51 protein-coding genes (1 of these 51 cut by a window edge) are annotated in these 56,330 nt (G+C 59.9%); 24 read left to right on the top strand and 27 right to left on the bottom strand.

Translation table 11 applies throughout. The annotated features are described in order from the left end of the window. The 4 genes from ACXX83_RS22245 to rpsU all read right to left on the bottom strand — a co-directional run. Positions 1 to 1,081: the start of an EAL domain-containing protein gene (locus ACXX83_RS22245; RefSeq protein ID WP_458549622.1), read on the bottom strand. The gene continues 2,666 nt to the left of window position 1, outside the view; the window shows 1,081 of its 3,747 coding nt (coding positions 1–1,081); it begins with the start codon at positions 1,079 to 1,081; its stop codon lies off the left edge, out of view. Between the two features lie 123 nt (positions 1,082 to 1,204). Then, positions 1,205 to 3,052, bottom strand: a complete 1,848-nt coding sequence (gene rpoD, locus ACXX83_RS22240; protein WP_007980239.1) for an RNA polymerase sigma factor RpoD — start codon at positions 3,050 to 3,052, stop codon at positions 1,205 to 1,207. A 67-nt stretch (positions 3,053 to 3,119) separates the two neighbouring features. Then, a complete protein-coding gene (gene dnaG, locus ACXX83_RS22235) occupies positions 3,120 to 5,087 on the bottom strand; it encodes a DNA primase (RefSeq protein ID WP_007980233.1) in 1,968 nt (655 codons plus the stop codon). Between the two features lie 480 nt (positions 5,088 to 5,567). Beyond that, on the bottom strand, positions 5,568 to 5,783 hold the full coding sequence (rpsU, locus tag ACXX83_RS22230) for a 30S ribosomal protein S21 (protein WP_002551877.1): 216 nt from the start codon (positions 5,781 to 5,783) through the stop codon (positions 5,568 to 5,570). 199 nt (positions 5,784 to 5,982) lie between these two features. Here rpsU and tsaD point away from each other — a divergent pair, with 199 nt between their 5' ends. Next, positions 5,983 to 7,008, top strand: a complete 1,026-nt coding sequence (tsaD, locus tag ACXX83_RS22225; protein WP_217836523.1) for a tRNA (adenosine(37)-N6)-threonylcarbamoyltransferase complex transferase subunit TsaD — start codon at positions 5,983 to 5,985, stop codon at positions 7,006 to 7,008. Between the two features lie 23 nt (positions 7,009 to 7,031). On the opposite strand, the gene plsY is transcribed toward tsaD, so the two are convergent. Continuing rightward, positions 7,032 to 7,601 (bottom strand): glycerol-3-phosphate 1-O-acyltransferase PlsY, encoded by a 570-nt coding sequence (plsY, locus tag ACXX83_RS22220; RefSeq protein ID WP_015097072.1) that lies wholly within the window; start codon positions 7,599 to 7,601, stop codon positions 7,032 to 7,034. Between the two features lie 74 nt (positions 7,602 to 7,675). On the opposite strand from plsY, the gene folB reads away from it, so the two are divergent. Both folB and folK read left to right on the top strand, forming a co-directional pair. Continuing rightward, positions 7,676 to 8,032, top strand: coding sequence for a dihydroneopterin aldolase (gene folB / locus ACXX83_RS22215; protein WP_126047878.1), 357 nt, complete (start codon positions 7,676 to 7,678; stop codon positions 8,030 to 8,032). After that, on the top strand, positions 8,023 to 8,541 hold the full coding sequence (gene folK, locus ACXX83_RS22210) for a 2-amino-4-hydroxy-6-hydroxymethyldihydropteridine diphosphokinase (protein WP_126047876.1): 519 nt from the start codon (positions 8,023 to 8,025) through the stop codon (positions 8,539 to 8,541). The genes folB and folK overlap by 10 nt, the downstream gene beginning before the upstream one ends. 89 nt (positions 8,542 to 8,630) lie before the next feature. Here folK and ACXX83_RS22205 read toward each other — a convergent pair whose 3' ends face one another. The 11 genes from ACXX83_RS22205 to ACXX83_RS22155 form a co-directional block, all read right to left on the bottom strand. Beyond that, entirely contained in the window at positions 8,631 to 9,854 is a 1,224-nt protein-coding gene (locus tag ACXX83_RS22205; protein WP_458549621.1) for a multifunctional CCA addition/repair protein, read from the bottom strand. A 63-nt stretch (positions 9,855 to 9,917) separates the two neighbouring features. Beyond that, positions 9,918 to 11,480, bottom strand: coding sequence for a SpoVR family protein (locus tag ACXX83_RS22200; protein WP_007980219.1), 1,563 nt, complete (start codon positions 11,478 to 11,480; stop codon positions 9,918 to 9,920). Further along, a complete protein-coding gene (locus tag ACXX83_RS22195) occupies positions 11,477 to 12,748 on the bottom strand; it encodes a YeaH/YhbH family protein (protein ID WP_007980218.1) in 1,272 nt (423 codons plus the stop codon). Before ACXX83_RS22195 ends, ACXX83_RS22200 begins: the two co-directional genes overlap by 4 nt. Before the next feature lie 204 nt (positions 12,749 to 12,952). Then, the gene (locus tag ACXX83_RS22190; RefSeq protein WP_007980217.1) at positions 12,953 to 14,875 is read right to left on the bottom strand and encodes a PrkA family serine protein kinase; all 1,923 of its coding nucleotides are present in this window, start codon (positions 14,873 to 14,875) and stop codon (positions 12,953 to 12,955) included. A 297-nt stretch (positions 14,876 to 15,172) separates the two neighbouring features. After that, complete coding sequence (glpE, locus tag ACXX83_RS22185; RefSeq protein ID WP_015097068.1) at positions 15,173 to 15,502, bottom strand: thiosulfate sulfurtransferase GlpE; 330 nt, start codon at positions 15,500 to 15,502, stop codon at positions 15,173 to 15,175. Between the two features lie 33 nt (positions 15,503 to 15,535). Next, the gene (locus tag ACXX83_RS22180) at positions 15,536 to 16,417 is read right to left on the bottom strand and encodes a symmetrical bis(5'-nucleosyl)-tetraphosphatase (RefSeq protein ID WP_458549618.1); all 882 of its coding nucleotides are present in this window, start codon (positions 16,415 to 16,417) and stop codon (positions 15,536 to 15,538) included. Beyond that, positions 16,417 to 16,797, bottom strand: a complete 381-nt coding sequence (gene apaG, locus ACXX83_RS22175) for a Co2+/Mg2+ efflux facilitator ApaG/CorD (protein WP_217836520.1) — start codon at positions 16,795 to 16,797, stop codon at positions 16,417 to 16,419. The genes ACXX83_RS22180 and apaG overlap by 1 nt, the downstream gene beginning before the upstream one ends. Positions 16,798 to 16,912: 115 nt before the next feature. Beyond that, positions 16,913 to 17,731, bottom strand: coding sequence for a 16S rRNA (adenine(1518)-N(6)/adenine(1519)-N(6))-dimethyltransferase RsmA (gene rsmA, locus ACXX83_RS22170; RefSeq protein ID WP_458549617.1), 819 nt, complete (start codon positions 17,729 to 17,731; stop codon positions 16,913 to 16,915). Then, positions 17,728 to 18,717, bottom strand: a complete 990-nt coding sequence (gene pdxA / locus ACXX83_RS22165) for a 4-hydroxythreonine-4-phosphate dehydrogenase PdxA (RefSeq protein ID WP_126047870.1) — start codon at positions 18,715 to 18,717, stop codon at positions 17,728 to 17,730. Before pdxA ends, rsmA begins: the two co-directional genes overlap by 4 nt. Continuing rightward, entirely contained in the window at positions 18,714 to 20,036 is a 1,323-nt protein-coding gene (gene surA / locus ACXX83_RS22160; protein ID WP_217836518.1) for a peptidylprolyl isomerase SurA, read from the bottom strand. Before surA ends, pdxA begins: the two co-directional genes overlap by 4 nt. Further along, positions 20,011 to 22,821, bottom strand: coding sequence for an LPS-assembly protein LptD (locus ACXX83_RS22155; protein WP_458549615.1), 2,811 nt, complete (start codon positions 22,819 to 22,821; stop codon positions 20,011 to 20,013). Before ACXX83_RS22155 ends, surA begins: the two co-directional genes overlap by 26 nt. A gap of 130 nt (positions 22,822 to 22,951) precedes the next feature. On the opposite strand from ACXX83_RS22155, the gene ACXX83_RS22150 reads away from it, so the two are divergent. From ACXX83_RS22150 to ACXX83_RS22140, 3 genes are read left to right on the top strand one after another with little or no spacing between them, the layout of a single operon-like run. Further along, positions 22,952 to 23,971, top strand: coding sequence for an aminoglycoside phosphotransferase family protein (locus ACXX83_RS22150; RefSeq protein ID WP_217836516.1), 1,020 nt, complete (start codon positions 22,952 to 22,954; stop codon positions 23,969 to 23,971). Beyond that, positions 23,968 to 24,639 carry an N-acetylmuramate alpha-1-phosphate uridylyltransferase MurU gene (murU, locus tag ACXX83_RS22145; RefSeq protein ID WP_126047864.1) on the top strand — a complete coding sequence of 224 codons (672 nt, stop codon included), beginning with the start codon at positions 23,968 to 23,970 and terminating at the stop codon, positions 24,637 to 24,639. Before ACXX83_RS22150 ends, murU begins: the two co-directional genes overlap by 4 nt. A gap of 1 nt (position 24,640) precedes the next feature. Then, positions 24,641 to 25,408, top strand: a complete 768-nt coding sequence (locus tag ACXX83_RS22140) for a TerB family tellurite resistance protein (RefSeq protein ID WP_015097059.1) — start codon at positions 24,641 to 24,643, stop codon at positions 25,406 to 25,408. Between the two features lie 137 nt (positions 25,409 to 25,545). Here the strand turns inward: ACXX83_RS22140 and ACXX83_RS22135 are convergent, their stop codons facing one another. Beyond that, on the bottom strand, positions 25,546 to 26,535 hold the full coding sequence (locus tag ACXX83_RS22135; RefSeq protein ID WP_458549614.1) for an alpha/beta hydrolase family protein: 990 nt from the start codon (positions 26,533 to 26,535) through the stop codon (positions 25,546 to 25,548). Between the two features lie 73 nt (positions 26,536 to 26,608). Between ACXX83_RS22135 and ACXX83_RS22130 the strand changes: the two genes are divergently transcribed. The 10 genes from ACXX83_RS22130 (at position 26,609) to trpE (ending at position 39,105) form a co-directional block, all read left to right on the top strand. Then, positions 26,609 to 29,005, top strand: a complete 2,397-nt coding sequence (locus ACXX83_RS22130) for a PAS domain-containing sensor histidine kinase (protein ID WP_458549613.1) — start codon at positions 26,609 to 26,611, stop codon at positions 29,003 to 29,005. A gap of 101 nt (positions 29,006 to 29,106) precedes the next feature. Next, complete coding sequence (locus ACXX83_RS22125; RefSeq protein WP_007993216.1) at positions 29,107 to 29,760, top strand: response regulator; 654 nt, start codon at positions 29,107 to 29,109, stop codon at positions 29,758 to 29,760. Between the two features lie 342 nt (positions 29,761 to 30,102). After that, positions 30,103 to 31,227, top strand: a complete 1,125-nt coding sequence (locus ACXX83_RS22120; RefSeq protein WP_015097056.1) for an ABC transporter ATP-binding protein — start codon at positions 30,103 to 30,105, stop codon at positions 31,225 to 31,227. A 48-nt stretch (positions 31,228 to 31,275) separates the two neighbouring features. Beyond that, positions 31,276 to 32,319: an ABC transporter substrate-binding protein gene (locus ACXX83_RS22115; RefSeq protein WP_007980202.1), complete on the top strand. Its 1,044-nt coding sequence runs from the start codon at positions 31,276 to 31,278 to the stop codon at positions 32,317 to 32,319. A gap of 183 nt (positions 32,320 to 32,502) precedes the next feature. Further along, entirely contained in the window at positions 32,503 to 33,750 is a 1,248-nt protein-coding gene (locus ACXX83_RS22110) for an ABC transporter permease (RefSeq protein ID WP_095964075.1), read from the top strand. A 12-nt stretch (positions 33,751 to 33,762) separates the two neighbouring features. Next, positions 33,763 to 34,587 (top strand): ABC transporter permease, encoded by an 825-nt coding sequence (locus ACXX83_RS22105; RefSeq protein ID WP_007980200.1) that lies wholly within the window; start codon positions 33,763 to 33,765, stop codon positions 34,585 to 34,587. 213 nt (positions 34,588 to 34,800) lie between these two features. Next, the gene (locus tag ACXX83_RS22100) at positions 34,801 to 35,949 is read left to right on the top strand and encodes an iron-containing alcohol dehydrogenase (protein WP_126047856.1); all 1,149 of its coding nucleotides are present in this window, start codon (positions 34,801 to 34,803) and stop codon (positions 35,947 to 35,949) included. Between the two features lie 115 nt (positions 35,950 to 36,064). Beyond that, positions 36,065 to 36,739 carry a ribulose-phosphate 3-epimerase gene (rpe, locus tag ACXX83_RS22095; RefSeq protein WP_007980198.1) on the top strand — a complete coding sequence of 225 codons (675 nt, stop codon included), beginning with the start codon at positions 36,065 to 36,067 and terminating at the stop codon, positions 36,737 to 36,739. Further along, complete coding sequence (locus ACXX83_RS22090) at positions 36,736 to 37,554, top strand: phosphoglycolate phosphatase (RefSeq protein WP_458549610.1); 819 nt, start codon at positions 36,736 to 36,738, stop codon at positions 37,552 to 37,554. The genes rpe and ACXX83_RS22090 overlap by 4 nt, the downstream gene beginning before the upstream one ends. Before the next feature lie 69 nt (positions 37,555 to 37,623). Further along, positions 37,624 to 39,105 (top strand): anthranilate synthase component I, encoded by a 1,482-nt coding sequence (trpE, locus tag ACXX83_RS22085; RefSeq protein ID WP_095964072.1) that lies wholly within the window; start codon positions 37,624 to 37,626, stop codon positions 39,103 to 39,105. A gap of 169 nt (positions 39,106 to 39,274) precedes the next feature. On the opposite strand, the gene estP is transcribed toward trpE, so the two are convergent. After that, a complete protein-coding gene (gene estP, locus ACXX83_RS22080) occupies positions 39,275 to 41,185 on the bottom strand; it encodes an esterase EstP (protein ID WP_458549608.1) in 1,911 nt (636 codons plus the stop codon). A 408-nt stretch (positions 41,186 to 41,593) separates the two neighbouring features. Here estP and ACXX83_RS22075 point away from each other — a divergent pair, with 408 nt between their 5' ends. From ACXX83_RS22075 to ACXX83_RS22060, 4 genes are all read left to right on the top strand, one after another. Further along, a complete protein-coding gene (locus tag ACXX83_RS22075; RefSeq protein WP_007980194.1) occupies positions 41,594 to 42,187 on the top strand; it encodes an aminodeoxychorismate/anthranilate synthase component II in 594 nt (197 codons plus the stop codon). A gap of 9 nt (positions 42,188 to 42,196) precedes the next feature. Next, entirely contained in the window at positions 42,197 to 43,246 is a 1,050-nt protein-coding gene (gene trpD / locus ACXX83_RS22070) for an anthranilate phosphoribosyltransferase (RefSeq protein ID WP_217836508.1), read from the top strand. Continuing rightward, positions 43,243 to 44,079, top strand: coding sequence for an indole-3-glycerol phosphate synthase TrpC (trpC, locus tag ACXX83_RS22065; protein WP_095964069.1), 837 nt, complete (start codon positions 43,243 to 43,245; stop codon positions 44,077 to 44,079). The genes trpD and trpC overlap by 4 nt, the downstream gene beginning before the upstream one ends. A 99-nt stretch (positions 44,080 to 44,178) precedes the next feature. Beyond that, positions 44,179 to 44,880, top strand: coding sequence for a lipoate--protein ligase family protein (locus ACXX83_RS22060; protein ID WP_217836506.1), 702 nt, complete (start codon positions 44,179 to 44,181; stop codon positions 44,878 to 44,880). A 10-nt stretch (positions 44,881 to 44,890) separates the two neighbouring features. Here the strand turns inward: ACXX83_RS22060 and crp are convergent, their stop codons facing one another. Beyond that, a complete protein-coding gene (gene crp, locus ACXX83_RS22055) occupies positions 44,891 to 45,535 on the bottom strand; it encodes a cAMP-activated global transcriptional regulator CRP (RefSeq protein WP_217836505.1) in 645 nt (214 codons plus the stop codon). A 224-nt stretch (positions 45,536 to 45,759) separates the two neighbouring features. Here crp and ACXX83_RS22050 point away from each other — a divergent pair, with 224 nt between their 5' ends. Next, on the top strand, positions 45,760 to 46,182 hold the full coding sequence (locus ACXX83_RS22050; RefSeq protein ID WP_015097046.1) for an OsmC family protein: 423 nt from the start codon (positions 45,760 to 45,762) through the stop codon (positions 46,180 to 46,182). Between the two features lie 239 nt (positions 46,183 to 46,421). After that, positions 46,422 to 47,213 (top strand): adenosylmethionine decarboxylase, encoded by a 792-nt coding sequence (gene speD / locus ACXX83_RS22045; protein WP_007980189.1) that lies wholly within the window; start codon positions 46,422 to 46,424, stop codon positions 47,211 to 47,213. Between the two features lie 117 nt (positions 47,214 to 47,330). On the opposite strand, the gene coq7 is transcribed toward speD, so the two are convergent. The 6 genes from coq7 to hemJ form a co-directional block, all read right to left on the bottom strand. Beyond that, positions 47,331 to 47,978, bottom strand: a complete 648-nt coding sequence (gene coq7, locus ACXX83_RS22040) for a 2-polyprenyl-3-methyl-6-methoxy-1,4-benzoquinone monooxygenase (protein WP_007980187.1) — start codon at positions 47,976 to 47,978, stop codon at positions 47,331 to 47,333. Between the two features lie 211 nt (positions 47,979 to 48,189). After that, entirely contained in the window at positions 48,190 to 48,528 is a 339-nt protein-coding gene (locus ACXX83_RS22035; RefSeq protein ID WP_007980184.1) for a histidine triad nucleotide-binding protein, read from the bottom strand. 80 nt (positions 48,529 to 48,608) lie between these two features. Beyond that, positions 48,609 to 49,397: an SDR family NAD(P)-dependent oxidoreductase gene (locus tag ACXX83_RS22030; RefSeq protein ID WP_217836504.1), complete on the bottom strand. Its 789-nt coding sequence runs from the start codon at positions 49,395 to 49,397 to the stop codon at positions 48,609 to 48,611. A 61-nt stretch (positions 49,398 to 49,458) separates the two neighbouring features. Then, positions 49,459 to 50,424: a DUF805 domain-containing protein gene (locus ACXX83_RS22025; RefSeq protein WP_458549605.1), complete on the bottom strand. Its 966-nt coding sequence runs from the start codon at positions 50,422 to 50,424 to the stop codon at positions 49,459 to 49,461. A 90-nt stretch (positions 50,425 to 50,514) separates the two neighbouring features. Then, complete coding sequence (locus ACXX83_RS22020) at positions 50,515 to 51,483, bottom strand: NAD(P)H-dependent flavin oxidoreductase (RefSeq protein WP_458549604.1); 969 nt, start codon at positions 51,481 to 51,483, stop codon at positions 50,515 to 50,517. Between the two features lie 33 nt (positions 51,484 to 51,516). Then, a complete protein-coding gene (gene hemJ / locus ACXX83_RS22015; RefSeq protein WP_015097042.1) occupies positions 51,517 to 51,945 on the bottom strand; it encodes a protoporphyrinogen oxidase HemJ in 429 nt (142 codons plus the stop codon). 135 nt (positions 51,946 to 52,080) lie between these two features. On the opposite strand from hemJ, the gene argC reads away from it, so the two are divergent. Together argC and erpA are read left to right on the top strand one after the other, a co-directional pair. Beyond that, the gene (gene argC / locus ACXX83_RS22010) at positions 52,081 to 53,115 is read left to right on the top strand and encodes an N-acetyl-gamma-glutamyl-phosphate reductase (protein ID WP_007980174.1); all 1,035 of its coding nucleotides are present in this window, start codon (positions 52,081 to 52,083) and stop codon (positions 53,113 to 53,115) included. Positions 53,116 to 53,281: 166 nt separating this feature from the next. After that, on the top strand, positions 53,282 to 53,632 hold the full coding sequence (erpA, locus tag ACXX83_RS22005) for an iron-sulfur cluster insertion protein ErpA (RefSeq protein WP_007906865.1): 351 nt from the start codon (positions 53,282 to 53,284) through the stop codon (positions 53,630 to 53,632). Positions 53,633 to 53,700: 68 nt separating this feature from the next. Here the strand turns inward: erpA and ACXX83_RS22000 are convergent, their stop codons facing one another. After that, positions 53,701 to 54,792 (bottom strand): anhydro-N-acetylmuramic acid kinase, encoded by a 1,092-nt coding sequence (locus ACXX83_RS22000; protein ID WP_458549601.1) that lies wholly within the window; start codon positions 54,790 to 54,792, stop codon positions 53,701 to 53,703. A gap of 3 nt (positions 54,793 to 54,795) precedes the next feature. After that, positions 54,796 to 56,214 carry a peptidoglycan DD-metalloendopeptidase family protein gene (locus ACXX83_RS21995; protein ID WP_126047832.1) on the bottom strand — a complete coding sequence of 473 codons (1,419 nt, stop codon included), beginning with the start codon at positions 56,212 to 56,214 and terminating at the stop codon, positions 54,796 to 54,798. Positions 56,215 to 56,330 lie beyond the last annotated feature (116 nt).

Genomic DNA, 56,330 nt, shown 5'->3' with positions numbered 1-56,330 from the left:
TGCGCCAGAAGCCCGGAATCAGCCAATGGGAGAGGGGGTAGCCAAGAAGATCTTCGGCGTGGGGCGATACGTAGCTGTAGGTGTAGTCGGTGACCTTGGCTTCCCAGGCGATGGCCGACAGGCTCTCTACCAGGCCACGGTAGTGGTACTCGCTGCTGCGCAGTTCCTGTTCAAGATCGACCCGGCGGGCGATTTCCGAACTCAAGCGGCGGTTGATGCGGATAACCGCCGCCAGCACCAGGGTCAGCAGCAGCAATCCGGGCAGGCCATACACCAGCAGGTCATTCCAGAATGTTCGATGATCGATGACGTTACCGACCCAATGCTCCTGAATGGCGCTGATTTCGGCGGGGCTCATGTCCGCCAGGACTTTGTCGAGAATGCCGACGAGGATTGCGTTGTTGCGGGGTACGGCCATGGCCAGTTGATAGCGATAGGGGGTTTCACCGCTGACATACAGCCCATCGAGCTTGAGCTGGCGCAGGCTCCAGACGCTGGACGCCAAATCGCCCACCACCGCATCCACTGCACCCGTGGCCAGCGCCTGTAACGCCGAGCTGACGTTGGGCATCGCCACCAGGTTCAGGTCAGGATTGTGGGTGCGCAGCAGTTCGTGGGGAGCGTAGTTTTCCACCACGGCGATTTTCAGGCCATACAGGTCTTGCAGGTTGTGTGGCTGGGCGCCCCTGACATGGGCCAGGATGACGATCGGAAAATCCAGATAGGGGCGGGTGAACGACAGGTATTTCTGGCGTTCCGGGGTCGACATGATGCCCGGCAGCAGGTCGATTTTGCCCTTTTTGGCTTGTTCCAGGACGGCGGTCCAGCTCACTGGCTCGATGGGTGTGAGCCGGGTTTTCAGTCTTTGGCGAATGACCTCGATGTAATCCGCGGCAAGGCCCTGGTAGCGGCCCTCATCGTCGCGAAACTCGAAGGGCGGCCACGACGCATCGACACCCAGGCGCAAGTCCGGGTGAGCCGCCAGCCAGCTACGTTCATCCTCAGTTAGAGTCAGCGCGCCAGCCGTTGCGGTCCAGGTCATCAGCGACAGCAAAAAAAGCACGGTCGGCAGTCTGGGCATAACGGTCTCGTTATGGCTCTGGGGAATGTTTCGAGTGTAGACGGGCTACAGGGCGGAGGGGAGGTGTGGAGATATTAATCTGCCATAAAACAAAACCCCCGGCCTGGGCCGGGGGTTCTGTGATCACTCGTCGAGGAAGGAGCGCAGATGCTCGCTTCTCGTCGGGTGGCGCAGCTTGCGCAACGCCTTGGCTTCGATCTGACGAATCCGCTCACGGGTCACGTCAAACTGTTTACCAACCTCTTCGAGGGTGTGGTCGGTATTCATGTCGATACCGAAGCGCATGCGCAGTACCTTGGCTTCACGGGCAGTGAGGCCGGACAGCACTTCGCGAGTCGCTTCTTTAAGGCTCTCAACGGTTGCAACATCGATTGGCGACTGCATGGTCGAGTCTTCGATGAAGTCACCCAAATGGGAATCTTCGTCATCACCGATCGGGGTTTCCATGGAGATCGGCTCTTTAGCGATCTTCAATACCTTGCGGATCTTGTCCTCAGGCATTTCCATGCGTTCGCCCAGCTCTTCCGGGGTCGGTTCGCGACCCATTTCCTGCAACATCTGCCGGGAAATGCGGTTGAGCTTGTTGATCGTTTCGATCATGTGCACCGGAATACGGATGGTGCGGGCCTGGTCGGCGATCGAGCGAGTGATCGCCTGACGGATCCACCAGGTGGCATAAGTCGAGAATTTGTAGCCGCGACGGTATTCGAACTTGTCTACCGCTTTCATCAAACCGATGTTGCCTTCCTGGATCAGATCGAGGAATTGCAGGCCACGGTTGGTGTACTTCTTGGCGATCGAGATCACCAGACGCAAGTTGGCTTCAACCATCTCTTTCTTCGCGCGGCGGGCCTTGGCCTCACCGATCGACATGCGACGGTTGATGTCCTTGATCTCGGCGATGGTCAAACCGGTTTCGGTTTCCAGCGCGGTCAGCTTCTGCTGGCAACGGACGATGTCCGGCTGCAGGCGGCCAATGGCTTCAGCGTATTTGCTTTTGCCTTTGGCCAGGGCGTCACTCCAGCTTTCGTCGACTTCGTTGCCCGGGAACTGGCGCAGGAAGTCTGCACGCGGCATGCGCGCATCACGAACGCAGAGCTGCATGATTGCACGCTCTTGCTGACGCAGGCGATCCAGGGCACTGCGAACACGCTCGACCAGGGCTTCGAATTGCTTCGGTACCAGTTTGATCGGCATGAACAGGTCGGCCAGGGCCAGCAACTCGGCAATCGCTGCCTTGTTGTGACGACCGTGCTTTTTCAGCGCCTTGCGGGTGATTTCCATCTGATCGGCCACAGCGCCAAAACGCTGGGCGGCGATGATCGGATCCGGACCGCTTTCGGCTTCTTCCTCGTCATCCGAGGCTTCACCGTCTTCGTCGTCGGTGTCGTCATCCGCCTTGACGGCTTTCGCGTCAATCGGTGGCGGCACTTCTGCCGCAGGCGGCGCGATGCCGTCGTCCGGGTCGATATAACCGCTCAGGACGTCGGACAGGCGGCCACCTTCGGTGGTGACGCGGGTGTACTCGGAGAGAATATGATCAACCGTGCCAGGGAAGTGCGCGATTGCGCTCATCACCTCACGGATGCCCTCTTCAATACGCTTGGCGATTTCAATTTCGCCTTCACGTGTGAGGAGCTCCACCGTACCCATTTCGCGCATGTACATGCGCACCGGGTCGGTAGTGCGACCAATGTCGGTCTCGACCGCAGCCAACGCTGCAGCGGCCTCTTCGGCTGCGGCTTCGTCGGTATCGGCGTCGGCCAGCATAAGGGAATCCTTATCTGGCGCAACCTCGAATACGTTGATCCCCATGTCATTGATCATGCGGATGATGTCTTCCACCTGTTCCGGATCTGAAATATCCTCCGGCAGGTGGTCGTTGACCTCCGCGTAAGTCAGGTAGCCCTGCTCACGACCAAGTGTGATCAACTCTTTGATACGAGACTGCTGTTGCGCTTTTCCGGACATAACACCCTATCCACTGAAGGTCTTGGCGGGCAAAAAACAAGCCGAGGATTATACCTGAGCTATGACCTCACGCGCCAGTTGAGGTCGGGTTTGATGCGGAAACATTGCGACTTAAAAGGTCGCGCAGTTGGTTTTTCTCTTCGGTGCTCAATTCACTTTGACGTGCTTTTCGAAGAAGTTGTTCCAGGTTTCGCTCGCGTTGGCGGGCTGACAAGCTAGTAATGGTGTCGAAAAACTGTTGTTCAAGGTTATCTCCATCAATCAGCCATTCCTTTTCCGCCAGGGCCTTGAGCAAGCGGCCCTGCTCTGTGCCGTGCCAGCGGGCAATCAGCTGAATTGAGTTTAGCTTGGGATTCTTCTGCACGGCTTCGAGTAGCGCCACCAGCAATTGTGTGTTGGTGTGGTCCTCGGCGGCGAAGTGCCCGGCATCCTCGACTTTCTCGGCCAGTTGCGGGTGATGCAGCAGCGTGCGCAAGGCGGCGAGGGTCGGCGGTTCTACGGCGGCGGGCACCCGTGGCGCGCGGGGTTGATCGCGATCACCGCCCCGTTTGCCATTCTTGTCCCACGGTTTCTTGTCCCATTTCTTGCCTCCTGCACCGGGCTTCTTTGGCGTCCATTCCTGCTGCGGCACATACATGTCCTGTGCCTGCGGCTGATGATAGTCGCTGTAGTCGGGCATCGCGTCGTAATCGATGCCCGGGTCGTAGGCCGGCGGTGCTTCCTGCGGGGCGCTTTGTGCCAGCTGGCTCACCGCTTCGCCGCTCAAGCCGGTGATTTCGCTCAGGCGCTGGCGCATCAGGGTGCGCAGGTTGGCGCCCGGGACTTTGTCGATCAGCGGTGCGGCGAGGGTGGCCATGTGGGCCTTGCCCTCGAGCGAGCGCGGGTCGGCTTCTTCCGTCAATTGCTGGAAGAAGTAGTCGGCCAGAGGCTGTGCATGCTGGTTGATCCGTGCGCGGAAGGCGTCGGTGCCTTCGGAGCGGACCAGGGTGTCTGGGTCCTCGCCCTCGGGCAGGAACAGAAAACGTGCACGACGACCGTCCTGCAGGCTCGACAGTGTTGCCTCCAGTGCCCGCCATGCCGCATTGCGACCGGCCTGATCGCCGTCGAAGCAGAACAGCACGCTGGGCACGACGCGAAACAGCCGCTTGAGGTGCTCTTCGCTGGTGGCGGTACCCAGTGTCGCGACGGCATTGCGCAGGCCTTGCTGGGCCAGGGCAATGACGTCCATGTAGCCCTCGACGACGATGATCTCGTCTAGGTTGCGGTTGGTCTTGCGCGCTTCGTACAGGCCGTAGAGTTCCTGCCCTTTATGGAATACCGGGGTTTCCGGGGAGTTCAGGTACTTCGGCTTGTCGTCGCCCAATACCCGGCCGCCAAAGGCAATGACGCGCCCGCGGCTGTCGCGGATCGGGAACATCACTCGGTCGCGGAAGCGGTCGTAACGTTTGCCGCTTTCGGCGTTTTCGATCAGCAGGCCTGCATCGATCATGGCTTTTTGCTGCAGGGTATCGCTGCTCAAGTGCTTGAACAGGTTGTCCCAACCAGGCGGTGCAAAGCCCAGGCCGAAGTCCCGGGCGATTTCGCCGGTCAGCCCGCGACCTTTCAGGTAGTCCACGGCGGCCTTGCGCGATGGATGGCTTTTCAAGGCCTGGCGATAAAAGTCGGCGGCGGCGCTGAGCAGCGGATACAGCGGCGAATCGGTCGGCTGCCGGGGCTTGTGCGGGCGGCCGCTTTCTTCGCGGGGGATTTCCATGCCGGCGGCTTTGGCCAGTTCTTCGACCGCCTGGACGAAATCCAGGTTGTCGTGGTCCATGATGAAGCCGAGGGCGTTGCCGCCAGCGCCGCAGCCGAAGCAGTAATAGAACTGCTTGTCGGGGCTGACGCTGAATGAGGGCGTTTTTTCCTTGTGGAACGGGCAGCAGGCGGTGTGGTTCTTGCCGGCCTTTTTCAATTGCAGGCGCGAGCTGACCACGTCGACGATGTCGGTGCGGTTCAGAAGGTCGTCAATGAAGCTCTGGGGAATTAGCCCGGCCATGGCGTTCTCGTCATCTGCGCTGAAAGGAGCCCGAAACGTACGGCGACCGAACGCGGGCATTGATTGAAGCGCGCAAAGTGTGCGGCTCGACCAGTGTCGTCTGCGTAATCGCTGTCGGGAAGTGTATCTGCCGAAAATCCACTGACGTTAATGCCAATCAGTATTCGGCTGTTTGAATGTGTTGCGCTGAATCCGCTGCGGCCAAACACAGGCCTCGGATAGCTCATCATTCGGCACGCAAGCAGGTGCCTTGGGCTGATCGTCGTGAGAGGAATCAGTGGGTGTGCTCGTCAGTAGCCTTGAAAGGCTCGTCAGAAAAGACGTGCACCGCTGGCAAAAGAGCCAGGTCTGACGCGGTGAAGCAGATTTGTCTCGGTCGCGTCTGCGGCTTTGACAGTGAAGCATCAAGCGTTTTACGCAAATGCCATAAGCCCGGCTGAGGGCCGGGCTTGGCAGAAGCTTGCTACGGTCGTCTGTGTATTAGTACAGACGAACGGCGCGGCGCTGTTCGCGCTGAACTTTCTTGGCGTGACGCTTAACAGCAGCAGCTGCTTTGCGCTTACGCTCAGAAGTTGGCTTCTCGTAAAATTCGCGGCTACGAACTTCAGCCAGTACACCGGCTTTTTCGCAGGAGCGCTTGAAACGACGCAGAGCTACGTCGAAGGGTTCGTTCTCTTTTACTTTGACGGCTGGCATCCAGAGCTACCTTCATTCATTACCGGGGTCAACATCCTCGCGGCAAAAGAGCACTTGAAGACGTCGGTTTTTAAGGGTTGCGGATGTTAACCCCTCATCGCTCGGAATGCAAAGCCTCTGATCGAAAACCGCTGGTCGGGGCATCCCGCGACGACTATTATGCGCGCCTTCGAATTCAGCCTAAACAAGGCGCAAACCCATGCTAGTACTGGGATTAGAAACCTCCTGCGACGAAACCGGCGTCGCATTATATGACAGTGAACGCGGGCTGTTGGCCGATGCGCTTTTCAGTCAGATCGACCTGCACCGCGCCTATGGTGGTGTGGTGCCGGAGCTCGCCTCGCGCGATCACGTCAAACGCATGCTGCCCTTGATTCGTCAGGTGTTGGCCGAGGCCGACTGCGTGCCGACCGAGATCGACGCCATCGCCTATACCGCGGGTCCTGGCCTGGTCGGAGCCTTGCTGGTGGGGGCTTCCTGCGCCCAGGCGCTGGCCTTTGCCTGGGGCATTCCGGCCCTCGGCGTACACCACATGGAAGGCCACTTGCTGGCACCGATGCTGGAGTCGCAACCGCCGGAATTCCCGTTCGTCGCTTTGTTGGTCTCCGGTGGTCATACGCAACTGGTTCAGGTCGACGGAATTGGTCAGTACACGCTCTTGGGCGAGACCCTGGATGATGCTGCCGGCGAAGCTTTCGACAAGACGGCCAAGATGATGGGCCTCAATTATCCGGGCGGACCGGAGATCGCTCGCCTTGCAGAGCGGGGTGTTGCAGGACGTTTCGTCTTCCCGCGTCCGATGTGCGACCGCCCGGGCCTGGATTTCAGCTTCAGTGGCCTGAAAACCTTTGCGTTGAATACCTGGCAACACTGCGTCAGTGCCGGGGACGACGGCGAGCAAGCCCAATGCGACATCGCACTGGCGTTCCAGCAGGCCGTGGTGGAGACTTTGACCATCAAGTGCAAGCGTGCCCTTAAAGCCGCCGGCATGAAGCGTCTGGTGATCGCCGGAGGCGTCAGTGCCAACAAGGCGTTGCGTGCTTCTCTGGAGAAAATGCTCGGCGATATGAAGGGCGATGTGTTTTATGCCCGTCCGCAGTTCTGTACCGATAACGGCGCGATGATTGCCTTTGCCGGCTGCCAGCGCTTGCAGGCCGGTCAGCAGGAAAGCCTGGCGATCAGCGTGCAGGCACGCTGGCCGATGGAGCAGCTGTCGGCGTTGTGATGAGCGGCGCTCATGTCCGGCCGCTAGAAATGCCGTTCGCGCCCGGCAAACAGGTCGCGTAGATTGCTGCGATGGCGCCAGACGATCAGCCCGGTGAGCGTGCTCATGGGCAGCAGGGCCGCCGGTTCTTGCCAGGCCAGCAACGGCAGGGTCAGCGGCGTGGCAATCAGGGCGGCCAGGGAGCTGGTGCGGGTCAGGTAGAACGTCAGGAGCCAGGCGCAGACCGCCAGAAGGGCGGCGGGCGGGTACAGCCCCAGCAGCATGCCGGCAGCGGTGGCGACACCCTTGCCGCCGCGAAAACGGAAGTACAGCGGAAACAGATGGCCGATGACGGCATAGACGCCGATCCAGGCTTGCTCCTGCTGCGAAAGGCCCGCAAGACGCGCTATCAGTACCGGCAGCAGGCCTTTGCAAAGGTCGCCGAGCAGGGTCAGGATGGCGAGTTTCTTGCCGGCCAGGCGCAACATGTTGGTGGCGCCGGCATTGCCCGAGCCACTCATTCGCGGATCGGGGTTACCGGTCAGGCGGCTGAGCAAAATGGCAAAGGACAGAGAGCCGAGCAGGTAGGCGAGGATCGCCAATAACCAAAACATGCTAACTATTCCGGGCGAGGAAGCCCTGATTCTAACGGCGCATTGCGCCCTTGTCGTGTAGCGGAGAGAAGTGCTTGGACAGAGTGTTTATCGAGGGCCTGGAAGTCGACACGGTGATTGGTGCCTACGACTGGGAGCGAGGCATCCGACAGTGCTTGCGTCTTGACCTGAGCTTCGCCTGGGACAATCGCCCGGCCGCAGCCGGTGATGACCTGACCCTGGCGCTCGACTACGCCAGTGTTTCCTCGCGCATCCAGGCGTTTGCCGAGCAGGCGCAATACCAGTTGGTCGAGACCTTTGCCGAGCGTCTGGTTGAAGTGCTGATGAGTGAATTCAATATCACCTGGATGCGTCTGAAGCTGACCAAGCCCGGCGCGGTCCCGGCTGCCACCGGTGGTGTGGGCGTGGAGATCGAGCGCGGATGTCGCTGACTCAGGTGTACCTCGGGCTCGGTAGCAATATTGAGCGTGAAACCCATTTGCGGGCAGGGCTCGATGCATTGGCGGCGTTCCTTGTCGATATCCGCTGTTCGGCAGTGTTCGAAAGTCAGCCGGTGGGCATCAAGAGCGGGCCGTTCTTCAATTTCGTGGTGTCGGCGTATACCGATCTGCCGCTGATGGAGCTTGATCGTCGACTGAAGTTCATTGAGGCGGATAACGGTCGTTACGCACCGGATCGCCGAGGTTTGCCGCTGGATATCGACGTGTTGTTGTTCGGAGACCTGGTGGGCAACTTCGATGGCTTGATCTTGCCGCGGGCAGAAATCCTGAAAAATGCGTTCGTTCTGTGGCCGTTGTCGTTGATCGCGCCGGATCGCGTGCACCCTGGTGTCGGTAAAAGTTTCGCCAGATTGTGGGCCGAATCGCAGATTGATCAGGTACTGGCGCCAGTGGCGTTTGAGTGGCGTGGCGAGCAATTGACCCCGTCCAGTTTCCTTTAAAGCAAAAGATCGCAGCCTTCGGCAGCTCCTACAGGGAGACGCATATTCCTGTGTAGGAGCTGTCGAAGGCTGCGATCTTTTGATCTTGCCTAGACTTGTTCCTTGTAGGCCTTCAACGCCTTGAGTCGCTCACGCTTGATCGCCTCACCCAACTCTGGTCCCTTGAAACCCTTCTCCAGCAACGGCTGAACCGCAACGGTTCGCGCCGCAGTCGCCGCCCCGCGCAGATAATCCGCCTGTGGATAACTTCTCTGCTCCAGTCCTTCGCGTCCGCGCGCATCCATTTCGCATGCCGCGATGAACTCCTCGAACCGCTGTGGTCGGCGGTAAACGTCGAAACTTTGCAACAATTCCAGCAATGTCGATGGCTTCAACTCCAGGGCGCGATGCCCGTGGGTGTGGTACTCGCCTACCAGCATTGCCAGTTCCTGGCAGTCTCTCGGCGCCTTGAAACGTTCGTTGACCGCTTTGATCAGCTTCAGGCCCTTGAACTCGTGGGCAATGTGCCGCGGCCATTCCTCCTCTGGCGTCAGTCCCTTGCCCAGGTCGTGCAGCAGGCAGGCCCAGCGCACGGTCAGCGGCTGTTTGTGCTGTGCTGCTTGCTGCAACACGCTCAGGATATGTGCGCCAGTATCGATTTCCGGATGATGGGTCGGGGGCTGCGGGACACCGAACAGTGCGTCGACCTCCGGCATCAGCACCTTGAGTGCGCCGCATGCGCGCAACACCTCGATAAACACCTGTGGCTGATCTTCCATCAGGGCGCGGGAGATTTCCTTCCAGCTGCGCTCGGGAGTCAGCGCCTCAAGCTCGCCTGACTCGCTGAGTTGACGCATCAGTTCCAGGGTTTCCGGGGCGACGGTAAAATCCAGCGCGGCATATCGCGCGGCAAAGCGGGCAACGCGCAGAACCCTGAGTGGATCCTCGGCGAACGCCGGGGAAACATGGCGCAGCAGGCGCGCTTCGAGATCGCGCTGGCCGTGGTAGGGGTCGGTCAGGTTTTGCTGATCGTCTTCGGCCATGGCGTTGATGGTCAGGTCGCGACGGATCAGGTCTTCTTCAAGAGAGACTTCAGGGCTGGCGTGAAAAGTGAACCCGCCGTAACCGCGCCCGCTTTTGCGCTCGGTGCGGGCGAGGGCGTATTCCTCACCGCTTTTTGGATGAAGGAACACCGGGAAATCCGCGCCCACCGGGCGAAAGCCCTTGGCGAGCATTTCTTCGGTGGTGGCGCCAACCACGACCCAGTCGATATCGGTGACCGGTTTACCCAGCAGGCGATCACGTACCGCACCACCGACTTTATAAATACGCATAAAAAACCTCCGTTAGCTCGACAGGATAACCCTTGCATCGAGCTTTCGGAGGCGCAAAGCGGATCAAAGATGGATGACAGCCAGGTCCAGTCGACCGTAATCACCCTCGCTGTGCTCGTTGCGGGGTGGCACATGGTGGGTTTTCATCACGGTGTCCCCTTGCAGGGTTTCCAGGTGAATGTCGAAACCCCAAAGGCGGTGCAGGTGTTTGAGGACTTCTTCGGTCGAGTCGCCCAGCGGTTTGCGATCGTGTTGCTGGTGACGCAGGGTCAGGGAGCGGTCACCCCGCCGGTCGATGCTGTAGATCTGCACGTTAGGCTCACGATTGCCCAGGTTGTACTGTGCCGCGAGGGTTTCCCGGATGATGCGGTAGCCACCTTCGTCGTGAATGGCGGGCACCAACAGGTCGTCCTTCTGGTCGTCATCGAGAATGCTGAACAGCTTCAGGTCGCGGATCACCTTGGGCGACAGGTACTGCAGGATGAAGCTCTCATCCTTGAAGCTGCTCATGGCGAACTTGATGGCTGCCAGCCAGTCGGTACCGGCGATGTCAGGGAACCAGCGGCGATCTTCTTCCGTGGGCTCTTCGCACATGCGACGGATGTCTCGGTACATGGCAAACCCCAGGGCGTAAGGGTTGATGCCACTGTAGTAGGGGCTGTCAAAGCCCGGCTGGAACACCACGCTGGTGTGGGACGTCAGGAACTCCATCATGAAGCCGTCAGTAACCAGGCCCTCGTCGTACAGATCGTTCATCAGGGTGTAGTGCCAGAAGGTGGCCCAACCTTCGTTCATCACCTGGGTCTGGCGCTGTGGATAAAAATACTGGGCGATCTTGCGCACGATGCGTACGATTTCCCGCTGCCATGGTTCCAGCAGCGGCGCATGTTTTTCGATGAAGTACAGGATGTTTTCCTGAGGTTCGGCGGGGAAGCGTGCGTTGTCCTTGTCGCTGTACTTGTCCGCGCCCTTGGGAATGGTGCGCCACAGATCGTTGATCTGTTTCTGCAAGTGCTCCTCCCGGTCCTTTTGCCGGCGGCGTTCTTCTTCCGCGGAAATCGGATAGGGACGTTTGTAGCGGTCGACGCCATAGTTCATCAGCGCATGACAGGAGTCGAGCAGGTCCTCGACCGCGTCAATGCCGTGGCGCTCCTCGCATTGCATGATGTACTGCTTGGCAAACACCAGGTAATCGATGATCGAACTGGCGTCGGTCCAGGTGCGGAACAGGTAATTGCCTTTGAAAAAGCTGTTGTGCCCGTAGCAGGCATGGGCCACCACCAGCGCCTGCATGCAGATGGTGTTTTCTTCCATCAGGTAGGCGATGCACGGGTCGGAGTTGATCACGATCTCGTACGCCAGACCCATCTGGCCGCGGGTGTAGGATTTTTCCGTGCTGAGGAAGTGCTTGCCGTAGGACCAGTGGTGATAACCCAGAGGCATACCGACGGAGGCGTAGGCATCCATCATCTGCTCGGCGGTGATCACTTCGATCTGGTTCGGGTACGTATCGAGGGCGTAACCCGCCGCAATGCGACTGATTTCGCGGTCGTACGCCTGGATCAGCTCGAACGTCCATTCGGAGCCGGTGGAAATGGGTTGGCGCTTCTGCTCTTTGGCGGTCATGTCACTAACCTGCGCTGGAAGAGTTCACGGAAGACCGGATAGATATCCCCGGCCGAGACCAGTTGTTGCTGGGCAAACGTGTCGGAAAAGGCTTCGGCGATGCGCTCGTATTCGAACCAAAGGGCCTGGTGTTCGCGCGGGGTGATCTCAACGTAAGTGTAGTACTGCACGAATGGCATGATCTGGTTGATCAGGATGTCGCGGCAGATCGGAGAGTCGTCGTTCCAGTTGTCGCCATCGGAGGCCTGGGCGGCGTAGATGTTCCACTCGTTACTCGGGTAGCGCTCGGCCATGATCTCCTGCATCAGTTTCAGGGCGCTGGACACTATGGTACCGCCGGTTTCCCGAGAGTAGAAAAACTCTTCTTCATCCACTTCGCGGGCACTGGTGTGGTGGCGGATGAACACGACGTCGATCTTGTCGTAGTTACGCTTGAGAAACAGGTACAGCAGGATGAAGAAGCGCTTGGCGATGTCCTTGGTCGCCTGGGTCATCGAGCCGGACACGTCCATCAGGCAGAACATCACGGCCTTGGAGCTGGGGTTGGGTTGTTTGATGAGCAGGTTGTACTTGAGGTCGAACGTGTCGAGAAACGGCACGCGGTGAATGCGCGCGCTGAGTTTTTCGATTTCAGCTTCGATTTCCTGAATATCGCCGAAGTTGTCTGGCTCTTCCTGCTTGAGTCGCAGAAGTTCTTCCTTGGCCTCACGCAGTTTTGCCCGGCTGCTGCCGGACAGGGCGATCCGCCGGGCGTGGGCTGAGCGCAGGGTGCGGATGATGTTGATCCGCGACGGGTTGCCCTCGTTGCTGATCCCTGCCCGCACGGTCTTGAAGGTGTCGGTGCCGGTCAGGTTGCGTTTTACCAGATTGGGCAGTTCGAGATCCTCGAACATGAATTCGAGGAACTCTTCCTGGGTGATCTGGAAGACGAATTCGTCCATCCCTTCACCGGAGTTGCCAGCCTTGCCGGGGCCTCGACCACCACCGCCTCCCGGTGGACGGGCGATATGTTCGCCACTGGTGAACTCCTTGTTGCCCGGGTGCACGACCGTCTGTTTGCCACCGCGGCCGTGGTGAAGCACCGGCTCGTCGATGTCGCGGCCGGGAATGCTGATTTGTTCGCCGTGTTCCATATCGGTAATGGAGCGCCGGCTGACCGCCTCTTCGACAGCCTTTTTAATGTGATCACGGTAGCGCCGCAGAAACCGCTGGCGGTTCACCGTGCTCTTGTTCTTGCCATTGAGACGTCGGTCGATCACATAGCTCATGACTGCTCCTTAGAAGCTGTCCTGAAAGGGGCGAGCGGTGATACAGCATCGAACCGAGAGCCGAGGGATGTTGAACGCTCCCCCAAGCGCCTTGGATGCTGCCTGAACTCGCTACCGACTTTCGAACACCTTCCAGAGGCCTGTGTAACAGAAAAAGCGCACACAGGTCTCTGGCTGACGACAACCGGTCTGACCGGCAGCGGGTTATTGTGATTTTCTGACCCGCAGGTACCACTCGGACAGCAGTCGTACCTGTTTGTCGGTGTAGCCCCGCTCGACCATCCGTGTGACGAAGTCGTTGTGTTTTTGCTGGTCCTCCTTGCTGGCCTTGGCGTTGAAGCTGATGACCGGTAGCAGGTCCTCGGTGTTGGAGAACATTTTCTTCTCGATGACCACCCGCAGTTTTTCGTAGCTGAGCCAGGTCGGGTTCTTGCCGTTGTTGTTGGCCCGGGCGCGCAGGACGAAGTTGACGATTTCGTTGCGGAAATCCTTCGGATTGCTGATGCCGGCCGGTTTTTCGATTTTCTCCAGTTCTTCGTTCAGGGCTACGCGGTTGAGGATTTCGCCGGTTTCCGGGTCGCGGTATTCCTGGTCCTGGATCCAGAAGTCGGCGTACAACACGTAGCGATCGAAGATGTTCTGGCCGTACTCGCTGTAGGATTCGAGGTAGGCAGTCTGGATCTCCTTGCCGATGAATTCGATGTAGCGCGGTGCCAGGTACTCCTTGAGGAAGCGCAGATAGCGTTCGCGAGTCTCGGCCTGGAACTGTTCCTGTTCGATCTGCTGTTCCAGCACATAGAGCAGATGTACCGGGTTGGCAGCAATTTCGTGCGGATCGAAGTTGAACACCTTCGACAGGATCTTGAACGCGAAGCGAGTCGAGAGACCGTTCATGCCTTCGTCGACACCGGCGTTGTCGCGGTATTCCTGGATCGACTTGGCTTTCGGATCGGTATCCTTGAGGTTCTCGCCGTCGTACACGCGCATCTTCGAGTAGATGTTGGAGTTTTCCGGCTCTTTAAGACGCGAGAGCACGGTGAACTGGGCCAGCATCTTCAGGGTATCCGGCGCGCAATGCGCCTTGGCCAGCGAGCTGTTGAACAGCAGCTTGTCGTAGATCTTCACTTCGTCACTGACCCGCAGGCAGTACGGCACCTTGACGATGTAGATCCGGTCGATGAAGGCTTCGTTGTTCTTGTTGTTGCGGAAGGTGTGCCACTCCGATTCGTTGGAGTGCGCCAGCAGGATCCCGGTGAACGGAATCGCGCCAAGGCCTTCGGTACTGTTGTAGTTGCCTTCCTGGGTGGCAGTCAGCAACGGGTGCAGCACCTTGATCGGTGCCTTGAACATTTCGACGAATTCCATCAGGCCTTGGTTGGCCCGGCACAGGGCGCCCGAGTAGCTGTAGGCGTCGGCGTCGTTCTGCGGGAACTCCTCCAGTTTGCGGATATCGACCTTGCCCACCAGTGCCGAAATGTCCTGGTTGTTTTCGTCACCAGGTTCGGTCTTGGCCACGGCGATCTGGTTGAGGATCGACGGGTAGAGTTTCACCACGCGGAACTGGCTGATGTCGCCACCGAATTCGGCCAGGCGCTTGGTCGCCCATGGCGACATGATGGTGTTGAGGTAGCGCCGTGGAATGCCAAAGTCTTCCTCGAGGATCGCTCCATCTTCAGTGGAGTTGAACAGACCCAGGGGCGACTCGAATACTGGCGAGCCCTTGATCGCGTAGAAGGGCACTTTTTCCATAAGCTGCTTGAGCTTCTCGGCCAGGGACGATTTACCGCCACCGACAGGGCCGAGCAGGTACAGGATTTGTTTCTTCTCTTCCAGGCCTTGAGCGGCGTGGCGGAAATACGACACGATCTGGTCGATGCATTCTTCCATCCCGTGGAAGTCTTCAAAGGCCGGATAGCGGCGGATTACCTTGTTGGAGAAGATGCGCGAAAGCCTCGAGTTGGTCGAGGTGTCGAGCAGTTCCGGTTCACCGATGGCCAGCAGTAGACGCTCGGCGGCGGAAACGTAGGCGCTGCGGTCTTTTTTGCACAGTTCAAGATACTCTTGCAGTGAGAGTTCTTCCTGGCGTGTGGACTCGAAGCGTTGTTGGAAGTGGCTAAAGATACTCATGACGTCACCTCGCTCGATACGTGGAGCCGACGCCGGATCACTCAGTCGATGCTGGCAGCAACCGAACAGGCGATTGCTGTTTACCCCCCAGAACTCTCCCGGAGCTGACGACTCCGAAAGCTACTCCCGATGACCCGTGCGCCGGTGTACCGGCTCTCCCCTGTTTTGGATGGCCTGGGCTTAAGGATAGTTGGGAATTCGGGAGGTAAAGGCGAGATACGTAATTAGTTGTGGCAGACCGTTCGTCTGCCACCGCGCTAGCCCGCGGGAGCCGGGGCCTGCAACGTTACAAAAAAATTATTCGGAAGTGCCTTGCGCCGTTTCCGTCGGATAGGTCGTACGCCACAACTCGAATCCACCATCCATGCTGTAGACGTCGGAGAAGCCCTGGCTGATCAGGTAGGCGGCCGCACCCTGGCTGGAATTGCCGTGATAGCAGACCACCACGGTCGGCGCGTCGAGGTCGGCGCCCTGGATGAAAGCGTGCAGGGAATGATTGTCCAGATGCTTTGAGCCTGCGATATGCAGGGCGGCAAAAGTGGCCGGGTCGCGGACGTCGACCACCACTGCGCCTTGTTCGCGCAGGGCCTGGGCCTGTTCCGGGGGGATACGTTTGAATTCGCTCATGGCGGGCTCCTGTGGCTCGGCAGAATGGGCAGTCTAGCGCGGTGCGCTGGCTGGCGATGTTTGGGGAATGGATGAGGCGACTGGCGGCACGGCATGGCCGTGTTCGTCGCATTTGCAGGACAGGCGCTCAAAGCTGTCGACGTTCATCAGGGTCAGGGCGCCGCCCCAGACGCAGCCAGTGTCGAGGGCCGAGATGCCAGGCTCATTGATATTGCCTTCCAGTGCTGCCCAGTGACCGAAGATGATCTTCAGGCCCTTGGTCTTGCGTTCCTTGTGCTGGAACCAGGGTTTGTAGCCGGGTGGTGCGGTACCGAGGCCTTCCTTGCTCTTGAGGTCGAGTTTGCCTTCGGCGGTGCAAAAACGCATGCGGGTGAAATAATTGGTGATCACCCGCAGGCGCGTCACGCCTTTGAGGTCATTGTCCCATTTCGCCGGATCGTTGCCGTACATGCCATCGAGGTAGGGCGGCAGCAGGTTGTCGTCACGCAAGGCAGTCTCGACTTCGGCAGCACACTTCAAGGCTTTGCGCAGCGACCACTGGGGTGGAATGCCAGCATGGACTAGTACCATGTTGCGCTGTTCGTCGTAGTGCATGAGCTTTTGCTGGCGCAGCCATTCGAGCAGTTCGGCGCTATCTGGCGCGTCAATGATCTCGTGCAAGGTATCGGCCTTCTTCAGGCGTTCGATGTTGCGTCCGGCCGCCAGCAGGTGCAGGTCGTGGTTGCCGAGCACGCACACCAGCGATTCGCGGATGCTATAGAGGAAGCGCAGGGTTTCCAGCGACTGTGGGCCGCGGTTGACCAGGTCGCCCACCAGCCACAGGCGATCGCGTTGAGGGTCGAACGCCACTTGTTTGAGCAGGCATTGCAGGGCCTGAAGGCAGCCTTGCAGGTCACCGACAGCGTAGGTTGCCATCAGTGCAGGGCTCCAGGCACCGCCAGGCGGAAGGGCGCGATGATGGCATCGAAATGTTTGCCGTCGTCGGAAAGCATCCGATAGGTGCCTTGCATGGTGCCGACCTTGGTGGTCATCACGGTGCCGCTGCTGTAGGTGTGGCTCTTGCCCGGGTCGATCAGCGGCTGCTGGCCGACGACGCCTGCGCCGCGGACTTCTTCGACATGCCCGTTACCATCGGTGATGACCCAGTGCCGTGAAAGCAGTTTGGCGGGCATTTCGCCATTGTTTTGCACGGTGATGGTATAGGCGAAGGCAAAGCGGTCGTGCTCGGGTTGCGATTGTTCTGCCAGATAGCGGGTGACGACGCTGACGTCGACCTGATAACGAGGATCGGACATGCAAGAGGCCTTAAAAACGAAGCGGGACGCGGGGCGTAGCTGATGAAGTTCAGTCTAGGCCAAGTATCGGGTAGTAGACCAGAGTGGCGTCCTACCCGATAGCGCTCATCGCCTGTCAGTTCGCGGCAGGCTTTTGTGGCGCCTGTTCGCTGAGCTTGTCAGCCAGGCGCACGAAGGCGGCCAGGTCGAGCTGCTCGGGACGCAGGCTGCCATCGACGCCGGCGGCTTCGATTTCGGCATTGCTCAGCAGCAGCTTGAGGGTGTTGCGCAGGGTTTTGCGACGCTGGTTGAACGCTTCGCGCACGACGCGCTCCAGCAGGCGGTGATCCTTGGCCGGGTGCGGCAGTTCTGCGTGGGGCACCAGGCGCACGATGGCCGAATCGACTTTCGGTGGCGGGTTGAACGCGCCCGGGCCGACGTTGAACAGGTGTTCGACCCGGCAATGGTACTGAACCATGATCGACAGACGGCCCCAGTCACCACCACCCGGGCCGGCAGCCAGGCGCTCGACCACTTCCTTTTGCAGCATGAAGTGCATGTCGCGGATCAGGTGCGAGTTGTGCAGCAGGTGAAAAATCAGCGGCGTGGAGATGTTGTACGGCAGGTTGCCAACCACTCGCAGGCTGCCTGGCGCGGCATTCAGGCTGTTGAAGTCGAACTTCAGCGCATCGCCCTGATGCAGGTTGAAGTTGCTCTTGCCGGCAAACTGCTGGTTGAGGATCGGGATCAGGTCCTTGTCCAGTTCCACCACGTCGAGTTGCGCGCCGCTGCTCAGAAGGCCTTGGGTCAGTGCGCCCTGTCCCGGGCCGATTTCCAGCAGGCGGTCTTCTGCCTTGGCATGAATGGAACGCAGGATGCGGTCGATAACGCCGGCATCGTGCAGGAAGTTCTGGCCAAAGCGTTTGCGCGCCTTGTGTTGGTATTGCTCGGTCATAAACGGGTCTCGGCCATCTGGTAGGCGGTTTCCAGGGCGACTTGCAGGCTGCCGGTGTCGATCTTGCCGCTGCCGGCCAGATCCAGGGCGGTGCCGTGGTCGACCGACGTACGGATGATCGGCAAGCCGAGGGTCACGTTGACTGCCGCGCCGAAGCCTTTGTACTTCAGCACCGGCAGGCCCTGGTCGTGGTACATCGCCAGCACCGCGTCGCAGTGCTCCAGATATTTGGGGGTAAACAGAGTGTCGGCGGGCAGGGGGCCGCGAAGGTCCATGCCCTCGCCGCGCAGGCGCTCTAATGTGGGTTCGATGATATCGATTTCTTCATGGCCCAGGTGCCCGCCTTCACCGGCATGCGGGTTGAGCCCGCAAACCAGGATGCGCGGCCGGGCGATGCCGAACTTGTTTTGCAGGTCGGCGTGCAGGATTCGCGTGACGCGTTCCAGGCGCTCCGGCGTGATGGCATCGGCAATCTCGCGAAGGGGCAGGTGAGTGGTCACCAGGGCCACGCGCAAGCCACGAGTGGCCAGCATCATCACCACTTGCGCGGTGTGGGTCAGGTCTGCAAGGAATTCCGTGTGCCCGGAAAAGGCGATGCCGGATTCGTTGATGACGCCTTTGTGCACAGGCGCGGTAATCATGCCGGCAAAATCCCCGCTCAGGCAGCCTTGGCCGGCCCGGGTCAGGGTTTCCAGGACGAACGCAGCGTTGGCCTTGTCCAGTTGTCCGGCTATGACCTTGGCGTTGAGCGGTGTGTCCCAGACATACAGGCTGTTGGCTGGCGCGGGGGCATCCGGCCAGTTGTCCGGGGTGACCGGCAGCAAGTTGACCGCCACGCCCAGTTGCGCGGCCCGCTCGATGAGCAGGTCGCGGCTGGTAATGGCAATCAGGGGATGGGGCTGGGCTTGCGAGGCGAGCAGCAGGCACAGGTCGGGACCTATGCCGGCTGGTTCACCGGGTGTCAGCGCGAAACGTTGGGGTTTCACTGTGCTGCCTGGTCGGCGCCAGGGAGTTTGATTTCCACATACGCTTCGTCACGGATCTGACGCAGCCAGGTTTGCAGCTCTTCGTCGTATTTGCGGTTACGCAAAACGGTCATGGCTTGCTGCTCGCGAGCCTGGCTGGTGCTGTCGGTGGCGCGACGGCCAAGGACTTCCAGGACATGCCAGCCGTATTGAGTCTGGAACGGCCTGGACAGCTGACCTTGCGGGGTCTTGGCCATCACTTCGCGGAACTCGGGCACCAGCGCGTTCGGGTCGATCCAGTTCAGGTCGCCGCCGTTGAGGGCGGAACCCGGGTCTTCCGAGTAGTTTTTCGCCAGCTCACCGAAGTCTTCGCCAGCCTCGATACGGCTGTAGAGCGACTCGGCCAAGGCCTTGGTTTTCGCTTCGTCGCGGATCGGGCTCGGCTTGACCAGGATGTGACGCACATGCACTTCGTCGCGCATCTGGGTCTCGCCGCCACGCTTATCGAGGATCTTCAGGATAATGAAGCCGCCCGGCGTGCGCATTGGCTGGGTGACATCACCCACCGGCATGGTGCTCAGCAGGCGATCGAACGGCGGAGGCAATTGAGCGGCCTTACGCCAGCCCATGTCACCACCTTCCAGAGCGGTTTCGCTGGCGGATTTGGCGATTGCCAACTGACTGAAGTCAGCGCCTTGCTTGAGCTGCTGGTAAATCGCATCGGCCTGTTTGGCGGCACTCTGAATCGCTTCGGAGTTGGCGCTTTCCGGTGTAGGAATCAGGATGTTGGCCAGGTGGAACTCTTCGGACAGCTGCATTTTGCCCAGGTCAGACGCCAGGAAGTTCTTCACTTCCTGCTCGGAGACCTGAATGCGTTCGGCGACCCGACGCTGGCGCACGCGGCTGATGACCATTTCGCGGCGAATCTGCTCACGTGCATCTTCATAGGACAGACCATCGCGAGTCAGGGCTGCGCGGAACTGCTCGATCGACATGTTGTTGCGCTGGGCAATGGTGCCCACGGCCTGGTTCAGCTCTTCATCAGTAATGCGGATGCCGGAGCGCTCGCCGATCTGCAATTGCAGGTTTTCGACGATCAGGCGCTCAAGTACCTGTTGCTCCAGCACGCTGGCCGGCGGCACGGCAGAACCACGCTTGGCAATGGTTTGCTGAACTTCATGGACGCGTCGGTCCAGTTGGCTCTGCATGACCACGTCGTTGTCGACGATGGCCACCACTTTATCGATGGACTGCACGGCGGCACTGGCCGCCGTACTCAGGAACAGCGCGCCCAGCATCAGCGGGCGCAGACAATCAGAAAGCTTGGTCTTCACGTTCACGATAACCTTGAATGCCTTTGTCGAGGAAGCTCTCTGCCTTGGCGCCGGTGAGGCCGCCGAGTCCCTTCAGAACAATTTGGAGGAAGACGCCATGGTCGCCTTTTTCGTTTTCCGGTGCCTGCTGGCTGAACTCGTCGTAATCAACGAAGTAACGGTTGATCAGGCGCAGTTTCCAGCAGCAGCTGTCGTACTCGAAACCACCGAAGGCTTCCAGGGTACGGTTGCGGTTGTAGTCATACTGCCAGCGGCTGATAGCGCTCCATTGCGGCACGATCGGCCAGATGATCGAGAAGTCGTGCTGTTCGATCTTGTAGTAATCCTTCACGTAGCCAGGCTGCCCAGGGGTGCCGTAGTCGCCGCCGAACTGCCATTGACCGGTGTTCTGGTTGTAGATCACCTGGTCGTTACGATAGCGATAGCCGAGGTTGACGATCTTGTTCGGGTTGTCTTCAGGCTGGTAGTGGAACATCGCGCTGCCCGAGCGAGGGCTGCGGCTGTCCGGGTCCCAGTTGTAGTCGGCCGTGGTACGCCAGTCGCGGTTCCAGCGATATTCGTATTCCAGCGCATAGGGGGAAACGTTGGCTTTGGCGTCGGCACGGTCTTGGAAGTTTACGCCTGGCAACTGAACTTCACGGTCCTTGAAGTACAGCGCTTGGCCGACACTGATCCGTTGACGTTCGAAGCCGTTGTCTTCGATCCAGCGGCTGGTCACGCCCAGGGACAGTTTGTTCTCGTCGCCGACACGGTCGGAGCCGGAGAAGCGGTTGTCACGGAACAGCGACGCATAGTTGAAGGTGTATTCGCTGGTGTCGAATACCGGGATGTCCTCCTGGTCGACCTCAGGCACGTACAGGTAGAACAGGCGCGGCTCTAGAGTCTGGCGGTAGTTCTTGCCGAAATACTGGGTATTGCGATCGAAGTACAGGCCGCTGTCGATGCTGGCGATCGGCACGCCGCGGTTCTGGTTGCTGTCGAACTGACCGTTGAAATTTTTAGTCCCGTTGAGAGCTGCGTTTTGATTTTGAGCCGCGATCTGACTTTTGCCCAGACCGTCCAGATCCAGTTGGTACTGGGTGTACTGGTACTTGAGCTTCGGTGTCAGGAAGCCGTAAGTCGTGTTCATCGGCAGGCTCATGGCGGGCGCAAGATTCAGGCGGTCGCCGTTGGCGCGAGCCAGACCTTGAACGTTTTCATCAATACGCTTACTGCCGATGCCATCTTCGTCAAAGTAGGTCCCGCTCTGCAGATCCCGGTCAAACCGTACGAGCTCGGTGTTGTACGTGAAGTCCAGGCCTTCCGGATGGTAAGGCAGCATACCGTCGAGGGTGAGCTGCGGCAGGCGGTCGTACGGGGTAATGTTCGCTACGCTCGCCAGTTCGTATGCCTGGGCGTTCGCGCGAGCGGTATAGCCCTCGCCGCGATAGGTCACGGAACCCTGCTGGTTCACGTAGTCGTTGCTTTTTATGCCAATCTGGTCGGTCTGCAGATCCTGGAAGTAATACGGATCGCTGATCTTGGTGTAGTCGACTTGCGTGAGTACTCGCGAGTCGAGGCCACCCTTGTGCTGCCAGTTGTACATGTAGCGGGTTTTTTCGGAGTCTGACTGCTTGTCGCGCTCGTTGCTTTCGTCGTTGAGGTACGCCGCACCGAACTGGCCTTCGCTGGACTTGGTCAGGTAGCGGAACTCGCCTTCCATCAACAAGCCGTGCTTTTCCATGTAGCGCGGGTACAACGTGGCATCGTAGTTCGGCGCCAGGTTGAAGTAGTACGGGGTGACCAGCATGAAGCCGGTATCGCTGCCGGTGCCGATGGTCGGCGGCAGGAAGCCGGACTGGCGACGGTCGTCGATCGGGAAATAGATGTACGGCGTGTACAGGACCGGAATGTCCTTGACCCGCAGTGTCACGTTGGTCGCCGTACCGAAGCCGGTGGCCGGGTTCAGGGTGATGTTGTTGCCCTTGAGCTGCCAGGCGTTGTTGTTCGGTTCGCACGTGGTGTACGTACCGTCCTTGAGGCGGATGATCGCGTTCTCGGCACGTTTGGCGTACAGCGCATTACCGCGGATGCGTGATTTGTGCATCACGTATTCGGCGTTGTCGACCTTGGCTTCACCGGTGTCGAGCTGCACGTCGGCGTGGTCGCCGACGATCAGGGCGCCGTTGTCGCGAATGCGCACGTTGCCATTCAGTTCGCCACGGCTCTCGGCCTGGTACAGGTTGGCTTCGTCGGCTTCGACCTGCATGCTGCCCTGGCGCATGACGACGTCGCCGGCCAGGGTCGCGACCTGCTCATCCTGCTTATAGCGGGAGGCTTTTGCGCCGATAAAGGTAGGCGCGTCACTTTTATTCGTCTTGTCATTCATGCCAGGACGAATCGGTTCGATATAGGAACCAGAGCAATAAGGGCCGGTTTCGGCCAATTGTGCGGCAGTGAGCTGCTCGCGGGGAACCCAGTCGAGGTGACTGTAGTCTTCGCTACGCGACTTCAGGCCGCGGCCTTTGGATTCGGTCACCAGTACTGGCTTGGCGCCAGTGTCTTCACTGGAACCGTTCTCGGCCGGGGCTTCGCCAGTGGCGGAAACTGCGCTGCCGTCATGGACGGGACGCGGTGGCAATGCAGCCGCCGGCGTCTTTGGTGCGCAGTCCCAGGAACCCGAAGCAGAGACTGAGCAGTCAAACTGTTCCGCGGCGACCACGTAGGAAGTGGCAAGGGGTTGCAGCGCCAGCAAACTGCCGGTAACCAACAACGGAAATTTTTTACGAAACGCGGGGGATTTCAATGCCATCTTATTAGTCCGGGCTTCCTGCGTGCCATCTGCCCGCGGTGTGGGCCGCACGCCTCTCGATGGTCTGAAAAAGATGCTGGATAATAAAGCATGACCCGCTTGACGGCTAGCGCCGTCGGAGACCCTTGCAATGCCTGATCAAGATGTACGCTTGCAACACCTGAAAGTTTGGCTCGATGAACAATTGACGACCCTTTTTGCCGAGCAGGGCTGGGGCGTCGTACCCCCGGCCACATTGACTGCGGCCAGCAGCGACGCGAGTTTCCGGCGGTATTTCCGCTGGGAAGGCGATGGCAGAAGTTTCATCGTGATGGACGCGCCACCGCCCCAGGAAAACTGCAAACCTTTCGTGGATATCGCCTTTTTGCTGGCGAAATCCGGAATAAATGTGCCGAAAATTTATGCCGAAGACCTCGAGCGCGGGTTTCTTTTGCTCAATGACCTGGGCAACAAGACCTATCTGGACGTCATCGACAGCGAAAACGCCGACGGTTTGTTCAACGATGCCCTGCAGGCGTTGCTGGCTTTCCAGCAGTTGCCGATGGTTGCGCCGCTGCCGAGCTATGACGTGGCATTACTGCGTCGCGAACTGGAACTGTTCCCCGAGTGGTACGTGAAGCGCGAATTGGGCATCGAATTCGACGCGGCGCAGCAAGTGCTCTGGCAGCAGGTCAGCGATCTGTTGATCGACAGCGCCCTGGCACAGCCAAAAGTCCTGGTGCATCGCGACTACATGCCGCGCAACCTGATGCTCAGCGAGCCCAACCCCGGCGTGCTGGATTTCCAGGATGCGGTATATGGCCCGGTGACCTACGACGTGACCTGCCTGTTCAAGGACGCTTTCCTCAGTTGGCCAGAGGAGCGCGTACACGGGTGGCTGGAAAGCTACTGGCAGCAGGCGGGGGCGCTCGGTATCCCGGTTCAGCCCGAGTTCGAGGACTTTCTGCGGGCCAGCGACTTGATGGGCGTGCAACGTCACCTGAAAGTCATCGGTATTTTCGCGCGCATCTGCCATCGCGACGGCAAACCGCGTTATCTGGGCGATGTTCCGCGTTTCTTTGCCTATATAGATGCCGTGATCGCTCGCCGCCCCGAACTGGCCGAGCTGGATGTGCTGCTGGCCAGCCTGCGTGCCGGAGTGAAAGCATGAAGGCAATGATTCTGGCCGCGGGCAAAGGCGAGCGCATGCGCCCGCTGACCCTGACCACGCCCAAACCGCTGGTGCGTGCCGGCGGCGTGCCGCTGATCGAGTATCACCTGCGGGCGCTGGCTGCCGCGGGGTTCACCGACATCGTGATCAATCACGCCTGGCTCGGTCAGCAGATCGAAGACTATCTGGGCGATGGTTCGCGCTATGGCGTGAGCATTCAGTACTCGGCGGAGGGTGAACCCCTGGAAACCGGCGGCGGGATTTTCCGCGCCTTGCCGTTGTTGGGGGATGAAGCCTTTGTGGTGGTCAACGGCGATATCTGGACCGATTACGACTTCAGTGTGCTGCACCAACCCATCAACGGCCTGGCGCACCTGGTGCTGGCCAGCAACCCGCCGCATCATCCGGCCGGGGACTTCAGCCTGGTCGGAAGCCAGGTGCACGACGGTCAACCGCAGGCTCCTACCCTGACCTACAGCGGCATCGCCGTGTTGCATCCGCAGTTGTTCGACGGTTGCACCGCAGGGGCCTTCAAACTCGCGCCGCTGTTGCGCAAAGCCATGGCTGACGGGCTGGTGACCGGCGAGCAGTTGAGGGGGCACTGGGTCGATGTCGGTACTCACGAGCGTCTGGCCGAAGTTGAAACATTAATAGAAGCGAGCCGCTGACATGCTGTGGCCAGGGACTCTTATCGGAGCCGGAGCGGGCTTTGCCATAGCCAGTATTCCGGGGGCCATGCTCGGCGCGTTGTTGGGGCAGGCGCTGGACCGGCGCTTGCACCTGCAGAGCTGGGGGCATTTGCGGGAAAAACTGGGCGGCCGCCCGGTGCTGCGCAACGATGAATTGCTGTTTGTCCTGCTGGGACGCCTGGCCAAGTGCGACGGCCAGGTCATGGCCGGGCACATCGAACAGGCCCGGGCGGAAATGCGCTCGCTGGACATGTCCGGGCCGGCTCAGCGCCGTGCAATTGCCGCGTTCAACCGTGGCAAGTCGGGTCGCGACCGGCTACGTGGTTATCTGCGTCGCCTGAGTGCCCAGCCCCATGCGGCGGAAGGCGTGTTACGCGCCTGCTGGCGAATGGTCTGGGCCGATGGTCGTGCAGGCAGCGGTGAGCGTGAGTTGATCCGCCAGTGGGGGCAGTGGCTGGGCTGGACGCCGCATCAGGTACAGGCGTTGGCCCACGATTATGAGCCGCAGAAGCGGCCATTGGGCAACAGCGTGCCAAGCTATCAGGACGCCTTGAAGTTGTTGGGGGTGTCGGCCACCACTGAACCGGCGCAGATCAAGCGTGCTTACCGGCGCCTGCTCAGTCGCCATCATCCGGACAAGATCGCCGGCAGTGGCGCGACGGCGACGCAGGTTCGTGAGGCCACCGAGCGAACGCGTGAACTGCATAGTGCCTATACGCTGATTCGGGAGCGGCGGGATTTTCGCTAGCAGAACAGCTTTGTGTTGCCTGTAATGGCCCCTTCGCGAGCAAGCCCGCTCCCACAGGTTTGATGTCGTCCGCAATTTCGTGACCGGCATAAAACCTGTGGGAGCGGGCTTGCTCGCGAATGAAGCGCCTCGGTCTGTCAGTCTGTCGCAGGCTGCGGATTCAACCAGCCCCGCACCCGCCGGAACAATTGCTCCTGCTCGGCCTTGCTATCGGGCAAGGCCTTGAGCGCGACCTGGCTGAACGTCGAGGACTTCAAGCGTTTGCTGGCCTGCAGTCGTTCCAGCGCGGCGTTGCGGTCCAGCGCTTTGTCTTTGTAGTAAATATCGGCGGTCGGCAGTTTCAGGGTCGGGGTCAGTTCCGCATGCTCGGGCTTCGCTGCCAGCGGTGTGCGGGTGGCGACCATGACCAGTTTCTCGACTTGCGATGGCTGCTTCTCGCTCAGGTAGCGCGCTGCCCAATAGGCGCCGGTACCATGCCCCAGCACCACGATGCTACGGGCGCTTTGTTGTTCGGCAAATGCGATCGCGGCGTCGATCCGGGCGAAGATGCGCTCGGCATCTGCCCTGGATTGTTCTTCGGTGGTCTCAGCGATGGCCTTGTCGGCCACATCGGTCTCGCCACCGGCCACCTGTTCGATCGGGGCTGCGGTGGTCGAGTCCTTGCTGTCGGCTTCGGGGGCTTTGGGAGCCAGAGTTGCCTCCACGATTCGTGGCGCAATGGCATCGCTTTGCAAGTCCGGCAAGGTGATACTCAGGCTGCTCCACTCGGCGTCCGGCAATTTGCGCCGCAAAGGACCGACTGCTTGCGGCCAGTCAACGGTTTCGCCGGCGCCCGGGATGATAATCACCGCGCCTTTGGGCTCGGCGGTATTGGCCGGTTTCCACAGGGCCAGAAACGTGTCGGTGCCCGCTTGCAGTTGTTGCTGTTCCTGAGCCGGGATTTTTCGCTCAAGTGCAGCCGCTTCTTCCTGACTACGCTCAGGCAGCGGCTGACGTTCGAGTGGTTTTTCTTCGGCTGCCTTTTCTGCTGCGACAGGCGCCGGTTCGGCCGCCTCGACGGAAAAAACGCAAGGCAGGATCAGCGACAGGCACAATGCTGGCAGTGCCAGGCGGTAGACAGGGGGCATCGGATATTCCAGGCCAGAAGTTGTTCCGGCAGCCTAATGGGTTGGTCAGTATTTGTCAGTGTGTGAGAGTTCAATGATGCGTTTTCGCTGCCTGTGGGTTATCGGCTGTTTGTGGTTTCCCTTGATGGGTTGGGCGGCAGTCGTGCCCCCGGCGCACGTTGCCCAACTGACCCCGAAACAACAGCACTGGCTGACGCAGCAGGGCGAGTTGCGGGTCGGACTGGTGTTGCAGGCACCCTATGCGCAATACGATCGCCGCTTGCAGCGCCTCTCCGGGGTGAATGTCGACTTGATGAAGCGCCTGGCAAAGACCCTCAATGTCGAGCTGAGCTGGCGCAACTTTTCCGACCTTGAACAACTGGAAGCTGCCGCACGCGAAGGCGAAATCGATATCGCCCCGGGATTGACCCAGACACCTGGCGGGCTGCGCCTCTGGCAATTCTCCGACCCCTACATGCGGGTGCCGCAACTGGTGGTCAGCGACCAGAAAAGTGCCGGGGCGATCGAACTGGAAAAGCTCGACAGCCAGACCCGCGTCGCCGTACGCATGCCCAGCGCCATCGCCGATTACCTGCGCAGCAACTATCCGCACCTGAATCTGCAAGGCGTCCCGATGGAGCGCCAGGCATTGCAGTTACTGACGGGCCAGCAGGCGGCTTATGCGGTGGTCGATGAAGCGCAGTTGGGGCGCCTGTCCGTCGAACCGGAGTTTGCCGGGTTGGTGGTAGTCGGGGATGTCGGCCTGCCGCAGCTGCTGCGGGTAGCCACGCGTCGCGACAAACCGGAACTGGCGGGTATCGTCGAAAGCGCATTGCGGGCGATTCCGGCCAAGGATCTGGAGCAACTGCACAATCAATGGCTGCAGCCCAAGTATCCACGCCTCACCGAGTCGCGGGGGTTCTGGCAAAACCTCTGCCTGTTGCTGGCCGTGCTGGCGTTGAGTTGCGTAGCCATCGTGTTCTGGCAGCGTCGCCAGCAGCACAGCCTGGAACAACGCCTGATGGCCGCGCAGGAGGACATTGCCTTGCGTGCCGCCAGCGAAGAGGCGCTGCGGCTCACCCAGTTTTCCATCGATCAAAGCACCGTCGGCATCCTCTGGGTCAACTGGGACAGCCATGTGCGCTACGCCAATCGTGCGGCGGAAAGCATGCTCGGCTATCCAGCCGGCGCGATCATCGATCGGCCCTTGATCGATTTCGAACCCGGCCTGCACATGGATCGTTGGCTCAATCTGTGGAAGCGCGCCCGAGCCAGTGAAGAAGGGCCGCAAAGCTTCGAAACCAACTGCGTGCGCGCCGACGGCAGCATCTTGCCAGCCGATGTTTCGTTGAGTTTTCTGCGTTTTCGCGATGGCGAATACCTGGTGGTTTACCTCAACGATGTCACCGAGCGGCGCCGCGCCCTGGCCGCTTTGCAGGAAAGCGAGGCGCGGCTGCAAGGCATCGCCGCCAACGTTCCGGGGCTGGTTTTCCGCCTGGAGCGGGCACCGGTGACTGGCCAGATCGACTTTGCCTACATCAGCGAAGGCAGCGAAAGCCTGGTGGGTTATTCACCAGCCACACTGGCGCATCGCGACAAAGGTCTGCGCAGCCTGGTGCATCCGGATGACAAGGCCAGTTATCACCAGACCCAGGACCATGCGCTGGATACCGACAGCGACTGGTCATGGCAAGGGCGAATCCTCACGCGTCAGGGTGAGCAGCGCTGGGCGGAAATCAAGGCCATCACCCGTCGGCTGGAAGATGGCGCCTATGTCTGGGACGGCATCGTCTGGGACATCAGCGAGAGCAAGCGCATCGAGCTTGAGCTGGCCAGTTCCCGGGAACAACTGCGCGAGCTGTCCGCGCACCTGGAAAGCGTGCGCGAAGAGGAAAAAGCGCGCATCGCCCGTGAGGTTCACGATGAACTGGGGCAGATGCTGACCGTGCTCAAGCTGGAAACCTCCATGTGCGAACTGGCTTACGCGCAACTTGATCCGGGCCTTAATGAGCGCCTGGGCAGCATGAAACGCCTGATCGCCCAGCTCTTCCAGTTGGTTCGCGACGTGGCGACTGCATTGCGCCCGCCGATTCTCGATGCCGGCATTGCCTCGGCCATCGAATGGCAGGCCCGACGATTCGAGGCGCGTACGCAGATTCCGTGTCTGGTGCAGGTGCCGGACAATCTGCCGGTGCTCAGCGATGCCAAGGCCATAGGCCTGTTCCGGATCCTTCAGGAAGCACTGACCAATGTCATGCGCCATGCTCAGGCGCATACTGTTGAACTGACGCTGGCACTGGAAGGCGACGAGTTGTGTCTGACGGTCGCCGATGATGGCGTAGGATTTGTAGCTGCGCCTGGCAGGCCAACGTCCTTTGGGATCGTCGGAATGCGTGAGCGGGTGTTGATCATGGGGGGGGAGTTATCCCTTGAGAGTGAGCCGGGTGAAGGCACGACGCTGAGTGTGCGCGTTCCGCTGGATGCAGCCTGAACAGGTTGTGTTGACTGTACCGACGCCTTCGCGGGCAAGCCCGCTCCCACAATGTTTTGTGTAGATGCCCAAATCCAATGTGGGAGCGGGCTTGCTCGCGAATGATCTTGAATCTGGAGAAGAACGTGATCCGTGTACTGGTAGCCGAAGACCACACCATTGTCCGCGAAGGCATCAAGCAACTGATTGGCCTGGCCAAGGACTTGCTGGTGGTGGGGGAGGCGAGCAACGGCGAACAGTTGCTCGACACCTTGCGTCATGTGCCCTGCGAAGTGGTGTTGCTGGACATCTCCATGCCGGGCGTCAATGGCCTGGAGGCCATTCCGCGGATTCGCGCCCTGAACAATCCGCCGGCGATCCTGGTGTTGTCGATGCACGACGAAGCGCAAATGGCCGCCCGGGCGCTGAAGGTCGGGGCCGCCGGTTATGCAACCAAGGACAGCGATCCGGCACTGTTGCTGACGGCCATTCGCAAAGTGGCGTCAGGCGGGCGTTATATCGACCCGGAACTGGCCGACCGCATGGTCTTCGAGGTCGGCCTGACCGACTCGAGGCCATTGCATTCGTTGCTCTCCGAGCGCGAATTTTCAGTGTTCGAACGCCTGGCCCAGGGCGCCAACGTCAACGACATTGCCCAGCAACTGGCACTGAGCAGCAAGACCATCAGCACCCATAAGGCGCGGCTGATGCAGAAGCTCAACATCACCTCACTGGCGGAGCTGGTGAAGTACGCGATGGAGCACAAGCTGCTCTAAAGCACACCGCTGTCCCATGTGGGAGCGGGCTTGCTCGCGAAAGCAGTGTGTCAGTTGACATATTTGGGCCTGATCCACCGCTTTCGCGAGCAAGCCCGCTCTCACAGAGATGTGTTGGCATGTCCATTTGCGACATCCTGCAAACCCGCTTTTGCCTTTACTTGCGGCTTGCAGCTGACCGCCGGTCACTGCGTTTGCCAAAACGCGCCATCCTTGTAGGGCAATCCCTACCCCCAGCCTTCCATCCGGCTGAGGCGAATCTCTCTTGCCCCCCGATTTGCGTGGTCTTCAGCGTCCACTAGGCTTAACCCCACAGCAGTCATCAATAACAAAGGTGTGGGTATGAGCCAGGTCGATTCAAGCGCAGGGGCCAATGATGTTCTGGTCAGCTTTCGTGGAGTGCAGAAGAGCTACGACGGCGAGAACCTGATCGTCAAAGACCTCAACCTGGACATTCGCAAAGGCGAATTCCTCACGTTGCTCGGGCCGTCCGGCTCCGGCAAGACCACCAGCCTGATGATGCTCGCCGGCTTCGAAACGCCGACCGCGGGCGAAATCCTGTTGGCCGGGCGCGCCATCAACAACGTGCCACCGCACAAGCGCGACATCGGCATGGTGTTTCAGAACTACGCCTTGTTTCCGCACATGACGGTGGCCGAGAACCTGGCGTTCCCGCTGACCGTGCGCGGCATGAACAAGAGCGACGTCAGTGCCCGGGTCAAGCGCGTGCTGAGCATGGTCCAGCTCGACAGCTTCGCCCAGCGTTACCCGGCGCAGCTCTCCGGTGGTCAGCAACAGCGTGTGGCATTGGCCCGTGCGCTGGTGTTCGAGCCGCAATTGGTGCTGATGGACGAACCCCTCGGCGCACTCGACAAACAACTGCGTGAACACATGCAGATGGAAATCAAGCACCTGCACCAGCGCCTGGGCGTCACCGTGGTCTACGTGACCCACGATCAGGGCGAAGCCCTGACCATGTCCGACCGTGTGGCGGTGTTCCATCAGGGCGAAATCCAGCAGATCGCGCCGCCGCGCACCCTGTACGAAGAGCCGAAAAACACCTTCGTCGCCAACTTCATCGGCGAGAACAACCGCCTCAATGGCCGACTGCACAGTCAAACCGGCGACCGTTGCATTGTGGAACTCGGACGCGGTGAGAAGGTGGAAGCCCTGGCGGTCAACGTTGGCCAGACCGGCGAGCCGGTGACCCTGTCCATTCGTCCGGAACGAGTGAGCCTCAACGGCTCCAGCGACCAATGCGTCAACCGCTTCTCCGGGCGGGTCGAGGAATTCATCTATCTGGGCGACCACGTCCGGGTGCGCATGGAAGTCTGCGGCAAGACCGACTTCTTCGTGAAACAGCCGATTGCCGAGCTTGATCCTGCGCTCGCCGTCGGAGACGTGGTACCGCTTGGCTGGCAGGTCGAGCACGTGCGCGCGCTTGATCCTCTTTTAGAGGCGAACTGATCGCCCCGGCAATACCAACACCAACCCTGCACGTGGAGAGAACAATAAATGTTGAGATCCCTGAAATTCACCGCTTTGGCACTGGGCATGATGGGCGCGGCACACGCAATGGCGGCCGGCCCTGACCTGACCGTGGTGTCCTTTGGCGGGGCGAACAAGGCGGCTCAGGTCAAAGCCTTCTACGCACCGTGGGAAGCGGCAGGCAACGGCAAGATCGTGGCCGGCGAGTACAACGGCGAAATGGCCAAGGTCAAGGCCATGGTCGACACCAAGAGCGTGTCCTGGGATCTGGTAGAGGTTGAGTCGCCGGAACTGTCCCGTGGTTGCGACGAAGACATGTTCGAACAGCTTGATCCGAAGTTGTTCGGCAAGACCGAAGACTACGTCAAGGGCGCCATCCAGCCGTGCGGCGTGGGTTTCTTCGTGTGGTCGACCGTGCTGGCCTACAACGCCGACAAGCTGAAATCCGCACCGACCAGTTGGGTGGATTTCTGGGACACCAAGCAGTTCCCGGGCAAGCGTGGCCTGCGTAAAGGCGCCAAGTACACCCTGGAATTCGCTCTGATGGCCGACGGCGTTGCGCCGAAAGACGTCTACAAAGTGCTGGCCGGCAAAGACGGTCAAGACCGCGCGTTCAAGAAGCTCGATGAACTCAAGCCGAACATCCAGTGGTGGGAAGCCGGTGCACAACCGCCGCAATACCTTGCTTCCGGTGACGTGGTCATGAGTTCGGCCTACAACGGTCGTATCGCTGCCGTGCAGAAAGAAAGCAACCTGAAAGTCGTGTGGAACGGTGGCATCTACGACTTCGACGCATGGGCCATTCCAAAAGGTCTGGATGCCAAGCGTGCTGAAGCAGCGAAGAAGTTCATCGCCTTCTCGGTGATGCCACAGCAGCAGAAGACCTACTCGGAAAACATCGCCTACGGCCCGGCCAACACCCAAGCCGTGCCGTTGCTGGCCAAGGATGTCCTGAAGGACATGCCGACCACCCCGGAAAACATCGCCAACCAGGTGCAGATCGACGTCAGCTTCTGGGCTGACAACGGCGAGCAACTGGAACAGCGCTTCAACGCCTGGGCTGCCAAGTAAGACCGCACCGCGGGCTTACGCTGTAGGAGCGAGCTTGCTCGCGAAGACGTCAGTACATTCAACATCGTTGTCGACTGACACTTCGCTTTCGCGAGCAAGCCCGCTCCCACATTTGAACAGAGTGTTTTAAACGATCGAGGTGGTTCTCCGCCTCTGTACGATCAAAGATTCCCGGAGTACGTCATGGCTATCGCCGTTCCCCTGAACGAGGGCACCAGCCCCACCTTGAAGCAGCGGCTCAAGCACGCCGAGCGGGTTAACCGCTGGAAGGCCCAGGCGTTGATCGCGCCGCTGGTGCTGTTTCTGTTGCTGGTGTTCCTGGTGCCGATCGTGGCGCTGCTCTACAAAAGCGTTGGCAACCCGGAAGTGGTCGGCGGCATGCCGCGTACCGTGACCGCCATCGCCAGCTGGGACGGTCGCGGCCTGCCCGCTGAACCGGTTTACAAAGCGGCGGCCGAAGACCTCGCCGAGGCCCGCAAGAACCAGACCCTGGGCGATCTGTCCAAGCGCCTGAACATGGAGCTGGCCGGCTACCGCAGCCTGCTGACCAAAACCGCCCGCGCCTTGCCGCTCGCCACCGAGCCGGCCTCTTATAAAGAAGCGCTGGAAGGTCTCGATGAGCGCTGGGGCGACCCGGCCTACTGGCAAGCGGTGCGCCGCAACACCAGCAGCATCACCCCGTATTACCTGCTGGCGGCTGTCGATCATCGCATCGACGACCTCGGCGAAATCGCCCCGGCCACCCCGGACCAGGCGATCTACCTCGACATCTTCGCCCGCACCTTCTGGATGGGCCTGGTCATCACCGTGATCTGCCTGGTGCTGGCGTATCCACTGGCTTACCTGCTGGCCAATCTGCCGTCGCGCCAGAGTAACCTGCTGATGATTCTGGTGCTGTTGCCGTTCTGGACCTCGATCCTGGTACGGGTCGCGGCGTGGATCGTATTGCTGCAGTCGGGCGGCCTGATCAACAGCGGCCTGATGGCCATGGGCATCATCGACAAGCCGATCGAACTGGTGTTCAACCGCGTCGGTGTCTACATCTCCATGGTGCACATCCTGCTGCCGTTCATGATCCTGCCGATCTACAGCGTGATGAAAGGCATCTCGCCGACTTACATGCGCGCCGCGATTTCCCTCGGCTGCCATCCGTTCGCCAGTTTCTGGCGGGTGTACTTCCCGCAGACCTATGCCGGTGTCGGCGCCGGTTGCCTGTTGGTGTTCATCCTCGCCATCGGCTACTACATCACCCCGGCATTGCTGGGCAGCCCGAACGATCAGATGGTCAGCTACTTCGTCGCCTTCTACACCAACACCAGCATCAACTGGGGCATGGCGACCGCACTCGGTGGGCTGCTGTTGCTCGCAACGGTCGTGCTTTATCTGATTTACAGCTGGCTGGTGGGCGCGAGCCGCCTGCGCCTGAGCTAAGGGGAGAACGAAATGCTGAGTCCTTACATGTCGCCCATCGAACGGGTGTGGTTCTACAGCTTGCGGATTCTCTGCGGCTTGATTCTGTTGTTCCTGATCCTGCCGGTGCTGGTGATCATTCCGCTGTCGTTCAACTCCGGCAGTTTCCTGGTGTACCCGCTGCAAGGTTTCTCGCTGCAGTGGTACCACGATTTCTTCGCCTCGGCGGAGTGGATGCGTGCCCTGAAGAACAGCATCATCGTCGCCCCTGCGGCCACGGTGCTGGCCATGGTTTTCGGTACATTGGCGGCGATCGGCCTGACCCGCGGCGACTTCCCCGGCAAGGCGCTGGTGATGGCGCTGGTGATTTCGCCGATGGTGGTGCCAGTGGTGATCATCGGTGTGGCCAGTTACCTGTTCTTCGCTCCGCTGGGGCTGGGTAACAGCTTCTTCTCGCTGATCGTGGTGCATGCGGTGTTGGGTGTGCCGTTTGTGATCATTACCGTGTCGGCGACCTTGCAGGGGTTCAACCACAATCTGGTGCGGGCTGCTGCGAGCCTGGGCGCTTCGCCGCTGACCACGTTCCGCCGGGTGACTTTGCCGCTGATCGCGCCGGGCGTGATCTCGGGGGCGCTGTTCGCTTTCGCGACGTCGTTCGATGAGGTGGTGGTGACGCTGTTCCTCGCTGGCCCTGAACAAGCGACCCTGCCACGGCAGATGTTCAGCGGCATCCGCGAAAACCTCAGCCCGACCATCGCCGCCGCCGCGACGCTGCTGATTGCCTTCTCGGTGATCCTGTTGCTGACCCTGGAATGGCTGCGTGGGCGTAGCGAGAAACTGCGTACTGCGCAGGTCTGACGCCGAACCCGGTAAAAATGTGGGAGCGGGCTTGCTCGCGAAAGCGGAGTGTCAGCTGATGTATAAGCTGAATGACACACCGCCTTCGCGAGCAAGCCCGCTCCCACAGGGGTTCCAGTGGACCATTAGTTCATTCACCGCCTGAATACCAGACAAACCCCAATCCCCAGCTACTATTGTGCCCAGCTCCCCTACCTACAAGAGGCTGCGCACATGAGTCTTTCCTCTTTCAAGATCGCTCACAAACTGATCACCGGCGCAGGTGCCATCGAGCAGTTGTCCGCCGAGCTGGCGCGCCTGGACATTGATAATCCGCTGATCGTCACCGATGCCGCCCTGGTCAAGTCCGGTACGGTAGAACTGGCGCTGGCGCAGTTGGGCGAGCGCAGCTACGAGATTTTCGACCGGGTACTGCCGGACCCGGAAATCGCCATCGTTGAAGATTGCATGCAAGTGTATCGCGAGGGCGGGCATGACGGCCTGATCGGCCTGGGCGGCGGCAGTGCCATCGACATTGCCAAGAGCGTGGCGGCCTATGCCGGATACCACGGCGCGCTGGAGGATCTGTTCGGTATCGATCAGGTCCCGCGCAAAGGCCCGCCGTTGATCGCGATTCCGACCACGGCCGGCACCGGTTCGGAAGTGACCAACGTCGCTATCCTTTCCGACAAGGTCGCGCAACTGAAAAAGGGCATCGTCAGCGACTACCTGTTGCCGGACGTGGCGCTGGTCAGTCCGCAAATGACCCTGACCTGTCCGCGCAGCGTCACGGCGGCCAGCGGCGTCGATGCGCTGGTGCATGCCATCGAATCCTATCTGTCGGTCAATGCCTCACCGATTACCGATGCCCTGGCCATCGGCGCCATCAAGTTGATCGCCAAGGCCTTGCCCAAGGCCTACGCCAACCCGTCGAACCTGCAAGCCCGGGAAGACATGGCCACCGCCAGCCTGATGGCCGGCATGGCGTTCGGCAATGCCGGGGTCGGCGCGGTGCATGCGCTGGCGTATCCGCTGGGCGGACGTTTCAACATTGCCCATGGCGTGAGTAATGCCCTGCTACTGCCCTATGTCATGACCTGGAACAAGATGGCCTGCATCGAACGGATGCAGGATATCGCCGAGGCCATGGGCGTAAAGATCGCTCATCTGAGTGTCAACGAAGCGGCTGACAAAGCCGTGCAAGCCATGACCGAGCTGTGTGCCGCCGTGGAAATTCCCCAGGGCCTGCGCAGTTTCGGTGTACCCGAGGACGCCATCGCGTCCATGGCCGTGGAAGCGGCGGGGATCGAGCGCCTGATGCGCAATAACCCGCGCAAGTTGAGTGCCGTCGATATCGAGAAGATCTATCGCGCGGCGTACTAGAGGCGCTGCCGTCGATGGATGATGGCAGGGTCCAATCATCGCGCTCACGGTGCGCGCGTCAAAGCATGAGGTATACAATGCGCGCCATCGTGATTCTGCTCAGAAAAGGTGCGTCATGCAGCCCTTCGTAATTGCTCCGTCGATTCTCTCCGCCGACTTCGCCCGCCTGGGTGAAGAAGTGGACAACGTCCTGGCCGCCGGCGCCGACTTCGTGCACTTCGATGTCATGGACAATCACTACGTACCGAACCTGACCATTGGCCCGATGGTCTGCTCGGCACTGCGCAAGTACGGCGTGACCGCGCCGATCGACGCGCACCTGATGGTCAGCCCGGTGGACCGCATCGTCGGCGACTTCATCGAAGCCGGTGCGACCTACATCACCTTCCACCCGGAAGCCACCCAGCACGTCGACCGCTCCCTGCAACTGATCCGTGAAGGCGGCTGCAAGTCGGGCCTGGTGTTCAACCCGGCGACCCCGCTGGACGTGCTCAAGTACGTGATGGACAAGGTCGACATGATCCTGCTGATGAGCGTCAACCCGGGCTTCGGCGGGCAGAAGTTCATCCCCGGCACCCTCGACAAACTGCGTGAAGCGCGGGCCTTGATCGATGCCTCGGGCCGTGACATTCGCCTGGAAATCGACGGCGGCGTGAACGTCAACAACATTCGCGAAATCGCTGCGGCCGGTGCTGACACCTTCGTCGCCGGTTCGGCCATCTTCAATGCGCCGAACTATCAGGAAGTCATCGACAAGATGCGCTCCGAACTGGCGCTGGCTCGCCCATGAGTGGCTTTGAGCAGCTGTTCCCGGGGCAATTGCCACGGCTGGTGATGTTCGATCTGGACGGCACGTTGATCGATTCGGTCCCGGACCTGGCAGTGGCTGTGGACAAGATGCTGCTCAATCTCGGTCGCCAACCCGCCGGCCTGGAAGCAGTGCGCGAATGGGTCGGCAATGGCGCGCCGGTATTGGTACGTCGTGCGCTGGCCGGCGGCATCGATCATTCGGCAGTCGATAACGCCGAGGCCGAACGGGCGCTGGAGTATTTCATGCAGGCCTATGGCGAGAGCCATGAGCTGACGGTGGTTTACCCCGGCGTGCGCGATACCCTCAAATGGCTGCAAAAGCAGGGTGTCGAGATGGCGCTGATCACCAACAAGCCGGAGCGTTTCGTCGCGCCGCTGCTGGACCAGATGAAGATCGGCCGTTATTTCCGCTGGATCATCGGCGGCGACACCCTGCCACAGAAAAAACCCGATCCGGCCGCGCTGTTTTTCGTAATGAAAATGGCCAACATTCCGGCTTCGCAGTCGTTGTTCGTCGGCGATTCACGCAGCGATGTGCTGGCGGCGAAAGCGGCGGGGGTCAAGTGTGTGGCCCTGAGCTACGGCTATAACCATGGGCGGCCGATCGCCGAAGAATCGCCGGCGCTGGTGATCGACGACCTGCGCAAGCTAATTCCCGGTTGCCTGGATCCGGCCGCTGAGATAACGTTGGCCGACGCAGTCAAACCCCCTTCTGGAAACGCCATCGTGGTGGTCACTCGCAAACTCTGGATGAAAGTCATCAAGGCCCTGGCCCGCTGGCGTTGGCGCACCTGACTTGATCCTGGCCGGTTTCCGGCGCGTTTGCATACCTGACTGTTCGACCCTCAAGCCACGAGGCACCTCATGATCCGCGAAGAATTCCTGCGTTTGGCCGCTGCCGGATACAACCGCATTCCGCTTGCCTGCGAAACCCTGGCCGACTTCGACACGCCGCTGTCGATCTACCTGAAACTGGCCGACGAGCCCAATTCCTACTTGCTGGAGTCCGTACAGGGCGGCGAGAAGTGGGGCCGTTACTCGATCATCGGCCTGCCGTGCCGCACCGTGCTACGGGTTCACGACCATCACGTCAGCGTGACCGTCGACGGCGTCGAGACCGAAAGCCACGACGTGGAAGACCCGCTGGCCTTCGTCGAAACCTTCAAGGCCCGCTACAACGTGCCAACCATCGCCGGCCTGCCGCGTTTCAACGGCGGCCTGGTGGGCTACTTCGGTTATGACTGCGTGCGTTACGTGGAGAAGCGTCTGGGCAAGTGCCCGAACCCGGATCCGCTGGGCGTGCCGGACATTCTGCTGATGGTCTCCGACGCCGTCGTGGTGTTCGACAACCTTGCCGGCAAGATGCACGCCATCGTCCTGGCCGACCCGGCGCAGGAAGACGCCTTCGAGCAAGGCCGCGCGCGCCTGGAAGAGCTGCTGGAAAAACTGCGCCAGCCGATCACCCCGCGCCGTGGCCTGGACTTCAGCCAGCAACAGTCGGCCGACCCGGTATTCCGCTCCAGCTTCACCCAGGACGATTACGAAAAAGCGGTCGATACCATCAAGGAATACATCCTGGCCGGTGACTGCATGCAGGTCGTGCCGTCCCAGCGCATGTCGATCGACTTCAAGGCTGCGCCGATCGATCTGTATCGCGCGCTGCGCTGCTTCAACCCGACGCCTTACATGTACTTCTTCAACTTCGGTGACTTCCACGTCGTCGGCAGTTCGCCGGAAGTGCTGGTGCGGGTCGAAGATAACCTGATTACCGTACGCCCGATTGCCGGCACCCGCCCACGCGGGGCCAATGAAGAAGCTGACCTGGCGCTGGAAAAAGACCTGCTGTCGGACGACAAGGAAATCGCCGAACACTTGATGCTGATCGACCTCGGTCGCAACGACACTGGTCGCGTCTCGGAAATCGGCTCGGTGAAGCTCACCGAGAAAATGGTCATCGAGCGTTACTCCAACGTGATGCACATCGTGTCCAACGTTACCGGGCAACTAAAGGCCGGGCTGACGGCAATGGACGCACTGCGCGCAATTCTGCCGGCGGGCACCTTGTCTGGCGCGCCGAAGATTCGCGCGATGGAAATCATCGACGAACTGGAGCCGGTCAAGCGTGGTGTCTACGGCGGTGCGGTCGGTTACTTCGCCTGGAACGGCAACATGGACACCGCGATTGCGATCCGCACGGCGGTGATCAAGAACGGCGAGCTGCACGTGCAGGCCGGTGGCGGCATCGTCGCCGACTCGGTGCCGGCATTGGAATGGGAAGAAACCCTGAACAAGCGCCGCGCAATGTTCCGCGCCGTGGCACTGGCCGAGCAAACCCCGAACACCTGATTTCACGCAAAGCCCTGTGGGAGCGAGCTTGCTCGCGATGGGGCCATCACTACCACATTGATGTTGTCTGACCCACCGCAATCGCGAGCAAGCTCGCTCCTACAGGGATTACACCACCATAAAAAAACGCGGCGCCTGTGAGGGCGCCGCGTTTTTTATTGCCTGTCCATCAGAAGTCCAGCGCAACACCTACGTTGATGCCCTGTTGGGTGAAGTCGTCGTCCCTGCGAATGTTGTAGCTGGCGCGCAATGCCAGGTCGCGGGTGAGGTTATGGCTCACCCCCAGGTTCACGCGCTGCAAGTGGCTTTGCGGGGTGTAGCCTTCCAGCGTGAACTGGTTGTTCGGCAGACTGTTGAGGTTGATGCCCACGTCCTGGGTATCGTCGTTGTACTCACGTTCGATTGCCGCCTCGCCGAACACCTGGGTTTGCGGGGTGATCTGGTATTTGCCCTGCAGGCCAGCTCCCAGGCGTCGGGAAATCACTTCCTGATCGGCAAAGGTCAGCGCCGTGGAATCGTTGCCGTCCTCCGAGTAGCCGTCGACTTTCGCCTTGGAGAAATCAGCGCTGATAAACGGCGACACGTGCCAAGGGCTGCTGGCATGTTGTGCAATGTCGTAACCCAGGCGAGCGCTGAAGGCTTCGATGTAGCCGCTGGTATCGCCTTTTTCACTGCGTTCGTTGGCACCCAACTGGAACTTGCGCTTGAGGCTGTCGTAATCCAGATGTCCGGCTGTCAACGCCACGTCCGCCCAGACACGGTTTTGCTGGTATTGGGCGAATGCCGTGCCCAGGTAAGAGTTGAGCTTGTAGTCGGAGTCGTTGCTGCCGGCTTCGAGTTTCTGGTTATAGAAACCAGCTGCCAGGCCGACGCGCCAGGCATCATCGATGCGGTAGCTGCCCCCGATGTTCAGGTTGGCTCCGTTGCCGTCGGCACTGACCGCGCTGTCCTGACTGTCAAAGTCTTGATGCTGTCCGCCGCCAGAAACAATGGCTCGCCATTGGCCCACGCCCTGCCAGTTTTGCCAATCGGCCAGCCACTGGTTGCGCAATTCATCCTGATGCGCGCGCACGGTGCCTTGGGCCATTTCCGGCAGTAATGTCAGCTCCCAGGGTGCTGCCAACAGGGAATACGCGTAGTCGGCAATCAGGCGCTGTCCGGCTTCTGTGGGGTGCACTGAGTCGTTATAGATCAGCTTGGTCGGGTCCGGCGTGGCGCTGTTGATTCCGTAACGGGCATTCTCGGTACAACCGTTGCCGCTGAAGCAGGTAGTGATGAGGTTCTGGTCGGTGGCCAGGCCAAACTGCGCCGGGTTGGCGAACGTCTCTTTGAGCAGTACCGGAATGTTGAGCGGGATGACTTCGGCATTGATGTTCTGCAGTCGGCTCACCAGTTCACTATTGAACTGGGCGCTGAGTTGGGACGTGAACGCCTGCAGCGGGGTGCCGTTGAACGCCGGGGTAAAGCCGATATCGGGCAGCAACCAGACCATGACGTATTTGGCGCCGGCGGTTTGCAGCGTCTGCACGCTGTCGGCCAGTCGGTCGGCGGCGGCACTGGCCTGAGGCAAGCTGGTGACACGACCTTGCAGGAAGTCGTTACCACCACCCGACAGGTAATACAGTGCGTTCGGGTCGGCACGGAAGTTGTTCGACGGCAGGTATCCGGCGCGGGTGCGTTCGCCGGTGGCGGAAACGCTGGTGATCGAATCCAGGATCTGATCCGTGCGGTAACCGCCGACGGCCCAGTTGTTGCCATCGGGCTGGCCATTGCTGGCACGCACCGCCGAAGATGATGACGCAGTCTGGTCCGCCGAGAACCCCAGTTTCCCACCCAGTATCTGCGTGGAGTTGAGCGAGCGGATTTCGCCGCTGCCATCCAGATACACCGGCCCCGTCCGGTTGGTAAAACGCTGCGTCGCCCCGGCAGGCCCGCCGGTGTCGGCAAAGGTCCCGGCGTCGTTGAGGCTGTCCCCGAAGACCACGAAATTTGTATAAGGATTGGGTGCGGCGTTCGCCTGGGCGCATGCCATCGCGAGCAAGCATCCTGCGAGCGGTACAAACAACGACTGTTTGATCATGAGCAAGTCCGTTTATTTATTGTTGTAGTGAACGAAACGACAGTACCAAAAGCTTTCGGCCTTTTGCCATCTGTCGCGAAGCCTTTAATAGTTTCGCGGGCAGTACCCCCGGCGATATTGCACGCTCTGCCCAGCTAAGTTACTGTGCCGGGACGTACGAACGAGACCTTCCCCGTGTTGATCATCAGCAAACTCCTGGATCAAGTCATCAAGGCACACGCCCGCTGGCGTTGGCGCGCCTGAATTCTTTTGCCGGCCTCGCCGGACCTGTACCGCTTCGCCTTCTTTACCTGTTTGAAATGCCGCTTTGCTGGCGCTCCTCCAGCACCTGACAAAGCGCAGCGCTCTGCGGGTCAATCATTCGAAGGCCATCTTTAAAGTCAGTGAATTCAAGAGGTTCTTAACGTCATGTTGCTGATGATCGATAACTACGACTCCTTTACCTACAACGTTGTGCAGTACCTGGGCGAGCTCGGCTCCCAGGTCAAAGTCGTGCGCAACGATGAACTGACCATCGCTGAAATCGAAGCCCTCAATCCTGAGCGCATCGTTGTGTCCCCCGGTCCTTGCACCCCGACCGAAGCCGGCATCTCGATTGAAGCGATCAAGCATTTCGCCGGCAAACTGCCGATTCTTGGCGTCTGCCTGGGTCACCAATCCATCGGCCAGGCCTTTGGCGGCGATGTAGTGCGCGCCCGCCAAGTGATGCACGGTAAGACTAGCCCGGTATTTCACGAGGACAAGGGTGTATTCGCAGGCCTGAACCGTCCGCTGACGGTGACCCGCTATCATTCATTGATCGTCAAGCGCGAAACCCTGCCCGATTGCCTGGAGCTGACGGCCTGGACCCAGCTTGAAGACGGCTCGGTGGACGAGATCATGGGCCTGCGTCACAAGACCCTGAACATCGAGGGCGTGCAGTTCCACCCTGAGTCGATCCTCACCGAGCAGGGCCACGAACTGTTCGCCAACTTCCTCAAACAAACCGGCGGCACGCGCTAAGGACTTATCATGAACATCAAGACAGCCCTGGGCCGTATCGTCGATCACCTCGACCTCAGCACCGATGAAATGCGCGATGTGATGCGCGAAATCATGACCGGGCAATGCACGGACGCACAGATTGGTGCGTTCATGATGGCCATGCGCATGAAGAGCGAAAGCATCGACGAAATCGTCGGCGCGGTGTCGGTGATGCGCGAACTGGCGAACAAGGTCGAACTCAAGACCCTCGACGGTGTAGTCGATGTGGTGGGCACCGGCGGCGACGGCGCCAATATCTTCAACGTGTCGACTGCTTCCGCTTTCGTGGTTTCCGCTGCTGGCTGCACCGTGGCCAAGCATGGCAACCGTGCAGTCTCGGGCAAGAGCGGCAGTGCCGATCTGCTGGAGGCGGCCGGCATCTACCTGAACCTGACGCCGGTGCAAGTGGCTCGCTGCATTGACAACGTTGGTATTGGTTTCATGTTTGCCCAGACTCATCACTCTGCGATGAAATACGCCGCCAGCCCGCGTCGTGAACTGGGCTTGCGCACTTTGTTCAACATGCTCGGCCCGCTTACGAATCCGGCCGGTGTGAAGCATCAGGTGGTAGGCGTATTCACCCAGGCCTTGTGCCGACCGCTGGCGGAAGTGTTGCAGCGTCTGGGCAGCAAGCATGTGCTGGTGGTGCATTCGAAGGATGGCCTGGACGAATTCAGCCTGGCCGCTCCGACGTTTGTCGCAGAGCTCAAGGATGACCAGATCACCGAGTATTGGGTCGAACCGGAAGACCTGGGCATGAAGAGTCAGAGCCTGCACGGTCTGGCCGTGGAAAGCCCGGCAGCGTCTCTGGAGTTGATTCGCGATGCCCTGGGCAAGCGCAAGACCGAGAACGGTCAGAAAGCTGCCGAAATGATCGTGCTCAATGCCGGTGCCGCCCTGTATGCAGCCGACCATGCCAGCAGTTTGAAAGAGGGAGTTGCACTTGCGCACGATGCGCTGCACACCGGCCTCGCTCGAGAAAAGCTAGAGGAATTGGGTGCATTTACCGCGGTATTCAAAGTGGAGAATGAAGGATGAGTGTACCGACGGTTCTGGAAAAGATTCTGGCGCGCAAAGTTGAGGAAGTGGCCGAGCGCAGCGCTCGCGTCAGCCTCGCCGAGCTGGAAAGCCTGGCCAGGACGGCCGATGCACCTCGTGGTTTTGCCAAGGCATTGCTGGCTCAGGCCAAGCAGAAGCAACCGGCAGTCATTGCCGAAATCAAGAAAGCCTCGCCGAGCAAAGGCGTGATCCGCGAGAACTTCGTGCCCGCCGACATAGCCCGCAGCTACGAGAAGGGCGGTGCGACCTGCCTGTCGGTACTCACCGATATCGACTACTTCCAGGGCGCCGATGCGTACCTGCAGCAGGCCCGCGCAGCGTGCCAACTGCCGGTGATCCGCAAGGACTTCATGATCGACCCCTACCAGATCGTCGAAGCCCGTGCCCTGGGTGCCGATTGCGTGCTGTTGATCGTGTCCGCGCTGGATGACGTGAAAATGGCCGAACTGGCAGCCGTGGCCAAAAGCGTCAACCTTGATGTGCTGGTGGAAGTCCACGACGGCGATGAGCTGGAGCGGGCCTTGAAAACCCTCGACACTCCTCTGGTTGGCGTGAACAACCGCAACCTGCACACCTTCGACGTCAGCCTGGAAACCACTCTCGACCTGTTGCCGCGTATTCCGCGCGATCGTCTGGTCATCACCGAGAGCGGCATTCTCAACCGCGCCGATGTCGAACTGATGGAAATCAGCGATGTCTACGCGTTCCTGGTCGGCGAAGCGTTCATGCGCGCCGAAAGCCCGGGTACCGAGTTGCAACGACTGTTCTTCCCGGAGCGTGGCGTGCCTGTCAGCGGCTCGACCCTCGACTAAACACATCTTCACAGGTAAACCGCTTCCACTGTGGGAGCGGGCTTGCCCGCGAAGAGGCCCGCAAATCCCCTAGAGACCTCAGGTCTGTCGGAGCCTTCCATGTCGCTGCCAACCTCCCTGACCATCGAAGCCGGCCTGCAAGCCGAACAAAATCTGTTGGCCTCGGTTTGCGCCGGCGACGCGGAGTTCGGCCTGCTGTTCTGGCAACCGAGCGATCGGGCGTTGGTCATGCCGCGCCGCTTGAATCGCTTGCCAGGCTTCGAAGCAGCCTGTGAAGTGTCAGCGGCGGCAGGTTGGCCGGTGCTGCTGCGCGATACCGGCGGCGAACCGGTTCCACAATCGGCCACCACGATCAATATCGCCCTGGTTTACGCGCCACCACGCAGCGAAGGCGATTTGAACCGCATCGAAACCGGTTACCGGCGTCTGTGCGACCCCATCTGCCAGTTGCTGGATGAATTGGGTGGCTCGTCGTCCCTTGGCGAAATCGACGGTGCGTTCTGCGATGGCCGCTTCAACGTCAACCTCGACGGGCGCAAAATGGTTGGCACCGCCCAGCGCTGGCGCCAGAGCCAGGGGGGGCAGCGTCCGGTGGGCCTGGTGCACGGTGCGATGTTGATGGATAACGATCGGGCGTCAATGGTCGCCGCGGTCAATCGCTTCAACGAGTCCTGTGGTCTGGAGCAACGAGTACGCGCCGAAAGCCACATCGCATTGCATGAGAAGTTCACAGCACCCGATGCACTGGCGCGCCTCGACGAACTCTACCGGTTGATGCTGGCACAGATGTTCAGCGGCTAGGTTTTCGAACTTAACGCGTACCGAAGACCACCATGGTCTTGCCTTTGACGTCCACCAGGTTGCGATCTTCCAGATCCTTGAGCACGCGACCGACCATCTCCCGGGAACAACCGACAATCCGCCCGATTTCCTGACGGGTCACCTTGATTTGCATGCCATCGGGGTGGGTCATGGCGTCTGGCTGCTTGCACAGCTCCAGCAGGCAGCGGGCAACGCGGCCGGTCACGTCAAAAAATGCCAGGTCACCGACCTTGCGCGTGGTATTGCGCAGGCGCTGTGCGATTTGTCCGCTGAGGACGTAAAGAATGTCCGGATCCTGCTGGGACAGTTCGCGGAATTTTGCGTAGCTGATTTCCGCAACTTCGCATTCGACCTTGGCCCGCACCCAGGCACTGCGCTCCTGCTCCAGGCCAGCTTGCTCAAACAGGCCCAACTCACCGAAAAAGTCCCCGGCATTCAGGTAGGAAATGATCATTTCCCGCCCGTCGTCATCCTCGATCAGGATGGTGACTGATCCCTTGATGATGAAGAACAGCGTTTCCGAGCGGTCACCAGCACAAATGATGTTGCTCTTGGCCTGATAGCGGCGGCGCTGGCAATGCATCAACAGCTTGTCGAGGTTCTTGATCTTGGGGTTGGGGGCAATAGCAACCATGGTTGTATCCCGAAAAGACTGCACGGTGTGGTTTTTATAAATAGCGAACGCTGGAGTGAGGTTGGCCATGCGCCATTGAATTGGCGTCAGCTTACCAGACACTTCCTGAAATATTCGAGCATTTACCTACAAGGCTGTGGGATATGTCCTAGGATGGCGGGCGCTGTCAATCTCGGGGGCTGTGCTAAGCTGGCGACCCTTTTTTATACAGTGGAGTCTTGGCGATGAAGGCACGCATCCAATGGGCTGGCGAAGCCATGTTCCTCGGCGAATCCGGTAGCGGTCATGTCGTGGTCATGGACGGTCCGCCCGATGCTGGCGGACGTAACCTGGGTGTCCGGCCGATGGAAATGCTGCTGCTGGGTGTCGGCGGTTGCAGCAATTTCGACGTGGTCAGCATCCTCAAGAAGTCCCGCCAGGCCGTCGAGAGCTGCGAAGCCTTCCTCGAAGCCGAGCGCGCGACCGAAGATCCAAAGGTTTTCACCAGGATCCACATGCACTTCGTGGTCAAGGGCCGCGGGCTGAAAGAGGCCCAGGTCAAGCGTGCCATCGAGCTGTCTGCCGAGAAGTATTGCTCGGCCTCGATCATGCTCGGCGCGGCCGGTGTCGAGATTACCCACGACTACGAGATCATCGAGCTCGGTTGAATCGACATTCAACTATCATAAAAGCAGTGCAGACTCTGGCGAACACAAGCTGACGTCTGCATAATGCGCCACTTTTTTCAGGGTAGTGGCCCGTCAGCCGACAGGCCTCGCACCCGAACAGACAACCAAAATCGCCATCGCGAAGAGGTGTTAACCGTCCTACGCAGGTGCGTTGTTCGCATCTGACGGGCATGCTTGATCACGCGGCCGGGCCGCAAACACATAGAGAGTTTTTAACGGTGAAAAGCAAACTCAAGCTCCACGGGTTCAATAACCTGACAAAGACCTTGAGCTTCAACATCTATGACATCTGCTACGCGGAAACCCCGCAAGACCAGCAGGCTTACGTCGAGTACATCAATAAAGAGTACAACGCGAAACGCCTGACGCAGATCCTCACGGAAGTTGTCGATATCATTGGTGCCAACATCCTGAACATTGCCAGTCAGGACTATGAGCCGCAGGGCGCCAGCGTCACGATCCTGATCTCCGAAGAGCCGGTAACCCCGACCGACAGTCAGATCGAAGAGTCTCCGGGCCCGCTGCCCGAAATCATTCTGGCCCACCTCGACAAGAGCCACATCACGGTGCACACCTACCCGGAAATCCATCCGGTCAGCGGTATTGCAACCTTCCGTGTGGACATCGACGTGTCGACTTGCGGGGTCATTTCACCGCTTAAAGCGCTCAACTTCCTGATTCACCAGTTCGATTCGGACATCGTGACCGTGGACTACCGTGTGCGCGGCTTCACCCGTGACGTTGAAGGCAAAAAGCACTTCATCGACCACGAGATCAACTCGATCCAGAACTACCTCTCCGATGACACTCGCGACGCGTACCAGATGACCGACGTGAACGTGTACCAGGAAAACCTGTTCCACACCAAAATGCTGCTGAAGAACTTCGAACTGGATAACTACCTGTTCGGTGACGCCACCAGCAACCTGTCCTCTGAGCAACGTGCCCAGGTGACCGAGCGGGTGAAACACGAAATGCTCGAAATCTTCTACGCGCGCAACATGGCGTAAGATTCTCGAACACAAAAAAGGCGACTACCTCATGGCAGTCGCCTTTTTTATTGCCGAAACGCGGCCCCTGTGGGAGCGGGCTTGCCCGCGAAGAGGCCCTCACAGGCGACCGGGATATCAGATCCGATAAGTACTCTTGGTCATCACCTTGGCCATCAGGCTCATCCCGAACTTCACCGGCGCCGGAAAGCGGAACCCACCAGCCTCCAGCGCGCTTTCGGCATGCTGTTCTTCATCGATACGCATCTGCTCAAGAATCGCCCGGGATTTCTCATCCTCGGCCGGCAATTGCTCCAGGTGTTCGTTCAGGTGCTTGCACACCTGGTCTTCCGTGGCCGCCACGAACCCCAGGCTGACTTTGTCGCTGATCAGGCCAGCCACGGCGCCAATTCCGAACGACATGCCATAAAACAGCGGATTGAGGATGCTGGTGTGGCTGCCCAGTTGATGGATGCGTTGTTCGCACCAGACCAGATGATCGATTTCTTCTTCGGCGGCGTGCTCCATGGCGGCACGCACCTGCGGCAGTCTGGCGGTCAGCGCCTGCCCCTGATACAACGCCTGGGCGCAGACTTCGCCGGTATGGTTGATGCGCATCAGGCCGGCAACGTGGCGCGTGTCTTCGTCGCTCATTTTTGCATCGGGCTGCACGATGGCCGGCGACGGACGGTACGGCTGGCCACTGAAGGGCAGCAGGGTGCGCATCGCGGCATCGGCTTGCAGCAGAAGGCGGTCAATGGGCGAGTAGTGACGTTGGGTAGTCATGCTGACCTCCGGGGAGAATTTCGGCGGCCAGTTTAACCCAATCGGCCGGGGATGGTTTGCGCTGGGTCATTGTGATGCAGAGGCTGTGACAGTGTTGTGATGCCTTTTGTGGGAGCGGGCTTGCTCGCGAAGTCGGAGTGTCAGTCAACAAAGATGTTGAAAGTGAGGCCCTCTTCGCGAGCAAGCCCGCTCCCACAAGGGGGGGCAGCAATCAGCCCGGCGGCCAGTGCATCTGGCGCTGGCCAAGCACGTGCATATGAATGTGGTAGACGGTTTGCCCGCCTTCTTCATTGCAGTTCATGACGACGCGGAAGCCTTTTTCGCAGCCCAGCTCCAGGGCCAGGCGCTGGGCGGTGAACAGAATGTGTCCGGCCAGTGCCTTGTCGTCCTCCGTCAGATCGTTCAGGGTGCGAACCGGCTTCTTCGGGATCACCAGGAAATGTACCGGTGCCTGTGGGGAAATGTCGTGGAAGGCCAGTACCTGGTCGTCCTCGTAAATGATCTTCGCCGGGATTTCCCGGTTGATGATCTTGGTGAACAGAGTATCCACAGCTGTTTTCTCCGTTGTTTGTGCTGGCCTGAGTGTACTCATGGCGTATGCCAGCGCCCAGCCTTTTACCTTGAGTTGGATCAGCGCGGGCAGTAAGCCTTGTTGACCATGCCGGCGATTGTGCGAGTCAGCCAGCGTGAGCCGAGCCTCGGCAGGAAAGCGAGCCAGCGGTTGCGCCGCCCCGGAATAATGATCGCTTGATTCTTTTCCAGGGCGCGCACGGTGTAGAGCGCCACTTCCTCGGGACTCATCAATAGTTTGCTGTTGGTCAGTTTGTCGTTGTCGAGTTGCGCGGTACGGAAGAACGCTGTGCGGGTCGGCCCGGGGCAGAGCACCGAAACCTTGATCGCGCACTTTTTCAGCTCGACGCGCAATCCCTCGGAAAAGTGCAGCACATACGCCTTGCTGGCGTAATAGGTGCTCATCCATGGTCCCGGCTGAAACGCTGCAACCGAGGCCACATTCAGAATCTGCCCACCGCCTTGCAGGGCCATGCTGTTGCCGATGGCATGGCACAGGCGGGTGAGGGCGAGGATGTTCACTTCGATCAGGTCTTGCTCGGTCATCCAGTCCTGGGCCAGAAACGGGCCGCATGTACCGATGCCGGCGCAATTGACCAACAGATCGATTTGCCGGTCGCCTTCCTCCAGCTCCAGCAGGAACCCGGACAGGCGCAACGGTTCGCCCAGGTCACAGGCACGGAACAGCACATCCACGCCGAACCTTTGGGTCAATTCAATCGCAATGCTTTCCAGCTGATCACGTTGTCGGGCCACCAGAATCAGGCTGCGGCCGCGCCGGGCCAACGCTTCGGCCATTGCCAGGCCGATGCCGCTGGAGGCGCCAGTGATCAGAGCGTAACGGGTCATGCAGTTCTCCATCGCAACAGCTCCGCGCCGCGACGCAGGTGTCACGGGCCAGGAGCGCTGTTCATTCTTTCGCAGAGTCTACAGGGGGCTGGGCCTCTTCGGCTGCATCGTCGGCGGAAATTGGCACCGGTTCGACCTCGACGTCGATTTCATCGGTGGTGACCGAACTGCTGTCGTAGCTGCTCTGGGCGGCGTTTTCGTATTCTTCCTGTATCGCCGAGAGACCACCGGCCAGGGAGCCGACCAGGATCAGTGCGATTACGACCAGCCACAGCGAAGACAATACTTTGACCGCGGTACTGTTCGGCGGAGGCGGTGGACCGTAGCGGTTGGCCAGTTCATTGCCCGGTACGACCATGATCACGAACGGAAAGAAACTGCCCACAAACGGCACCAGGTTCAGCAGCCACAGCCAGCCGGACCAGCCGACATCGTGCAAACGTTGAACGGTGATCTGGATGCTGACGAAGGCAAATCCGACAAACAGGATCAGGGCCAGCAAGCCACCCAGGATCAGGCCGGCGGTTGAATCCGCACCGATGAGGGCCAGGGCGACCAATGCAAACACCCCGCAAACAGCCGAGAGCACCAGTGTCAGCACCAGCGTCCAGGCAAGAAAACGCAAGCGACCGATACGGCCATCGAAGCTGAATGGCTGGAGCGTGGCGAATTCCGCCACCGCTTCGCCGACGGGCGCGCGAGGCGCAGCGTAAGGAGACTGCGGTTCCGCCAAGGCCGCCTGGCTGTTGGCCGGGGTATGGTCATGCACGTCGGCAAGATTCAACTCGATCGGTGTTTCGGCTTCGATGCGCGCGTCGATACCGGTCTTGCTCAGCGCCTGGAGATAGGTCTGGGCATCGGCCTGCGTCAGGTTGCGTTTGAGCGCTACCGGGCGCCCGGCGAACAAGCGCTCGATGGCTGTGACATCGCTTTTGAACAAATCGGCGAGATTGAGCTTTGCCGTGGTGATATCTACACCGGGCAGCAAGGCACCTTCGAATACGATCTTGAAACGATTTTCGCCCATGTGCGAAGCATCCTTGTCGCGAGAGGTTGAAAGAAGGTTGTGTCCGGGTGAGTGTAAGGCCAGCCGGGAGGGGCTGGCCAAGATTTGCTGTCAGCGCGGCCAGCGTTTTGGCAGCTGGGCCGCATGCTCCAGGGCTTGGCGGTACTCGGCGTCGAGACGTGCAATCAACTGCTCGACACTCGGCAAGTCCTCGATTTCTCCGACGCCCTGGCCAGCAGACCAAACGGTTTTCCAGGCTTTGGCCTCATCGCTCACGGGTTTGAGCTTGGAACCGAAGTTGATCTCGCCCTTGCCCTGCAACGCGGCCATGTCGAAACCGGCGGCTTCCAGGCTCTGGCGCATGAAACTTGCGGGGACACCTGACACGGCTGGAGTATGGATGATGTCTGCAGCTTTGGATGTCAGCAGCATTTCTTTGTAGGCCTCGGGCGCGTGACTTTCGGTCGTGCCGATAAACCGAGTGCCAAAGTAGGCCAGATCCGCGCCGAGTAATTGCGCGGCAAGAATTTCATGCCCGTGGTTCAGGCAGCCGGCCAGCAACAGGGTCTTGTCGAAGAACTGGCGGATTTCGGCAATCAGCGAGAACGGGCTCCAGGTCCCGGCGTGTCCACCGGCCCCGGCAGCCACGGCGATCAATCCATCCACGCCGGCTTCGGCCGCTTTCTCGGCATGACGACGTGTCGTCACATCATGGAACACCAGGCCACCGTAGCTGTGCACCGCATCGACCAGTTCTTTCACGGCGCCGAGGCTGGTGATCACGATCGGCACTTTGTGCTCTACACAGATTTCCAGGTCCGCCTGTAAGCGTGGATTGCTGTTATGCACGATCAGGTTCACGGCATAAGGCGCGGGGTTTTCCATTGTCGCCAGTCCGGCTTCGATCTCTTCCAGCCAGGCCTTGAAACCGCCGCTTTCGCGCTGGTTCAGCGCCGGGAAGCTGCCAACCACGCCCTGACGACAGCAGGCGAGTACCAATTGCGGATTGGAAATCAGGAACATCGGCGCAGCCACCACGGGCAGACGCAAACGTTGTTCGAGCAGAGCGGGCAGCGACATTGGAAGTACCCCGGTGAGTGGTGTCTATTGGATTTAGAACGGCCGAACGACGACCAGAATTACGACTGCCAGCAATATCAGAACCGGAACCTCATTGAACCAGCGATAAAAGACATGGCTGCGGGTGTTTTCGCCACGGGCAAAACGTTTTACCTGGGCGCCGCACATGTGGTGATAGCCGATCAGGATCACCACCAGGGTCAGTTTGGCGTGTATCCAGCCACCCTGGCTGAAGATGCCTGGATTGAGGTAGATCAGCCAGCCACCGAATATCAGCGTGGCGATCATCGCCGGGCCCATGATGCCTCGGTACAGCTTGCGCTCCATTACGCTGAAGCGTTCCTTGCTGATCGTGTCTTCACTTTGAGCGTGATAAACGAACAGTCTTGGCAGGTAGAACAGGCCGGCAAACCAGCACACGACGCTGACGATATGAAACGCTTTGAGCCACAGATAGAGCATTTTTGGTTATTCCCCAATTCACGGTAGTGGGAATAGTAGAGGCTTGAGCGTCCGCACGTCACCTTGACGGTTGTCGCAGAGGCGCGCGGCCCCTATTATCGACGGCTTTCCAGTGGGTTCGTTGAGGGCAGGTTTATGGTCAAGGTCGGTATCGTCGGCGGCACGGGTTACACCGGTGTCGAACTGCTGCGTCTGTTGGCGCAACATCCGCAAGCTGAGGTGGTAGTCATCACTTCCCGATCCGAGGCTGGCCTGGCCGTAGCCGACATGTACCCGAACCTGCGAGGCCATTACGACGGCCTGGCATTCAGCGTTCCGGACATCAAGACCCTGGGTGCCTGCGATGTGGTGTTCTTCGCCACGCCGCACGGTGTTGCCCATGCCCTGGCGGGCGAACTGCTGGCGGCCGGGACCAAGGTCATCGACCTGTCGGCCGACTTCCGTCTGCAAGACGCCGATGAATGGGCCAAGTGGTACGGCCAGCCGCACGGTGCACCGGAACTGCTGGACGAGGCGGTCTACGGTTTGCCGGAAGTCAATCGCGAGCAGATCAAGAAAGCGCGCCTGATTGCCGTGCCGGGCTGCTACCCAACTGCAACGCAATTAGGTTTCCTGCCATTGCTCGAAGCCGGCCTGGCCGATGCTGCGCATCTGATTGCTGACTGCAAATCCGGCGTCAGCGGTGCCGGTCGTGGTGCTTCCGTAGGTTCTCTGTACTCCGAGACGTCGGAAAGCATGAAGGCCTATGCCGTCAAAGGTCACCGTCATCTGCCGGAAATCCGCCAGGGGTTGCGTCGTGCAGCGGGCAAGGACGTCGGGCTGACTTTCGTTCCGCACCTGACACCCATGATTCGCGGCATTCACTCGACGCTCTACGCCACTGTTGTTGATCGCTCGGTGGATCTGCAGGCGTTGTTTGAAAAGCGTTATGCCAACGAACCGTTCGTCGATGTCATGCCGGCCGGCAGCCATCCGGAGACGCGTAGCGTGCGGGGCGCCAACGTCTGCCGTATTGCCGTGCATCGCCCTCAGGACGGTGATCTTGTGGTGGTGCTGTCGGTGATCGACAACCTGGTCAAAGGGGCGTCGGGGCAGGCCGTGCAGAACATGAACATTCTGTTCGGGCTGGATGAGCGTCTGGGTCTCTCCCACGCCGGCATGCTGCCGTAAGGTTTATCGCGTACAGCAAAAGGCCCGTCTGACGGGCCTTTTTGCATTTCGGGCCGGCGATCGGATTGGTTGATATACCATAACAATAGTTGACCGCTTTTCTAGGAGAAGCGGATAATGCGCGTCATCACGCAATATGACGGCGTAACGCCGGGAGATAGTCAGCATGAGCGTCGAATCCTTCACCCCCACGGCTTTGCAATTCACCCACGGTGCCGCGCACAAGGTGAAGAGCCTGGTCGATGAAGAGGGGAATGATCGCTTGAAGCTGCGCGTATTCGTTACGGGCGGCGGTTGTTCAGGTTTTCAGTACGGTTTCACTTTCGATGAGGAAGTGGCCGATGACGACACTATCGTCGAACGCGAAGGTGTGAGCCTGGTGGTCGATCCGATGAGCTTCCAGTACCTGGCCGGTGCCGAGGTGGACTACCAGGAAGGTCTGGAAGGTTCGCGCTTCGTCATCAAGAACCCGAATGCGACCACCACCTGTGGCTGCGGTTCTTCGTTCTCGATCTGATCAGCGCACCTGTTCCACAGAACGCCGCACGGCCTCAGGGTCTTGCGGCGTTTTGCTGTGTGGAGGATTTATGCGGGGTAAATGGCGCCGAGTACGCGCAACCCGCGGGCACCGGTAACGCTCGGACGGTTGGCCGCGATGCCTTCGAGGCAGCAATGAGCCAGCCACGCGAAGGCCATGGCTTCGACCCAGTCGGGGTCTACACCGTAAGTCGCGGTGCTGCTGACACTGGCGTTTGGCAACAGGCTGGCCAGGCGGTTCATCAAGGCTGTGTTGTGGGCGCCGCCGCCGCAGACCAGCAGTTCCTGCGTGTCTGTCTGGGCGCTTTGCAGTGATTCGATGATGGTCAGTGCGGTCAGTTCAAGCAGCGTCGCCTGAACATCTTCGGCGCAGAAGGCTGGCAGTTGCGCCAGATGCTGCGTCAGCCATGGCAGGTTGAACACTTCCCGCCCGGTACTCTTCGGGCCTTTGGTCACAAAGAATGGGTCACTCAGCAGCGCATTCAACAGCACCGGTTGAATGTTGCCGCTGGCAGCCCATTGGCCGTCACGGTCAAAGTGGTCGCCGCGTTGCTGGTGAATCCAGGCGTCCAGCAGCACATTGCCCGGGCCGCAGTCGAAACCGGCTACCGGCTTGCCGGGCTCGATAAGGCTGAGATTGCTGAAGCCGCCTACGTTCAGTACTGCACGATTCCCGCCCCGTTCTTCAAACAAGGCTTCGTGAAAGGCGGGAACCAGCGGTGCACCTTGTCCCCCGGCAGCGACGTCGCGGCTGCGGAAGTCGCTGACCACGGTGATGCCGGTCAGCTCCGTCAGCAATGCCGGGTTGCCGATCTGCACGGTGAAGCCGCGTGCCGGTTCATGGCGGATGGTCTGGCCATGGCTGCCAATGGCACGAATGTCGTCAGGCTTCAGTTGCTGTTGAGCGAGGAGGGTGTGAATCCCTTGCGCTGCCAGTTTCACCCAGTTCTGCTGGGCGATGGCGGAGCGGGCAATTTCGTCCGGGCCGCTGGCGCATAAGCCGAGCAGCTCGGCGCGCAGGGAGTCGGGCATCGGAATGTAGTGTGAGGCGATCAACCTGATCGCCGGGGCTTGCTCGATCAGCGCGATATCCAGGCCATCAAGGCTGGTCCCGGACATCACACCTATATAGAGCGCCATGACTTAACGCTTGCTCGAAGCCAGCATAGTGGCTTTTTCCTGATCCATGCGCGCCATCAGGGGCTGGCTTTGGGCGAGGAAACGTGCGCGTTCGGCCTTGGCAATCGGATCGGCCATTGGCAGTTTCTGGCCCAACGGGTCGACGTGCACACCATTGACCTGGAACTCGTAGTGCAGGTGCGGGCCAGTGGAGAGGCCAGTGGTACCGATATAGCCAATCACCTGGCCCTGCTTCACCGTGCCGCCAGTCTTCACGCCTTTGGCGAAGCCTTGCATGTGGCCGTAGAGCGTGGTGTAGGTATTGCCGTGCTGGAGGACCACGGTATTGCCGTAGCCACCACGGCGACCGGCCAGCAAGACCTTGCCATCACCGGCTGCCTTGATCGGCGTGCCGCGCGGTGCTGCGTAGTCGACGCCTTTGTGGGCGCGGATCTTGTTCAGGATCGGGTGCTTGCGGCCCATGGAAAATTTCGAGCTGATGCGGGCGAAGTCCACCGGTGTGCGGATGAACGCCTTGCGCATGCTGTTGCCGTCAGCGGTGTAGTAGCTGCTGTTGCCTTGTTTGTTGGTGTAGCGAACGGCGGTGTAGGTCTTACCGCGGTTGGTAAAGCGCGCTGACAGGATCGGGCCATTGCCGACGGCCTTGCCGTTGACCACTTTTTGCTCGTAGATCACGTCGAATTCGTCGCCCTGGCGAATGTCCTGGGCGAAGTCCACGTCGTAGCCGAACACGCTGGCCATGTCCATGGTCAGGCTGTGGGACAGGCCCGCTCGGGCCGCGGACTGCGACAGCGAGCTGTTGATCACGCCATGAACATAAGCGGAGCGCACGGTCGGTTTCGCAGTGATGCGATTGAACGTGTAGCCCTTGTCGTTCCTGGTCAGGCTGATGCTTTCGACGTCGTTGAGCTTGCTGTGCAAGTTGGTCAACTGGCCGTCAGGGCTCAGTTCGAATTCAAGTTTTTGGCCGCGCTTGAGCTGGCTGAACTGCTTGGCCTGCTTGTCGCTGGCCAGTATTTCATGCACCGATGTGGCTGGAAGCCCGACTTTCTCGAACAGCGTGGAGAGGGTATCGCCCTTGGCGACGATCACTTCCCTGTGGCTTGCCGGCTTCTTTTCTTCAACGACCGGCGCTGGTTCGGCTTGAGCGGTTTCCTGGGTGTCCTCGGCGCTGTTGTCGATCTGCGCGAAGGGGGGGGTTACAGGTTCATTTGTGGCTTGAACGACGTCAGCAGCGTCTTGATCTTGTGTCAGTTGTTCAGCAGGACTTTCCAGTTCAAGACTCAGGGTCGTTTTTTTGGCTTCAACATCGCTGGAAGGGAATACCAGGAGCGCCAGGCTGAGAAGGGCGGCGATTCCACTTGCGGCGAGCAGGTGGGTCTTCGGGTAAAGCGGCGGCGCTTTAGACGATTCTTTGGTCATAAGTGGTTTTGACTTTGAAAAAGATGAATTGGAAAAGATGAATGACATGATGAAGATGAAATAACTGTATAAAATATAACCAAATCATCTCTGAAGCAAGTCCGTAGGTGCCCTGC

Source organism: Pseudomonas sp. GNP012 (assembly GCF_054343835.1).
This window is presented reverse-complemented; position numbering and strand designations above follow the sequence as displayed.

What these genes read in the sequence shown, in the direction of transcription:
- rpoD (WP_007980239.1), bottom strand. Translation starts at nt 3,052, where the DNA reads ATGTCCGGAAAAGCGCAACAGCAGTCTCGTATCAAAGAGTTGATCACA.
- dnaG (WP_007980233.1), bottom strand. Translation starts at nt 5,087, where the DNA reads ATGGCCGGGCTAATTCCCCAGAGCTTCATTGACGACCTTCTGAACCGC.
- rpsU (WP_002551877.1), bottom strand. Translation starts at nt 5,783, where the DNA reads ATGCCAGCCGTCAAAGTAAAAGAGAACGAACCCTTCGACGTAGCTCTG.
- tsaD (WP_217836523.1), top strand. Translation starts at nt 5,983, where the DNA reads ATGCTAGTACTGGGATTAGAAACCTCCTGCGACGAAACCGGCGTCGCA.
- plsY (WP_015097072.1), bottom strand. Translation starts at nt 7,601, where the DNA reads ATGTTTTGGTTATTGGCGATCCTCGCCTACCTGCTCGGCTCTCTGTCC.
- folK (WP_126047876.1), top strand. Translation starts at nt 8,023, where the DNA reads ATGTCGCTGACTCAGGTGTACCTCGGGCTCGGTAGCAATATTGAGCGT.
- ACXX83_RS22205 (WP_458549621.1), bottom strand. Translation starts at nt 9,854, where the DNA reads ATGCGTATTTATAAAGTCGGTGGTGCGGTACGTGATCGCCTGCTGGGT.
- ACXX83_RS22200 (WP_007980219.1), bottom strand. Translation starts at nt 11,480, where the DNA reads ATGACCGCCAAAGAGCAGAAGCGCCAACCCATTTCCACCGGCTCCGAA.
- ACXX83_RS22195 (WP_007980218.1), bottom strand. Translation starts at nt 12,748, where the DNA reads ATGAGCTATGTGATCGACCGACGTCTCAATGGCAAGAACAAGAGCACG.
- ACXX83_RS22190 (WP_007980217.1), bottom strand. Translation starts at nt 14,875, where the DNA reads ATGAGTATCTTTAGCCACTTCCAACAACGCTTCGAGTCCACACGCCAG.
- glpE (WP_015097068.1), bottom strand. Translation starts at nt 15,502, where the DNA reads ATGAGCGAATTCAAACGTATCCCCCCGGAACAGGCCCAGGCCCTGCGC.
- ACXX83_RS22180 (WP_458549618.1), bottom strand. Translation starts at nt 16,417, where the DNA reads ATGGCAACCTACGCTGTCGGTGACCTGCAAGGCTGCCTTCAGGCCCTG.
- apaG (WP_217836520.1), bottom strand. Translation starts at nt 16,797, where the DNA reads ATGTCCGATCCTCGTTATCAGGTCGACGTCAGCGTCGTCACCCGCTAT.
- rsmA (WP_458549617.1), bottom strand. Translation starts at nt 17,731, where the DNA reads ATGACCGAGCAATACCAACACAAGGCGCGCAAACGCTTTGGCCAGAAC.
- ACXX83_RS22155 (WP_458549615.1), bottom strand. Translation starts at nt 22,821, where the DNA reads ATGGCATTGAAATCCCCCGCGTTTCGTAAAAAATTTCCGTTGTTGGTT.
- ACXX83_RS22150 (WP_217836516.1), top strand. Translation starts at nt 22,952, where the DNA reads ATGCCTGATCAAGATGTACGCTTGCAACACCTGAAAGTTTGGCTCGAT.
- murU (WP_126047864.1), top strand. Translation starts at nt 23,968, where the DNA reads ATGAAGGCAATGATTCTGGCCGCGGGCAAAGGCGAGCGCATGCGCCCG.
- ACXX83_RS22140 (WP_015097059.1), top strand. Translation starts at nt 24,641, where the DNA reads ATGCTGTGGCCAGGGACTCTTATCGGAGCCGGAGCGGGCTTTGCCATA.
- ACXX83_RS22135 (WP_458549614.1), bottom strand. Translation starts at nt 26,535, where the DNA reads ATGCCCCCTGTCTACCGCCTGGCACTGCCAGCATTGTGCCTGTCGCTG.
- ACXX83_RS22130 (WP_458549613.1), top strand. Translation starts at nt 26,609, where the DNA reads ATGATGCGTTTTCGCTGCCTGTGGGTTATCGGCTGTTTGTGGTTTCCC.
- ACXX83_RS22125 (WP_007993216.1), top strand. Translation starts at nt 29,107, where the DNA reads ATGATCTTGAATCTGGAGAAGAACGTGATCCGTGTACTGGTAGCCGAA.
- ACXX83_RS22120 (WP_015097056.1), top strand. Translation starts at nt 30,103, where the DNA reads ATGAGCCAGGTCGATTCAAGCGCAGGGGCCAATGATGTTCTGGTCAGC.
- ACXX83_RS22115 (WP_007980202.1), top strand. Translation starts at nt 31,276, where the DNA reads ATGTTGAGATCCCTGAAATTCACCGCTTTGGCACTGGGCATGATGGGC.
- ACXX83_RS22110 (WP_095964075.1), top strand. Translation starts at nt 32,503, where the DNA reads ATGGCTATCGCCGTTCCCCTGAACGAGGGCACCAGCCCCACCTTGAAG.
- ACXX83_RS22105 (WP_007980200.1), top strand. Translation starts at nt 33,763, where the DNA reads ATGCTGAGTCCTTACATGTCGCCCATCGAACGGGTGTGGTTCTACAGC.
- ACXX83_RS22100 (WP_126047856.1), top strand. Translation starts at nt 34,801, where the DNA reads ATGAGTCTTTCCTCTTTCAAGATCGCTCACAAACTGATCACCGGCGCA.
- rpe (WP_007980198.1), top strand. Translation starts at nt 36,065, where the DNA reads ATGCAGCCCTTCGTAATTGCTCCGTCGATTCTCTCCGCCGACTTCGCC.
- ACXX83_RS22090 (WP_458549610.1), top strand. Translation starts at nt 36,736, where the DNA reads ATGAGTGGCTTTGAGCAGCTGTTCCCGGGGCAATTGCCACGGCTGGTG.
- trpE (WP_095964072.1), top strand. Translation starts at nt 37,624, where the DNA reads ATGATCCGCGAAGAATTCCTGCGTTTGGCCGCTGCCGGATACAACCGC.
- estP (WP_458549608.1), bottom strand. Translation starts at nt 41,185, where the DNA reads ATGATCAAACAGTCGTTGTTTGTACCGCTCGCAGGATGCTTGCTCGCG.
- ACXX83_RS22075 (WP_007980194.1), top strand. Translation starts at nt 41,594, where the DNA reads ATGTTGCTGATGATCGATAACTACGACTCCTTTACCTACAACGTTGTG.
- trpD (WP_217836508.1), top strand. Translation starts at nt 42,197, where the DNA reads ATGAACATCAAGACAGCCCTGGGCCGTATCGTCGATCACCTCGACCTC.
- trpC (WP_095964069.1), top strand. Translation starts at nt 43,243, where the DNA reads ATGAGTGTACCGACGGTTCTGGAAAAGATTCTGGCGCGCAAAGTTGAG.
- ACXX83_RS22060 (WP_217836506.1), top strand. Translation starts at nt 44,179, where the DNA reads ATGTCGCTGCCAACCTCCCTGACCATCGAAGCCGGCCTGCAAGCCGAA.
- crp (WP_217836505.1), bottom strand. Translation starts at nt 45,535, where the DNA reads ATGGTTGCTATTGCCCCCAACCCCAAGATCAAGAACCTCGACAAGCTG.
- ACXX83_RS22050 (WP_015097046.1), top strand. Translation starts at nt 45,760, where the DNA reads ATGAAGGCACGCATCCAATGGGCTGGCGAAGCCATGTTCCTCGGCGAA.
- coq7 (WP_007980187.1), bottom strand. Translation starts at nt 47,978, where the DNA reads ATGACTACCCAACGTCACTACTCGCCCATTGACCGCCTTCTGCTGCAA.
- ACXX83_RS22030 (WP_217836504.1), bottom strand. Translation starts at nt 49,397, where the DNA reads ATGACCCGTTACGCTCTGATCACTGGCGCCTCCAGCGGCATCGGCCTG.
- ACXX83_RS22025 (WP_458549605.1), bottom strand. Translation starts at nt 50,424, where the DNA reads ATGGGCGAAAATCGTTTCAAGATCGTATTCGAAGGTGCCTTGCTGCCC.
- ACXX83_RS22020 (WP_458549604.1), bottom strand. Translation starts at nt 51,483, where the DNA reads ATGTCGCTGCCCGCTCTGCTCGAACAACGTTTGCGTCTGCCCGTGGTG.
- hemJ (WP_015097042.1), bottom strand. Translation starts at nt 51,945, where the DNA reads ATGCTCTATCTGTGGCTCAAAGCGTTTCATATCGTCAGCGTCGTGTGC.
- argC (WP_007980174.1), top strand. Translation starts at nt 52,081, where the DNA reads ATGGTCAAGGTCGGTATCGTCGGCGGCACGGGTTACACCGGTGTCGAA.
- erpA (WP_007906865.1), top strand. Translation starts at nt 53,282, where the DNA reads ATGAGCGTCGAATCCTTCACCCCCACGGCTTTGCAATTCACCCACGGT.
- ACXX83_RS22000 (WP_458549601.1), bottom strand. Translation starts at nt 54,792, where the DNA reads ATGGCGCTCTATATAGGTGTGATGTCCGGGACCAGCCTTGATGGCCTG.
- ACXX83_RS21995 (WP_126047832.1), bottom strand. Translation starts at nt 56,214, where the DNA reads ATGACCAAAGAATCGTCTAAAGCGCCGCCGCTTTACCCGAAGACCCAC.